Origin of the sequence: Nocardia sp. NPDC004860, from assembly GCF_040609015.1 — a bacterium.
Taxonomy (GTDB): Bacteria; Actinomycetota; Actinomycetes; order Mycobacteriales; family Mycobacteriaceae; genus Nocardia.
Window position 1 is genome coordinate 512045 of the sequence record NZ_JBEXJI010000002.1, and the last position, 54818, is coordinate 566862.

General features: G+C 67.8%; 60 protein-coding genes and 2 pseudogenes (1 of these 62 cut by a window edge). 35 read left to right on the plus strand and 27 right to left on the minus strand.

Annotated elements, in window-relative coordinates; translation table 11 throughout:
• The 4 genes from ABZV44_RS06325 to ABZV44_RS06340 form a co-directional block, all read right to left on the minus strand.
• Window positions 1–408, minus strand: partial view of a terpene synthase family protein gene (locus tag ABZV44_RS06325; protein ID WP_354832645.1) — the beginning only. It extends 573 nt beyond the left edge of the window; the window shows 408 of its 981 coding nt (coding positions 1–408); the start codon lies at window positions 406–408; the stop codon falls past the left edge of the window.
• A 118-nt stretch (window positions 409–526) separates the two neighbouring features.
• Window positions 527–1303, minus strand: a complete 777-nt coding sequence (fetB, locus tag ABZV44_RS06330; RefSeq protein WP_354832647.1) for an iron export ABC transporter permease subunit FetB — start codon at window positions 1301–1303, stop codon at window positions 527–529.
• A complete protein-coding gene (locus tag ABZV44_RS06335; protein ID WP_354832649.1) occupies window positions 1300–1950 on the minus strand; it encodes an ATP-binding cassette domain-containing protein in 651 nt (216 codons plus the stop codon). The genes fetB and ABZV44_RS06335 overlap by 4 nt, the downstream gene beginning before the upstream one ends.
• A gap of 47 nt (window positions 1951–1997) precedes the next feature.
• Window positions 1998–2564: a TetR/AcrR family transcriptional regulator gene (locus tag ABZV44_RS06340; protein ID WP_354832651.1), complete on the minus strand. Its 567-nt coding sequence runs from the start codon at window positions 2562–2564 to the stop codon at window positions 1998–2000.
• Window positions 2565–2816: 252 nt separating this feature from the next.
• Between ABZV44_RS06340 and ABZV44_RS06345 the strand changes: the two genes are divergently transcribed.
• Entirely contained in the window at window positions 2817–3857 is a 1041-nt protein-coding gene (locus ABZV44_RS06345; RefSeq protein ID WP_354832652.1) for an FAD-dependent monooxygenase, read from the plus strand.
• A 501-nt stretch (window positions 3858–4358) separates the two neighbouring features.
• Window positions 4359–4574, plus strand: coding sequence for a hypothetical protein (locus ABZV44_RS06350; RefSeq protein ID WP_354832654.1), 216 nt, complete (start codon window positions 4359–4361; stop codon window positions 4572–4574).
• A gap of 208 nt (window positions 4575–4782) precedes the next feature.
• On the opposite strand, the gene ABZV44_RS06355 is transcribed toward ABZV44_RS06350, so the two are convergent.
• Entirely contained in the window at window positions 4783–5163 is a 381-nt protein-coding gene (locus ABZV44_RS06355; protein WP_354832656.1) for a hypothetical protein, read from the minus strand.
• A gap of 37 nt (window positions 5164–5200) precedes the next feature.
• Here ABZV44_RS06355 and ABZV44_RS06360 point away from each other — a divergent pair, with 37 nt between their 5' ends.
• Window positions 5201–5647 carry a nuclear transport factor 2 family protein gene (locus ABZV44_RS06360; protein ID WP_354832658.1) on the plus strand — a complete coding sequence of 149 codons (447 nt, stop codon included), beginning with the start codon at window positions 5201–5203 and terminating at the stop codon, window positions 5645–5647.
• 12 nt (window positions 5648–5659) lie between these two features.
• Here the strand turns inward: ABZV44_RS06360 and ABZV44_RS06365 are convergent, their stop codons facing one another.
• Window positions 5660–6541, minus strand: coding sequence for an LLM class F420-dependent oxidoreductase (locus ABZV44_RS06365; RefSeq protein WP_354832660.1), 882 nt, complete (start codon window positions 6539–6541; stop codon window positions 5660–5662).
• Window positions 6542–6722: 181 nt separating this feature from the next.
• Between ABZV44_RS06365 and ABZV44_RS06370 the strand changes: the two genes are divergently transcribed.
• From ABZV44_RS06370 to ABZV44_RS06380, 3 genes are all read left to right on the plus strand, one after another.
• Window positions 6723–7943, plus strand: a complete 1221-nt coding sequence (locus ABZV44_RS06370; protein WP_354832662.1) for a transcriptional regulator — start codon at window positions 6723–6725, stop codon at window positions 7941–7943.
• Window positions 7944–8136: 193 nt separating this feature from the next.
• A complete protein-coding gene (locus ABZV44_RS06375; RefSeq protein WP_354832664.1) occupies window positions 8137–9654 on the plus strand; it encodes an aldehyde dehydrogenase family protein in 1518 nt (505 codons plus the stop codon).
• 77 nt (window positions 9655–9731) lie between these two features.
• Window positions 9732–10139: a DUF779 domain-containing protein gene (locus ABZV44_RS06380; RefSeq protein WP_354832666.1), complete on the plus strand. Its 408-nt coding sequence runs from the start codon at window positions 9732–9734 to the stop codon at window positions 10137–10139.
• Window positions 10140–10225: 86 nt separating this feature from the next.
• Here the strand turns inward: ABZV44_RS06380 and ABZV44_RS06385 are convergent, their stop codons facing one another.
• From ABZV44_RS06385 to ABZV44_RS06400, 4 genes are all read right to left on the minus strand, one after another.
• On the minus strand, window positions 10226–11041 hold the full coding sequence (locus ABZV44_RS06385; RefSeq protein ID WP_354832668.1) for a methyltransferase domain-containing protein: 816 nt from the start codon (window positions 11039–11041) through the stop codon (window positions 10226–10228).
• A gap of 60 nt (window positions 11042–11101) precedes the next feature.
• The gene (locus ABZV44_RS06390) at window positions 11102–12655 is read right to left on the minus strand and encodes a succinic semialdehyde dehydrogenase (RefSeq protein ID WP_354832670.1); all 1554 of its coding nucleotides are present in this window, start codon (window positions 12653–12655) and stop codon (window positions 11102–11104) included.
• A gap of 312 nt (window positions 12656–12967) precedes the next feature.
• Window positions 12968–13450, minus strand: a complete 483-nt coding sequence (locus tag ABZV44_RS06395) for a hypothetical protein (protein WP_354832672.1) — start codon at window positions 13448–13450, stop codon at window positions 12968–12970.
• Window positions 13447–14949: an alkaline phosphatase gene (locus ABZV44_RS06400; RefSeq protein ID WP_354832674.1), complete on the minus strand. Its 1503-nt coding sequence runs from the start codon at window positions 14947–14949 to the stop codon at window positions 13447–13449. The genes ABZV44_RS06395 and ABZV44_RS06400 overlap by 4 nt, the downstream gene beginning before the upstream one ends.
• Before the next feature lie 259 nt (window positions 14950–15208).
• On the opposite strand from ABZV44_RS06400, the gene ABZV44_RS06405 reads away from it, so the two are divergent.
• From ABZV44_RS06405 to ABZV44_RS06430, 6 genes are all read left to right on the plus strand, one after another.
• The gene (locus ABZV44_RS06405) at window positions 15209–17545 is read left to right on the plus strand and encodes a nitrate- and nitrite sensing domain-containing protein (RefSeq protein WP_354832676.1); all 2337 of its coding nucleotides are present in this window, start codon (window positions 15209–15211) and stop codon (window positions 17543–17545) included.
• Complete coding sequence (locus tag ABZV44_RS06410) at window positions 17523–17921, plus strand: roadblock/LC7 domain-containing protein (protein WP_354832678.1); 399 nt, start codon at window positions 17523–17525, stop codon at window positions 17919–17921. The genes ABZV44_RS06405 and ABZV44_RS06410 overlap by 23 nt, the downstream gene beginning before the upstream one ends.
• Window positions 17922–18087: 166 nt before the next feature.
• Window positions 18088–20706 (plus strand): nitrate- and nitrite sensing domain-containing protein, encoded by a 2619-nt coding sequence (locus ABZV44_RS06415; RefSeq protein WP_354832680.1) that lies wholly within the window; start codon window positions 18088–18090, stop codon window positions 20704–20706.
• Complete coding sequence (locus ABZV44_RS06420) at window positions 20684–21109, plus strand: roadblock/LC7 domain-containing protein (protein WP_040857697.1); 426 nt, start codon at window positions 20684–20686, stop codon at window positions 21107–21109. Before ABZV44_RS06415 ends, ABZV44_RS06420 begins: the two co-directional genes overlap by 23 nt.
• Window positions 21106–21483, plus strand: a complete 378-nt coding sequence (locus ABZV44_RS06425; protein WP_354832682.1) for a DUF742 domain-containing protein — start codon at window positions 21106–21108, stop codon at window positions 21481–21483. The genes ABZV44_RS06420 and ABZV44_RS06425 overlap by 4 nt, the downstream gene beginning before the upstream one ends.
• Window positions 21464–22054, plus strand: a complete 591-nt coding sequence (locus ABZV44_RS06430) for an ATP/GTP-binding protein (protein WP_354832684.1) — start codon at window positions 21464–21466, stop codon at window positions 22052–22054. The genes ABZV44_RS06425 and ABZV44_RS06430 overlap by 20 nt, the downstream gene beginning before the upstream one ends.
• Before the next feature lie 76 nt (window positions 22055–22130).
• Here ABZV44_RS06430 and mtnC read toward each other — a convergent pair whose 3' ends face one another.
• The 5 genes from mtnC to ABZV44_RS06455 all read right to left on the minus strand — a co-directional run bounded on the left by mtnC (window position 22131) and on the right by ABZV44_RS06455 (window position 25955).
• Window positions 22131–22814, minus strand: a complete 684-nt coding sequence (mtnC, locus tag ABZV44_RS06435) for an acireductone synthase (RefSeq protein ID WP_354832686.1) — start codon at window positions 22812–22814, stop codon at window positions 22131–22133.
• A complete protein-coding gene (locus tag ABZV44_RS06440; protein WP_354832688.1) occupies window positions 22811–23389 on the minus strand; it encodes a cupin in 579 nt (192 codons plus the stop codon). Before ABZV44_RS06440 ends, mtnC begins: the two co-directional genes overlap by 4 nt.
• Window positions 23390–23422: 33 nt before the next feature.
• Complete coding sequence (gene mtnA / locus ABZV44_RS06445) at window positions 23423–25084, minus strand: S-methyl-5-thioribose-1-phosphate isomerase (protein ID WP_354832690.1); 1662 nt, start codon at window positions 25082–25084, stop codon at window positions 23423–23425.
• 273 nt (window positions 25085–25357) lie between these two features.
• Window positions 25358–25492 carry a hypothetical protein gene (locus ABZV44_RS06450; RefSeq protein WP_354832692.1) on the minus strand — a complete coding sequence of 45 codons (135 nt, stop codon included), beginning with the start codon at window positions 25490–25492 and terminating at the stop codon, window positions 25358–25360.
• 262 nt (window positions 25493–25754) lie between these two features.
• A complete protein-coding gene (locus ABZV44_RS06455; protein ID WP_354832694.1) occupies window positions 25755–25955 on the minus strand; it encodes a hypothetical protein in 201 nt (66 codons plus the stop codon).
• 557 nt (window positions 25956–26512) lie between these two features.
• Between ABZV44_RS06455 and ABZV44_RS06460 the strand changes: the two genes are divergently transcribed.
• The 3 genes from ABZV44_RS06460 to ABZV44_RS06470 all read left to right on the plus strand — a co-directional run bounded on the left by ABZV44_RS06460 (window position 26513) and on the right by ABZV44_RS06470 (window position 28362).
• Window positions 26513–26791, plus strand: a complete 279-nt coding sequence (locus ABZV44_RS06460) for a hypothetical protein (RefSeq protein ID WP_354832696.1) — start codon at window positions 26513–26515, stop codon at window positions 26789–26791.
• Window positions 26792–27670: 879 nt separating this feature from the next.
• A complete protein-coding gene (locus ABZV44_RS06465; protein WP_354832698.1) occupies window positions 27671–27952 on the plus strand; it encodes a hypothetical protein in 282 nt (93 codons plus the stop codon).
• Window positions 27949–28362: a hypothetical protein gene (locus ABZV44_RS06470; RefSeq protein ID WP_033091132.1), complete on the plus strand. Its 414-nt coding sequence runs from the start codon at window positions 27949–27951 to the stop codon at window positions 28360–28362. The genes ABZV44_RS06465 and ABZV44_RS06470 overlap by 4 nt, the downstream gene beginning before the upstream one ends.
• A gap of 35 nt (window positions 28363–28397) precedes the next feature.
• Here the strand turns inward: ABZV44_RS06470 and ABZV44_RS06475 are convergent.
• Window positions 28398–29641 (minus strand): annotated as a pseudogene (locus ABZV44_RS06475) (KasA/KasB family beta-ketoacyl-ACP synthase).
• A gap of 39 nt (window positions 29642–29680) precedes the next feature.
• On the opposite strand from ABZV44_RS06475, the gene ABZV44_RS06480 reads away from it, so the two are divergent.
• A complete protein-coding gene (locus tag ABZV44_RS06480) occupies window positions 29681–30250 on the plus strand; it encodes a TetR/AcrR family transcriptional regulator (RefSeq protein ID WP_354832701.1) in 570 nt (189 codons plus the stop codon).
• 60 nt (window positions 30251–30310) lie between these two features.
• Here ABZV44_RS06480 and ABZV44_RS06485 read toward each other — a convergent pair whose 3' ends face one another.
• Entirely contained in the window at window positions 30311–31555 is a 1245-nt protein-coding gene (locus tag ABZV44_RS06485) for an MFS transporter (RefSeq protein ID WP_354832703.1), read from the minus strand.
• A gap of 112 nt (window positions 31556–31667) precedes the next feature.
• Here ABZV44_RS06485 and ABZV44_RS06490 point away from each other — a divergent pair, with 112 nt between their 5' ends.
• The 3 genes from ABZV44_RS06490 (at window position 31668) to ABZV44_RS06500 (ending at window position 33278) form a co-directional block, all read left to right on the plus strand.
• Window positions 31668–32045: an ArsR family transcriptional regulator gene (locus tag ABZV44_RS06490; RefSeq protein WP_354832705.1), complete on the plus strand. Its 378-nt coding sequence runs from the start codon at window positions 31668–31670 to the stop codon at window positions 32043–32045.
• A gap of 370 nt (window positions 32046–32415) precedes the next feature.
• Window positions 32416–33006: a DUF3558 family protein gene (locus tag ABZV44_RS06495; RefSeq protein ID WP_354832707.1), complete on the plus strand. Its 591-nt coding sequence runs from the start codon at window positions 32416–32418 to the stop codon at window positions 33004–33006.
• A gap of 50 nt (window positions 33007–33056) precedes the next feature.
• Window positions 33057–33278, plus strand: coding sequence for a hypothetical protein (locus tag ABZV44_RS06500; RefSeq protein ID WP_354832709.1), 222 nt, complete (start codon window positions 33057–33059; stop codon window positions 33276–33278).
• Between the two features lie 357 nt (window positions 33279–33635).
• Here the strand turns inward: ABZV44_RS06500 and ABZV44_RS06505 are convergent, their stop codons facing one another.
• Complete coding sequence (locus tag ABZV44_RS06505; protein ID WP_354832711.1) at window positions 33636–34517, minus strand: class I SAM-dependent methyltransferase; 882 nt, start codon at window positions 34515–34517, stop codon at window positions 33636–33638.
• Between the two features lie 241 nt (window positions 34518–34758).
• Between ABZV44_RS06505 and ABZV44_RS06510 the strand changes: the two genes are divergently transcribed.
• The 3 genes from ABZV44_RS06510 (at window position 34759) to ABZV44_RS06520 (ending at window position 36210) form a co-directional block, all read left to right on the plus strand.
• Window positions 34759–35187 carry a VOC family protein gene (locus ABZV44_RS06510; protein WP_354832713.1) on the plus strand — a complete coding sequence of 143 codons (429 nt, stop codon included), beginning with the start codon at window positions 34759–34761 and terminating at the stop codon, window positions 35185–35187.
• 200 nt (window positions 35188–35387) lie between these two features.
• Window positions 35388–35810 (plus strand): hypothetical protein, encoded by a 423-nt coding sequence (locus ABZV44_RS06515; RefSeq protein ID WP_354832715.1) that lies wholly within the window; start codon window positions 35388–35390, stop codon window positions 35808–35810.
• A 121-nt stretch (window positions 35811–35931) separates the two neighbouring features.
• Window positions 35932–36210, plus strand: a complete 279-nt coding sequence (locus ABZV44_RS06520) for a hypothetical protein (RefSeq protein ID WP_354832717.1) — start codon at window positions 35932–35934, stop codon at window positions 36208–36210.
• A 177-nt stretch (window positions 36211–36387) separates the two neighbouring features.
• Here the strand turns inward: ABZV44_RS06520 and ABZV44_RS06525 are convergent, their stop codons facing one another.
• A complete protein-coding gene (locus tag ABZV44_RS06525) occupies window positions 36388–36684 on the minus strand; it encodes a hypothetical protein (RefSeq protein ID WP_354832719.1) in 297 nt (98 codons plus the stop codon).
• Between the two features lie 518 nt (window positions 36685–37202).
• Between ABZV44_RS06525 and ABZV44_RS06530 the strand changes: the two genes are divergently transcribed.
• From ABZV44_RS06530 to ABZV44_RS06560, 7 genes and pseudogenes are all read left to right on the plus strand, one after another.
• Window positions 37203–37841, plus strand: a complete 639-nt coding sequence (locus ABZV44_RS06530) for a hypothetical protein (RefSeq protein ID WP_354832721.1) — start codon at window positions 37203–37205, stop codon at window positions 37839–37841.
• Window positions 37842–37966: 125 nt separating this feature from the next.
• Window positions 37967–38107: pseudogene (locus tag ABZV44_RS06535) on the plus strand (ATP-binding protein); the annotation flags it as partial.
• A 227-nt stretch (window positions 38108–38334) separates the two neighbouring features.
• Window positions 38335–38745 (plus strand): NUDIX domain-containing protein, encoded by a 411-nt coding sequence (locus ABZV44_RS06540; protein ID WP_354832723.1) that lies wholly within the window; start codon window positions 38335–38337, stop codon window positions 38743–38745.
• Between the two features lie 138 nt (window positions 38746–38883).
• Window positions 38884–40005 carry a nitronate monooxygenase family protein gene (locus tag ABZV44_RS06545; protein ID WP_354832725.1) on the plus strand — a complete coding sequence of 374 codons (1122 nt, stop codon included), beginning with the start codon at window positions 38884–38886 and terminating at the stop codon, window positions 40003–40005.
• A gap of 146 nt (window positions 40006–40151) precedes the next feature.
• Window positions 40152–40649 carry a hypothetical protein gene (locus ABZV44_RS06550; protein ID WP_354832727.1) on the plus strand — a complete coding sequence of 166 codons (498 nt, stop codon included), beginning with the start codon at window positions 40152–40154 and terminating at the stop codon, window positions 40647–40649.
• 275 nt (window positions 40650–40924) lie between these two features.
• Complete coding sequence (locus ABZV44_RS06555) at window positions 40925–41731, plus strand: HNH endonuclease family protein (RefSeq protein WP_354832729.1); 807 nt, start codon at window positions 40925–40927, stop codon at window positions 41729–41731.
• A 35-nt stretch (window positions 41732–41766) separates the two neighbouring features.
• On the plus strand, window positions 41767–41991 hold the full coding sequence (locus ABZV44_RS06560; protein ID WP_354832731.1) for a hypothetical protein: 225 nt from the start codon (window positions 41767–41769) through the stop codon (window positions 41989–41991).
• 3 nt (window positions 41992–41994) lie between these two features.
• On the opposite strand, the gene ABZV44_RS06565 is transcribed toward ABZV44_RS06560, so the two are convergent.
• Entirely contained in the window at window positions 41995–42447 is a 453-nt protein-coding gene (locus tag ABZV44_RS06565; protein ID WP_354832733.1) for an SRPBCC domain-containing protein, read from the minus strand.
• A 109-nt stretch (window positions 42448–42556) separates the two neighbouring features.
• Here ABZV44_RS06565 and ABZV44_RS06570 point away from each other — a divergent pair, with 109 nt between their 5' ends.
• Window positions 42557–43084 carry an NUDIX domain-containing protein gene (locus ABZV44_RS06570; protein WP_354832735.1) on the plus strand — a complete coding sequence of 176 codons (528 nt, stop codon included), beginning with the start codon at window positions 42557–42559 and terminating at the stop codon, window positions 43082–43084.
• Between the two features lie 22 nt (window positions 43085–43106).
• On the opposite strand, the gene ABZV44_RS06575 is transcribed toward ABZV44_RS06570, so the two are convergent.
• From ABZV44_RS06575 to ABZV44_RS06585, 3 genes are all read right to left on the minus strand, one after another.
• A complete protein-coding gene (locus tag ABZV44_RS06575; RefSeq protein WP_354832737.1) occupies window positions 43107–43703 on the minus strand; it encodes a Uma2 family endonuclease in 597 nt (198 codons plus the stop codon).
• Window positions 43704–43821: 118 nt separating this feature from the next.
• A complete protein-coding gene (locus ABZV44_RS06580; RefSeq protein WP_354832739.1) occupies window positions 43822–44964 on the minus strand; it encodes a serine hydrolase domain-containing protein in 1143 nt (380 codons plus the stop codon).
• Window positions 44965–45030: 66 nt separating this feature from the next.
• Window positions 45031–46434, minus strand: coding sequence for an MFS transporter (locus ABZV44_RS06585; RefSeq protein WP_354832741.1), 1404 nt, complete (start codon window positions 46432–46434; stop codon window positions 45031–45033).
• 100 nt (window positions 46435–46534) lie between these two features.
• Here ABZV44_RS06585 and ABZV44_RS06590 point away from each other — a divergent pair, with 100 nt between their 5' ends.
• The 4 genes from ABZV44_RS06590 (at window position 46535) to ABZV44_RS06605 (ending at window position 48222) form a co-directional block, all read left to right on the plus strand.
• Window positions 46535–47011, plus strand: coding sequence for a helix-turn-helix domain-containing protein (locus ABZV44_RS06590; RefSeq protein ID WP_354832743.1), 477 nt, complete (start codon window positions 46535–46537; stop codon window positions 47009–47011).
• Window positions 47012–47242: 231 nt separating this feature from the next.
• The gene (locus tag ABZV44_RS06595) at window positions 47243–47455 is read left to right on the plus strand and encodes a hypothetical protein (RefSeq protein ID WP_354832745.1); all 213 of its coding nucleotides are present in this window, start codon (window positions 47243–47245) and stop codon (window positions 47453–47455) included.
• Window positions 47422–47724: a hypothetical protein gene (locus ABZV44_RS06600; RefSeq protein WP_354832746.1), complete on the plus strand. Its 303-nt coding sequence runs from the start codon at window positions 47422–47424 to the stop codon at window positions 47722–47724. The genes ABZV44_RS06595 and ABZV44_RS06600 overlap by 34 nt, the downstream gene beginning before the upstream one ends.
• Window positions 47725–48222: a TetR/AcrR family transcriptional regulator gene (locus tag ABZV44_RS06605; RefSeq protein WP_354832748.1), complete on the plus strand. Its 498-nt coding sequence runs from the start codon at window positions 47725–47727 to the stop codon at window positions 48220–48222.
• A gap of 430 nt (window positions 48223–48652) precedes the next feature.
• Here the strand turns inward: ABZV44_RS06605 and ABZV44_RS06610 are convergent, their stop codons facing one another.
• Window positions 48653–49201, minus strand: a complete 549-nt coding sequence (locus ABZV44_RS06610) for a TetR/AcrR family transcriptional regulator (RefSeq protein WP_354832750.1) — start codon at window positions 49199–49201, stop codon at window positions 48653–48655.
• A gap of 133 nt (window positions 49202–49334) precedes the next feature.
• Between ABZV44_RS06610 and ABZV44_RS06615 the strand changes: the two genes are divergently transcribed.
• On the plus strand, window positions 49335–50255 hold the full coding sequence (locus ABZV44_RS06615; RefSeq protein WP_354832752.1) for an alpha/beta fold hydrolase: 921 nt from the start codon (window positions 49335–49337) through the stop codon (window positions 50253–50255).
• Between the two features lie 1283 nt (window positions 50256–51538).
• Here the strand turns inward: ABZV44_RS06615 and ABZV44_RS06620 are convergent.
• The 3 genes from ABZV44_RS06620 to ABZV44_RS06630 all read right to left on the minus strand — a co-directional run bounded on the left by ABZV44_RS06620 (window position 51539) and on the right by ABZV44_RS06630 (window position 54714).
• Complete coding sequence (locus ABZV44_RS06620) at window positions 51539–51985, minus strand: hypothetical protein (protein WP_354832754.1); 447 nt, start codon at window positions 51983–51985, stop codon at window positions 51539–51541.
• Between the two features lie 209 nt (window positions 51986–52194).
• Window positions 52195–53304, minus strand: coding sequence for a winged helix DNA-binding domain-containing protein (locus ABZV44_RS06625; RefSeq protein WP_354832756.1), 1110 nt, complete (start codon window positions 53302–53304; stop codon window positions 52195–52197).
• 243 nt (window positions 53305–53547) lie between these two features.
• The gene (locus ABZV44_RS06630) at window positions 53548–54714 is read right to left on the minus strand and encodes a thiolase family protein (RefSeq protein ID WP_354832758.1); all 1167 of its coding nucleotides are present in this window, start codon (window positions 54712–54714) and stop codon (window positions 53548–53550) included.
• Between the last annotated feature and the right edge of the window lie 104 nt (window positions 54715–54818).

Here is a 54818-nt window from a genome sequence, read left to right on the forward strand (position 1 = left end):
GCTCCGCTGCCAGGCCGGCGACCGGCCACGGCACAGCCGCGGCCACAACTCGGCCAAGGCGACCGCCAGCACGCCGGAAGGCGTTGTCGTACCGTCCAGTACGGCCTCGATGGCGGTGATGGCCTCCAGACACCGGCGCGGATCGGGAATTTCGATGTCGAACTGATCGTCCACGATGAAAGCCCATGCGGTGTACTGACTCAGCAGCGTGAGTTCGTCGGCGTCCGCGCTCGGACACCAGAGGGCGTACATGCGCGCCGGGCGGGTGCGTTCCATGCGCCGCCGGGTGGGCTCGGTGGGAACCAGCCCGTAGGCCTCCAGCCAGGACCACATCCCCGCTTCGGCTTCCGGCTCCGCGGGATTGACCCCCGCGGAAGCGAACGGCATGAAGAACTCGATCGCTTCCATACGAAACTACCTATCCCCCAAGCACTTTACCGACGACACCGTAACGATAACGGCATTTCGTACGTTTGAGCTCGCATTTGAAATCTCACTCAGTAGGATTTTGCGGGCTTGACGGTCGTCAGTCGGGCAGCCGGACCAGGCGTTGCGCACCGTCGAAGAGGGTCCGCTCGGCCACCCGGGTGGCCGCGAGCGCGGCCAGGGTCGTGGCCGCGAGCAGCATGTACATCACGACGATCTGATAGCGGATGGCCGTCAACGGATCCACGCCCGCCAGAATCAAACCCGTCATCGCGCCCGGCAGGCTGATCAGACCGACCACCTTGGTCGAGTCGATGGCCGGGATCAGCGCGGTGCGCAGCGCCGAACGCTGATTCGGCAGGAACGACTGGTACGCCGAAAGACCCAGTGCCAGCCGCGCTTCCACGGCATCGCGGGCCCGGCGCGCGTCCTCGACCAGGCGGCGCAGAGCGATTCCGGTCGACTGCATCGCCGACGACACGATCATGCCGCCCACCGGCACCACCACCCGCGCCTGGGTGGAGATGATGCCGAGCGCGATCAGCGCACCCAGGGTGATGGACGCGCCGAACGCCACGCCGATGGTCGCCGAGCGCGTCGCGTGCGGCAGCCCCGCCCCGCGTCGCCCGGCCACCTGCCCGGCGATGACGATCATCAGGACCACCCAGCCCAGCGCGCCCGGCAATCCGGTGTGGCGGAACAGGATCAGCAGAATCGCGCCCACCGCGACGAGCTGCATCCCGGCCCGGGCCGCCGCGATCAGCAGTTCGCGGGTCAGATGCAGCTGCTGCCGGTAGGCGATGGCCGCCGCCAGCGCGACCAGGACCAGCGACGCGCCGACGCCCGTCCAGTCGGGCACCGAAAGTCCCTGGGTCATGGCTGATTCCCCGTTTCCGCACCGCGCGTGAGCCGCCCGGCGGCCAGCGTCCACACCTCGTCCGCTGCCTCCGCCACGAATCCCGGATCATGGCTGACCAGCACCACGCTGCCGCCGGTCGCCACATGCGCCCGGATCAACGCGCCGATCGCCACCGCCGACGCCCCGTCCAGCGCCGAGGTCGGCTCGTCGAGCAGCAGCACCCGCGGCTCCACCGCCAGCGCCCGCGCCAGGCAAACCCGTTGTGCCTCACCCCCGGACAGCTCGGCGCAGCGGCGCGCCGCGAACCCGTCGGGCAAGCCGACCGCCCCGAGTAATTCGCCCACCCGCTCGGAATCGACGGCCCGCCCCACGCACACCTCCTCGGCGACCGTGTCGGTGAGCAGCACCGGACGCTGCGGCACCAACCCCACCTGCCGCCGCAGCGCCAGTACATCCAGGTCGGCCACCGGGATCCCGTCCAGCAGCACTCGGCCGCTGTCGGGTTCGCCGAACCGATTCAGCAGCCGCAGCAGAGTCGTCTTGCCCGCCCCGCTCGGTCCGACCACGGCCGTGCACCGCCCTGCCGCGAAGGTGGCATCGACCTCGACGAGTACCGTGGTCGATCCGTGGCCGAGACTGACCCGGTCCAAGACAATGCTGGGCACCGCCTCACCCTGCCCCACTCCGGATCGGCGACGGAGCGCGGGGTCGCCTACTCGTCGGAAGCCGCGGGCAGCCCGGCGATCCGACGCAGCCCCTCGGCGAGTTCCGCTCCGGTGGGGGCGGTTTCGGGGTCGATGAGCGTCTGCGCCGCGAGCCCCACCAGCAGCGCCTGATAGAACGCGCCGACAGTCCGGCCGGTGTCGCCCGCGCCGGTGTCGCCGAAGAGCCGGGCCAGCCCCGACCGCGACTCGTCGGTCTGCTCGGCCAGCTGGGCCCGGGTCTCGGGATGGGAGAGCGCGTCGAAGGTCGCTCCCCACAGCCCGCGGTGCGCGGTGATGGACTCGCGGACCGCGTCCCAGCGAGAGGCGAAGTGCCGCAGCGGATCCGGGCCCGGGTCGGCCGCGTCGCCCAGCGTGTTCGCGAGTTCGTCGCCCCACTCCCGGGTGGCTTCGACGAGGGCGGCGGTGAGCAGTGCCTCCTTGGTCCCGAAGTGGTAGCCGATGGCGGCCATGCTCACCCCCGACGCGGCGGCGATATCGCGCACGGTGGTGCGGGCATAGCCCTTGTCGAACAGGCACTGCCGCGCGCCGGCGAGCAGATCCTCACGATTTCCCATGCCGGCCAGACTAGCGCATGCGCATGAGACGAATGTCTTGCACATTTGCCCAAATCGGTTCTATGGTCGAGACATGCAGCAGACGAGCACCAAGAACGTCCTCATCTCCGGCGCCAGCATCGCGGGGCCCGCCCTCGCGTTCTGGCTGCGGCGCTACGGATTCACACCCACGATCGTCGAGAAGTCCCCACCCCGCGGCCGGGCGGGCAGGCCATCGACGTCCTCGGCACCGCCACCGAGGTGGTCCGGCGGATGGGCCTGCTCGAGCAGGTCCACGCCCGCAGCACCGGCAAGCGCGGCACCTCCTATGTCGACGCCGCCGGGAAGGCCCGCGCCGGCATCTCCGCCGAGATCTTCAATGGCGTCGGGGCCAACGGCGACACCGAGATTCAGCGCGGCGATCTGGCCGAGGTGCTGTACGAGGCGACCCGGGACAGCGTGGAATACCTGTTCGGCGACTCCATCGCGGCGCTGCGCGAGGACGAGGACGGCGTCCACGTGACCTTCGAGCATGCCGCCCCGCGCACCTTCGGCCTGGTCATCGGCGCGGACGGCGTCCATTCCCACACGCGCGCGCTGGCTTTCGGCCCGGAGTCCGGCTTCCTGCACCACATGGGGTACTACATCGCGATCTATACGACCCCGAACCTGTTGGGCCTCGACCACTGGGAACTGGACTACAACACTCCCGGCAAGATCGCGGGCAGCTACAGCGCCCGCCACAACACCGAGGCCAAAGCCATCTTCGCGTGGGCCTCCGAGCCTCTGGACTACGACTACCGCGACACCGCGGCCCAGCGCCGCATCCTCGCTGAAACCTTCGCGGGCCAGGGCTGGGAGGTGCCACGCCTGCTCGCCGAACTGCCGGACGCCGCGGACTTCTACTTCGACGCCATGGCGCAGATCCGCATGGATACCTGGTCGACCGGCCGCATCGCCCTGGTCGGCGACGCCGGCTATTGCGCGTCCCCGCTCTCGGGACAGGGCGCCAACCTCTCCCTCGTCGGCGCGTATGTGCTGGCCGGGGAATTGGCCGCCGCCGCAGGCGATCACCGCGTGGCCTTCGCCGCCTACGAGCGCGAGATGCGACCCATGGTCGACGCCTGCCAGCGCTTCGCCGCGGGCGTCGGCGGCTGGTACGCCCCGAACTCCAAGGCCATGATCGCCTTCCGCAACCTGAACGTCCGCCTGCTCCCCTACCTGCCCTGGCGCGGCCTCATCGGCGGCGCGCCGCAAAAGGTGGCCCGGACCATCGCGGCCAAGGACTACCGGATCGGCGAAAAAGCGGTCTGACCTGATGAGGGACCAGTCTGAGCGAGATCTATTGCATCCCAGTATCTTTCGGAAAAGATGGAACCCATTCTGCGATGTAGACGGATCGGGTCGTTGATCATTTGGGTACCCGATTCCAGGATTGCTCCAAATTTCGTCGGCTTCAGCTCCTCCAGGAATCGAAAGTCCTCGGGATCAGTGGAAGTCGATGTCTTACCGATGGCGGGACAAGCTTGCCGAAGTGGCTGGGTTCGAGATCGGACGCTCGGCCAACGACGAACCCGGATAGACCGGTAGTGCCTGATTCCCGCAGAACTGCCAAATCCTGCCCGCTCAACGCCACCGCGCCATGAGCCGTCGTCTCCCGCGAGAAATGCCCCGTTCCGAACCGGATAATCCGACAGGAATGGGGCAATTAGGATTCTGAATTATGTTGCGGTAGTGCATGTCTGGTCTGGGTTTGGATCCGCGACCGGTAAGATCGGTCGCCTGTGCGCCACTAGAATCCGACAGAAGGACATCATGCGGACAATCGCGCCCGTGTTCCTCATCCTCGCGGCCACCACCCTCACCATCTGTGCGGCACCCTACGCAGTAGCGGACACCCAGTGCCACGCAGGGTTCTGCGACGCCCCCACCATCGACCTGCTGCCGCCCAGCATCGCACCGCACCCCCGGGTCGACGCGGACATCGTGCCGGACTACGGCTTCCGGGACAGTGGCTCAGGAATTCGGTAGACGCAAAACAACGCCCCAGTCCCACGAACGTGGGGCTGGGGCGTTCATCGACTTACACGCTGTTGATCCGGTCGGCGAGCCGCTGGCAGTAGCCGTCGCGGACGTAGACCACGGTGTGCTGGAACGGGTACCCGGCCGTGTCGGTGGTGGCCGCGGCGTACGGGTCCCACGTGCGGACCAGATGCAGCGGGTCGCCGAAGGAGGCGGGTTACCAGCGATGCCAGCGGATCCGGTCGGCGAGATCGGATGGCCAGCCGCCGATCTCTGCGAGCCCGAACGCCGACACCACATCAGCCAGACCACGCAGCGGGGAGCCGGGCGGGCCGGAGGTGATCACGTCGGCGGGGTTCGCGCACTCGAAATGCGGCTGCGTCGGCGTCACCGCCATCTGCCCGTTGATCCCGAACCCGGACGGGCCGGGGTCGATCGAATCCCCTTCGCGGCGCAGCGGGTTCGCGACGCACGCGGTGAAGGCGATCTCACACTCGGAGTACTGACCAGCGGCCGCTGGCCTCGACTGATCCCATTCGCCTGCAATATCTTTCGGAAACGGCAAGATCAACGGCCGCCTCGCCGTACGCTGGCCCACCGTCCCTGAACAGTTATCGGCACCACTCGGAGGCACCATGCTGTCCCTGCAGGAGATTTCGGACCGCCTGGAAATAGAGGACCTCATGGTCCGCTATTCCCACGCCGTGGACACCCACCAATGGGAGCTGCTGGACGAAATCTTCACCCCCGACGCGCACATCGACTACACCGCCATGGGCGGCCCGGCCGGTGACGTGGAATCCACCAAGAAGTTCCTCGCCACCGTCATGCCGAATTTCTCCGCCTTCCAGCACATGATCAGTAACTCCTCCATCCGCGTGGAGGGCGATAACGCCACCGCCCGCACCATGTGCCACAACCCCATGCTGGTCACCGCCGCCGACGGCACGCGGCAGCTCATGCTGTGCGGGCTCTGGTATCACGACACCTTCGTGCGCGTGGACGGCGAATGGCGCATCAAGCAGCGGGTGGAGGAGAAGAGCTACATGTTCATCGCCCCCGACGCGGTCCCGGGCACCTGAGTCCCGCGGGGGTCACTCCCCCTTCAGCAGCTCGATGAGCGGCGCGAACCGGTCCATGTTGTGCTCGAGCACGGTGATGTAGTTGAACCCGAAGCGTTCCCGGCGTTCGCGCAGGGTCTCGGCCATCTGCGCGGCGGTGCCGACCAGCAGCACGGGCAGGTCCTCGAGCGCGCCGGTGTTGCCGAAGGGCAGGTGCTCGGTGAGGTAGGCGACCGCGGCCTCGCGGTCGGCCGGTGCGGCGATGCCCTGCACGAGCAGGTTGAATTCGACGGCGCCGGCGCGGTTTCCGAGCAGCCCGCGCACGTAGTCCGCCTTCTTCGCGGTCGAGCCGGCGTCCGCGAGCGTGAGCAGCCCGCTGTCGGCCGAGCTCGCGCCGGTGAAGGCGACGACGTCGGCGTACTCGGCGGCCAGCCGCAGCGCCCGCTCACCCCAGCCGGCCACGAGCAGCGGCGGCCCGGAAGGCTGCGCCGGACGCGGCTGAAACTCCGGGTCGGCGTAGAGGCGGCGCAGCGTCGTGACCGTCTCCTCGAGGTGCGCGACGCGGCGGCCCGCCGACGGGAACGGCATTCCGGCCGCCTCGAATTCGGCACGCACGTACCCGGCCCCCAACCCCAGCTCGAACCGCCCTCCGGTGAGCTGATCCAGCCCGGCCACGTCCCGGGCCAGCAGAACCGGGTTGTAGAAGGGCGTATTGAGCACGAAGGTGTTCAGCCGCGGCCGTTCGGTGACATCCGCGGCCAGCATGAGCGCCGGGAACGGCGCGGGCAGTCCGAGATGGTCGGGCACTCCGATGACGTCGTAGCCGAGTCCCTCGGCGCGACGGCACTTCTCGATCCATTCGGGGCGGGATGCGGGGGTCAGCAGGTTCACGCCGAAGCGGAAAGGGAGGACCATGACTTCTTGTCTACCAGTGGAATCCGGAACCGTTCGAAGGCGCGGAACCGGGGCGGCGAAGGCTGCGAAGCCGCCCGGAACGAATTAGCGCACGGACTGCGGCGAATGCGGCCCGCGCGATGCGACCGCGCGCCATCATGGGATATCGCTCGGTCCGGTCGCACCGCGAGGAGTTTGCGCCATGACACAGCTGCCAGTCCGTTCGCACCAGCGTGCGGAGTTGGAGAAGGCATGGGTGCGGTGGACCACGGCCTCCTCGGGTCGCCCGCCCGGCACCGAGGTGGTGCTGCGCAACGAGGTGGCGGAGTCGTGGGCGCGGTCGCTGCGCACGGTGGATCCGACGCGCGCGGTGGCGCCCGGAACCGATCGGGACGAATTGGGTTCGCGCTGGGCCGAATCGCCGTTGCGCACGCCCATCACCGAGATGGCCGGTGAGCTGCGGGCGCTGTCGGAGGATTCGGGCATGGTGGCGGTGGTCACCGACGACACGGGGACCGTGCTCTTCAGCTGTGGCGACCGCTCGGTCCGGCGGCGGGCGGAATCGGTCAATCTCGCGCCCGGCGGCTGCTGGGACGAGCCGTACATGGGCACCAGCGGTGTCGCGCTGTCGCTGCACAGCGGCCGCCCCACCTCGGTCTGGGCCGCCGAGCATCTGGTGGAGGCGCTGCACGGCTGGGTCTGTTACTGTGCGCCCATCCGCGCCGCCGACGGTCGTCAGCTCGGCGTGCTGGATTTGTCGACGTATTGGGATCGCTCACATCCGCTCATCCTCACAACGGTCCGAGCCCTGGTGACAGCCATCGAAGCCCGAGTACATGCCGAACAGTCCCGCCCCGCCGGTGATACCCGGCTGGAGTCGCTGGGGGTGCCGCGCCTCTACAAGCAGGGCAAGCAGATGGCGATGCGGCCCCGGCAGCTGGAGATCCTGACCCTGCTCGCCCTGGAGCCCGAGGGCTTCACGCCGGAACGCTTGCACGAGGCCGTCTATGGCGACCGGTCGGTGTCCTCCAGCACCCTCAAGGCCGACGTCTCCCGCCTGCGCGCCGCCACCGACGGCCGCATCGCCGACCGCCGCTACATGCTCACCGAACCCCTCGCCTGTGACGCGGTCGAGCTGCTCGCCGCCCTCGAAGCGGGCGACCTGACCACCGCCGTCAGCCTGTATCGCGGTCCGCTGCTGCCTGATTCGGACGTTCCGGGCATCGTGCAGTGGCGCGAACACCTCGACGTCTGCCTGCGCACCGCCGTGCTCGCCGACCGCAACCCCGAGCACGCCCTGCGTTTCGGCCAGCGCTGCCCGGACGACATCGAGATCCACGAGCACGCGCTGCACCTGCTCCCGCACGGCGACAGCCGCCGCGCCCTGGCGACCGCACGCCTGCACACCGCCTTGCGCGCGTAATCGATACCGCAGTGCGTGCGCAGGTGCACGCCGTGCCACGAATATGCCGGTCTTGTCCGGAATGTCCATTACCGCAGTCGAATTCGACGGCAGTGACTCAGCAACGTTTCGCCAACCCGGCGCCAACCTCCCGCCAACCTTCGCGGTTCATAGTGGCCCCCGTCACCGCAGATACGGGATCAGGAGCCGCGCCATGATCTACGCAAAACCCGGCACCGACGGGAGCATCGTCAGCTTCAACCGCCGCTATGACAACTTCATCGGCGGCGAGTGGAAAGCGCCGATCGAGGGCAGATACTTCGACAACCCCTCTCCGATCGACGGTGAAACCTTCTGCCAGGTGGCACGTTCGAGTGCCGCGGACATCGATATGGCCCTGGAGGCGGCGCACCGGGCGGCCGACGCGTGGGGTGCCACGTCGGTGACGGATCGTGCCAACATCCTCAACAGGATCGCCGACCGGATCGAGGCGAACCTGGAGCGGCTCGCTGTCGCCGAAACCTGGGAGAACGGCAAGCCCGTCCGCGAAACCCTCGCCGCCGACCTGCCTTTGACGGTCGACCACTTCCGCTACTTCGCCGGCGCGGTGCGCGCGCAGGAGGGCCATCTCTCCCAGATCGACGCCGATACCGTCGCCTATCACTTCCAGGAACCGCTGGGTGTGGTCGGGCAGATCATTCCGTGGAACTTCCCGATCCTGATGGCCGCCTGGAAGCTGGCCCCCGCCCTCGCGGCCGGCAACTGCGTGGTCATCAAGCCCGCCGAGCAGACCCCGGCCTCGCTGCTGCTGGTCATCGAGCTCATCGCCGACCTGTTGCCGCCCGGAGTCGTCAACGTGGTCAACGGTTTCGGCGTCGAGGCGGGTAAGCCGCTGGCCTCCAGCCCGCGCGTGGCCAAGGTCGCCTTCACCGGCGAGACCACCACGGGCCGGCTCATCATGCAGTACGCCAGCGAGAACATCATCCCGGTCACCCTGGAACTCGGCGGCAAGAGCCCCAATATCTTCTTTCCCGATGTCATGGCCGCCGACGACGCCTTCCTGGACAAGGCCGTCGAGGGCTTCGTGATGTTCGCACTCAACCAGGGCGAGGTCTGTACCTGCCCGTCGCGGGCGCTGATCCACTCGTCGATCTACGACGAGTTCATGGCCCGCTGCCTCGAGCGCACCAAGGCCATCAAGGGCGGCAACCCGCTCGACGACACGACCATGATCGGCGCGCAGGCCAGTAACGACCAGTACGAAAAGATCCTCTCCTACATCGATATCGGCCGCAAAGAGGGCGCGACGGTCCTCACCGGCGGCGAGATGCGCAAGGTGGAGGGTTTCCCCAATGGGTACTACATCGAACCGACGATCTTCGAGGGCCGCAATGACATGCGGATCTTCCAGGAGGAAATCTTCGGTCCGGTGGTAGCGGTGGCCCGCTTCGACAACGAGGTCGAAGCGGTAACCATCGCCAATGACACGCTCTACGGCCTCGGCGCGGGCCTGTGGACCCGCGACGGCAGCACCGCCTACCGGGTGGGCCGCGCCGTCAAGGCCGGTCGGGTGTGGACCAACTGCTACCACGCCTATCCCGCGCACGCGGCGTTCGGCGGCTACAAGAAGTCCGGCATCGGCCGGGAAAACCACCGTATGATGCTCGACCACTATCAGCAGACGAAGAACCTGCTCGTGTCCTACTCCCCGAACAAGCTCGGATTCTTCTGAACCGCAAGCAATTCGGTTCATTGCGAACTTGTCGGTAATTCGGAGTCGGACGGGCCGGACGGTCTGCGAGGAGCGTGATGAAAGCAGGTTCCGTATCCCGGGTGACCATCACCGAGGCCGCCGCACACGTGCTGCAGGACCTCATCGATCACCATGGTCCGGTGATGTTCCACCAGTCGGGCGGCTGCTGCGACGGCAGCTCCCCGATGTGTTACCCCCTGGGCGAGTTCCGGGTGGGCGCGGCCGATGTGCTGCTCGGCCGCGTCTTCCCGGATACGGCGTTCTGGATCAGCGCCGACCAGTACGAGTACTGGCGCCACACCCATCTGACCGTCGACGTGGTCCCCGGCCGCGGCGGTGGCTTCTCCCTCGAGGCCCCCGAGGGAGTCCGATTCGTCATCCGGTCACGCCTGTTCACCGATGCCGAGACAGCGGCGTTGGAAGCGGCTCCCGCTCCGCTGCGCGGCAACGAGCTGGCCGGATGAAGGAAGGTGGCGCGGCCGGTTTCTCCGGGTCGGCCGCGCCATCGTAAACCTCGGGAGCCTCCGGACAGCTCCGAACCCGGAAGTCCTTATCGCGGAACGCGACCGGTGCCCAGCCACGCGGTCGTCGACAGCGGGGTGCCCGGCACGTAGTGCTCGCGCAGATAGTCGATCATGACCTTTTCCTGGGCTGCCCAGGTGGCCTTGTCGGTGCGCCGGCGGGTCGCCTGCAGTGGTGCGCTGCCCCGGGTCAGCCGGTCCCACATCTGCTCGGCGCTGTCGTAGCTGAACGATTCCGCGTGCGGCCGCAGCACCACCTCGGTGAAACCGGCCGCGAGCAGCTCCTTCTCGAACAGGTTCGGATTCTCGAGGCTCTCCGGATTCGGCTGGGGCGCGGGGAATCCCGGAATCCCGGCCTGGAACGCCTCGAACAGCAATGTCATCAGCGGCGAGTCCGTGATCGGGGCCCAGCTCGACACCACCGCGATGCCGCCCGGCCGCAGCACCCGGTGCAGCTCGGCGAATCCGCTGGCCCGGTCGGGGAAGAACATGAGCCCGAACATCGAGAACGCGGCGTCGAAAGTGTTACTGGCGTAGCGCAAATCCTGACCGTCGCCGACGCCGGTGAGCACATTGCCGATCCCGGCCTGCATGATGGCGCGCCGTAGCCGACGGATCATGGCCTCGGAGAAGTCGACCGCGACCACCTCCGCGACCCGCGGCGCGGCAAGCAGCGCCAGCACGCCGGGCCCGGTGGCCACATCGATGACCCGGGACCGGCCGCTCAGTTCGGCCGATTCCAATGCGCGAATCGCGAACGGCCGCATCATGTCCGATACGACGTCGTCGTAACTCTCAGCGACCTGGTCCCACGCGCCCGGCGCGGCAAGCGGATTCTCCGGCATTCGACCACCCTTCCGACGGGTACAGTGTACGCAGGCCGGACGGGTGGTCCAGCCGGAGGATCAGCGACCCGGCAGGAATCGGATGCCGCGGGCGATGGACATGAGGAACGGCTGCCACCTGTTCTGCGGGATGAAGGGCGGTGCGTCCAGGTTCAGGAACCGCGTGACCACGATGGACTGGGGTTCGGTGAACTTCAGCAGGCCGTCGGGGCCGTGGCGGCGGCCGACGCCGGAGATGCCCATGCCGCCCATCGGCGCGCCGGTGGTGCCCCAGGCCGGGGCGTAACCCTCGTCGACGTTCACCGTGCCCGCGTGCAATTGCTCCGCGATCTGCTCGCCCTCGGCCTTGCTGCCCGCCCACACGCTGGCATTCAGGCCGTACTCGGTGTCATTGGCGCGGGTGATGGCCTCCTGCACCGAGTCGACCGGGTAGATCGACACCAGCGGGCCGAAGGTCTCGTTGCGGCCGCACTCCATCGCGTCGGTGACGTCGGACAGGACGGTCGGCTCGAAGAACAGCGGGCCCAGGTCCGGGCGGGCATTGCCGCCCGCGAGCACCTTCGCCCCCTTGGACACCGCGTCGGCCACATGCTTGGTGACCGTCTCCAGCTGGGCCTCGGAGATGAGGCTGCCGATATCCTGCGAGAAGTCGTACGTGGCACCGAGTTTCGCCGCCCGCACAGCCGCGACGAACTTCGCGGTGAACTGGTCGGCGACCTCACGCTCGACATAGAGCCGCTCGATGGAGATGCACAGCTGGCCCGCATTGGAGAAGCAGGCGCGGACCGCGGCCTTGGCGGCCTTGTTCAGATCGGCGCCGCGGGTGACGATCATCGGGTTCTTGCCGCCCAGCTCGGCCGAGAAGCCGATGAGTCGGCGCCCGCACTGCTCGGCCAGGGTGCGGCCGGTGGCGGAGGAACCGGTGAACATCAGGTAGTCGCAGTCCTCGACGATGGCCGTGCCGACCACCGTGCCGGGCCCGGGCACCACCGCGAACAGATCGCGCGGCAGCCCGGCGCGCGCGAACAGCTCGGCGTTGACCAGCGAGGAGTACGGGGTCTGGCTGTCGGGCTTGACCACCACGGCATTGCCGGCCAGCAGCGCCGGAATCGAGTCGCCCACCGAGAGCAGCATCGGGTAGTTCCAGGGCGCGATCACCCCGACCACGCCCTTGGGCACCGCGCGTACCGAGGCCCGGTTCAGCACCGGGAACGCGCCGGCCGCACCGTGCGGGGCGAGCAGCTGCGGAGCCACCCGGGAGAAGTAACGGGCCGCGAACATCAGCCCGATGACCTCCTCCTGAGCCGCCCACCGCGCCTTGCCGGTCTCGGCCTGGATGATGTCCATCAGGTAGTCGCGGTTCTCGACCACGAGCGCCCGGTACCGATCCAGCACCTCGGCGCGCTGCTTGGGCGCGCGCGCGGCCCATTCGGCCTGCGCGATACGCGCTTTGGCGATCGCGGCCGTGACATCGGCGGCGGTCCCGACCGGCACCGAGCCCAGGGTCTCGCCGGTGAACACCTCGGTGATCGCTCGGGTCGCATGGTCCTGGGTGGTATCCACGGCCGCGAACGAGCGCAACCGTTCGAACACCGCGGCAGCCGGCACCGGCATCATTGCCTCCTACTTGCGAGTAACTTGCGGATACACACAATCTACTCCGCCACGCCCGCGCCCGGCCGGGACTGCGAGATTCTCGGATCGGGTTCCGGCCGGATGGTCAACTGGGCCGAAATGTCGTGATTACTCCGTTTTTGGCTGCTACCTGCGAAATCTGTAACCGATCATGAACGCGGAACGAAGAAACAGCCAGCAGTACCCGGGCAGGGATCCATCGCCGGTGAGGCAGCACCGGCTACCGGGCCCGATCCCGCGCACGCACGAGGGGTGCGTGCGCGGGATCATGAAAAGCGCTGCGGGAACAGGCTATTCGTTGACCAGTACCGGAATCGACAGCACCGCTGCGGAAATCGGCGCATCGGCCGGGGACGCGGTGATCGCGAACGGGATGCCATCCGGGTTCGGTGCGTGCGCGCCACCGCCGGGTTCCGCGTCGGCGTGCTGGAAGGTCCCCGCACCCACCACGTGACCGGTCGCGTCGTAGAAGGCCGCGTGCACCTCCAGCGCCAGCACATCACTGATATCGGAGGTGATGGCGAGAGTGCCGCGCACCGAAGCACCTTCGAGCCGAATCCCATTCAGCTGGACCCGATCGGTGAAGGGACCCGGGCTCAGCCGCACCTCACCGGGCGAGACCGTCACCGCCGAGACGGGCGCTGAAGCGGGCTTCGGTGCCGCCATCGGGGTGGGTGCGGGTGCCGGGTCGGCGGCGTGCAGAGCGGTCGAACAAGCCGCGCTCGTGGCCGCCATCAGCAGACCCATCATCAGGAGACCCGGTCGCCGTCTCACGGCAGGAGCGCCTGGTGCATCTTGGTGTACAGCGAGGTGTTGTCCTGATTCGCCGCGAACACCTGCGCGCCGGGGCCGTAGGCGTAGATCTGCACGTCCGCGCCGGTGTGGTTGCCGGACAGGTAGGTCAGCCACAGACTCGCCTCGGGAGAGCCGTCCTTCACCTCGGCCGGGTCGTCCGGCGTGCGGAAGGTGGCGGGGGCGAAATTGCGCGGATCCTGGTGTCCCGCACCGTTGACCAACCCGGTCGAGCGTGCCGGGTCCTTCACGTTGTCCTTGCCGTCGCGCGCCGGGACGCTGTTGTTGGCCGGGTTGCCGGTGTCGACATTCGTCGGCGGCGCAACCGCTTCGGCATTGGTGAAGGTGTTCTTCTCGATGATGTTGAACCCGGCGCACTCGTGGTCGGCGGTCACGATCACCATGGTGTGCCCGTCCCGCTTCGCGAAGTCCAGGGCCGCGGCCACCGCGTCGTCGAACGCCTTGACCTCGTCGAGGGTCTGGGCGGCGTCGTTGGCGTGTGAGCGCTTGTCGATGAGCGCGCCCTCCACCTGCAGCAGGAAGCCCTTGCCGTCCTTGCGCTTCGCGAGCAGGTCGATGGCCTTGGTGGTCATCTCGGCCAGCGTCGGCTCCTGCTTCTGCGGGGCCGAATCCGGCAGTGCGGCCCGCGCATTGGTGGCGGTCATGTTCCCACGGTTGAACAGGCCGATCACCTTCTGCCCGGTCACCGTCTTCAGGTCGGCGGCGGTGGCCACCCGCTGACTCTCGGGCGTCTGCACCTTCAGGGCCGGGTCGCCCATGCTGCCCAGTACCTCATACCCGTTGTCCTGCATGGCCTTCTGGTCGTCGGGCTCGAAGCGTGCCAGGCCGCCGCCGAGGATGACATCCGCGGTGTTGTTGCGAGCGATCTGCTCGGCAATGGGGGTGACCAGCGTCTTGTCCGCGGGCTGAGCCTCGTAACTGCCATCGGATTTCTTCGGCAGACAGGATGATTCGCTGAATGCGGGTCCCTGGCAGCCACGCAGCAGGCTGTGGCCGACCATGGCCGCCGGTGTGGCGTCGGTGATCTCGGCGGTGCTGACATTGCCGGTCGCGAATCCGGCGGCCTTGGCCTGCTCCATGAGGGTCGGCACCGACTTGCCGTAGGCGTCCACGCCGATGGCGGCGTTGTAGGTCTTCACGCCCGAGGACCAGGCGGTCGCCGCGGACGCCGAGTCGGTCACCAGGGACGGCTTGGCGCTGCCGGGTTCCACCGCATAGGTCGCGACCGCGCCGACGTAGGGCAGCTGTTCGAGGTTCAGCCGGCCGTTCGCGCCCGCGAAACGTTCCCGGGCGGCGGTGACGTGGGTGCGTCCCATGCCGTCGCCGAGCAGATAGATGATGTTGTGGACTTCGTTGTCGGCCTTGCTGTCCGATCCGCATCCGGCGATGAGTGTCGCCGCCGACACCGTGGCCGTGGCGACCGCGATGGCGACCGGCCATACGCGTTTCCTGTGCTGCACTTCGTCTCCTCCGTCCGCGCGCCCGGATCACCGGGCGCGGCCCGCTGTCCCGGGTGCGGACGAAGCTAGTGCTGAAAGTTTGCCCACTCTGGTCTCACGGGAAGCTCACAGCTGGCTCGAAGGTAAACGAATTCTAAAGAAATCCCCGGGAGATTGAGGACCTAACTGCTTATGGGACTCGTCTCGCCAGTGTCAAATCCCGTCCCGCACAAAAGGACTCGACCCGCCGAGCGCATCACCGCGCAGTTACGTTGCAGCGATGCGCTTTCCGACGCTCGGGGTCCGCACCCGGATCCTGGCCATCGCGCTGGTACCGAGCGTGGCGTTGGCAGCCATCGGCCTCGGCGTCGCCGGCACCCTGATCGACCGCTCACACCAGGCCCGCACCTGGGCCGACGAGATGCAGGCGGGCATCGCGCCCACCCGCGAGCTGATCGAGGCCGTGCAGGCCGAACGGCAGCTGACCCTGTGGCGGGTGGCCGGAATGGATTCCGATGTGCGCCAGCTGACGAAGGCACGCCAGCGGCTCGACAGTGCCGTGCGACTGATCGCCCCGGCCCAGTCGGCGCTGTCGCGGATCGGGCCCGCGTCCATGGGCCAGGCCACCGACGCGCTCGGCGAAATGAGCAAGCAGCTGGCCGGAATTCGCGCCGGCGTCGATGCGGGCACCCTCGGGCTGGCCGACGCCTATGCCTTCTACAACCACATTCCCGAGGCCGTCATGGCGGGCGTGCAGGTCGCGCAGAAGACCGCGCCCGATGCCGCCACCGCTGTCGAGCTCACCCTGGCCGCGGACGTACTGCACTGTCTGGAGGCCATGAGCCGCGCGAACGCGCTGGGCGCGGCCCTCGTGGACGGCAACAACCTCTCCCCCGAGCTGGGCGCCGAATACCTCAGCCTGGTCGGCTATTACCGCACCCGGGTCGACGGCATCGTCAGCGCACCCGACGAGAAGCAGGCGGCCGCGGCCCGGGCGCTGGTCTCGACCGCCGCCTGGCAGCAGCTGGGCGTGGTGGAGCCGGTCCTGGCCCAGCACACCCTGGTGCCGTCGGACGGCTCGGCCAAACGCTCGGCGCTGCAACCGCTCCCGATCTCGGTCGCGGAATGGCAGCACAGCGCCGGGGAGGTCACGCACGGCCTGGCGAACCTCTGGCAGGCGGAGAACGCCGAGGCCCAGCAGCTGGCCGGGGCCGCCGCGGACGACACCACCAGGAAATCGCTGGCGGCCGGGGCGGGCATGGTCGTGGTCGGGGTGGGCGCGATCCTGGTCGCGCTGGCGCTGGCCAATCGGATCATCCGCCGGCTCCGGCGTCTGCGCGACCGCACCTTCGCCCTGGCCGACGAGCAGCTCCCCGAGACGATGAGTCGGCTGGCCGCCGGTGAGCACCTCGATATCGACACCGAAACCCCCGTCCTCGACTTCGGCCACGATGAAATCGGCCAGGTCGCCGAGGCTTTCGGCCACGCCCACGGGACGGCCGTCGCCGCCGCGGTCACCGAGGCGCGTACCCGTGAGGGCGTGAAGTCGGTCTTCCTCAATATCGCGCACCGCAGCCAGGTGGTGGTGCACCGGCAGCTGGAGATCCTCGACGAGGCCGAATCCCAGCAGGAGGATCCGGAGCTGCTGGACATCTACTTCCGGCTCGACCACCTGGCCACCCGGGAACGCCGCAATGCCGAGAACCTGATCATTCTCGCGGGCGGACGTCCCGGCCGCCAGTGGCGCAATCCGGTCCCGCTGCTGGAACTGGTGCGGTCCGCGGTCGGCGAGACCGCCGACTACACCCGGGTCCAGACCGGCCGCCTGCCTGCGGCTTTCATTGCCGGCCGGTCCGTCGCCGACCTCATCCACCTGCTGGCCGAGCTGATCGACAACGCCGCCTCCTTCTCCCCGCCGCAGTCCCGCGTCGAGATCTCCGGCGCCTCGGTGGGCCGCGGGGTCGCGGTCGAGATCAGCGATCAGGGCATGGGCATTCCCGAGTCCGACCTGGCCCGGCTCAACGAGCTGCTGGCCGGGCCACCGGATTTCGCCGTCACCAGCCTGTCCTCGGATTCCCGCCTGGGCCTGTTCGTGGTGTCGCGGCTGGCCGCGAGGCACGGCATCTCGGTGCGCCTGTCCGATTCCGATTACGGCGGCACGCGCGCCATCGTCCTCATCCCATCCGGGTTGATCGAGGGCGAGCTCGGCGCGGCGGAACCGCGGACGGCGGCCATGCCCCCGCAGCGCCGCGCCGAACTCGAGCAGGCGGCGACCGCGTCGCCGGAGTTCCGAGCGGCGGCAGCATCATTCGATGCGTGGCATCCGGGCCCGCCCGAACCGGACTTCCCCGCACCGGATACGCAGGTCACCGCCGATTTCCGGCCCGAGCTGCCGCGGCGCCGCCGCCAGGAGCATCTCGCGCCGGAGCTGGCCGAGCACCCGGCCCCCGAGCACTCCCCCGCCCCGGCCCCGGCGCCGGGCGAACGCAGCGCCGAGCAGGCGCGAGAGCTGTTCTCGGCCATCGAGAACGGCACCCGACAGGGGCGGCAGACCGATCCCGGCGCGCCGCCCGCCACCCGACAGGAAGGCGATGGTGAACACCTCCCCCGCTGGTGATCTCGACTGGCTCCTCGACGATCTCGTCGACAAACTCGCGGGCGTGCGGCATGCGGTGGTGCATTCCACCGACGGCTTGCTGCTCGGCCGGTCTGCCCGGATGAGCCGGGAGGACGCGGAGCACTTCTGTGCCATGTCCTCGACCCTGTTCGGGCTGTCCCGCAGTGCCGGGCACCGATTCGACGCGGGCGGGGTGCGGCAGGCCGTGATCGAACTCGACCGCGCCGTCCTGTTCGTCACCGCGGCGGGTGCCAATGCCTGCCTGGCACTGCAGGCCGCGGCCGACGCGAACCTCGGCATGGTCGCCTACGAGATGAACCTGACCGTGCAGCGGGTCGGATCCTTCCTCTCCGCCGCACCGCGCCAGCGTGCCTGAGAGTCGCGAATTGTGCTGTCCTGCCCCAGCTTCCGATTGCCAACCGGTAGCTGACCGGTGGCATTATGTGCGATGCACACGCATACATGAACGAGAAAGTCAATCTCAGTCCCGCTCAACGGGATCGATGGGGCATATGTGACTTACGCCCCGTTACCTTTGCCCGATGTTCAGAGCGAGGCTCGGGGTCCGGACCCGCGTGCTCGCCATCGCACTCGTCCCGAGCCTGGCGCTGCTCGTGATCGGCGTGGGTGGCGCGGGGTACCTGGTGGTCGAGGGCAAGCACGCGCGGGATTGGGCGGACGCGTTGTCCGCCGCGGGACCGCCGACCGGAGAAGTGATCGCCGCGGTGGAGCAGGAGCGCCAGCTCTCCCTCGCCCAGATGGGTGGCGGCGACGACGCGAGTCCGAAGTCGTTGGCGCAGGCGCGCACCCGTCTCGACACCGCGTTGCAGGGCATGGCCCCGGTCAGCGCCGAAATGGAGAAGCTCGGCCCGAAATCGGTCACCGGGGACGTCGGCGGGCTGCTCACCCTGACCCGCCAGCTGGCAGGTCTGCGCACCCAGATCGACACCAATGCGGTGTCGGTCTCCGATGTCTACTACTTCTACGGCAAGCTGCTCGAGTTCGTCTGGATCGGCACCCGCGTCGTCGCCGACACCGCGCCCAGTTCCGAAGTGGCCCTGGAGGTCGCCAACGGCCTGCAGGTCGTGCAGGCCGCCGAGATGCTCTCCCGCGAGGCCGCGGTCGGCGAGGTCCTGCTCGCCGGCGGCACCCTGCCGCCCGAGCTGGCCATCGAATTCTCCCGCGTGGCAGGCACCTACCGGGTGAACCTCGGCGTGCTGGCCGGCGGCGACGGCACCAACGGTGACGTCGACATGCAGGCCCTGATGAACGATCCGGACTGGACGAAGATCGTCATGATGGAGAACGTGCTGCTCTCGCGGGCACTCGATCCCATGACCGTGCCGCCCGCGAAACCCGGTGCCGCTCCGCAGGTCGCACCGCTGACCTTCACCGCGCAGGAGTGGCGCGACACCGTTGCCCGGCTCAACACCCAGATCCTGCACCTGTGGGAGAAGATGAGCCGCCACAACGAGAAGATGGCCGCCGAGGTGGCCGACAGCAATGCCCGCAACTCCGCGCTCGCCGGCGGCGGCATGCTGGCGGTGTCCGGGCTCGCCTTCCTGGTGTCGCTGGTGCTCGCGAACCGGATCATCCGCCGCCTCAAGGGCCTGCGCAACGAGACGCTGGTGCTGGCCGACGAGCGGCTGCCCGAGATCATGACCAAGCTGCGCACGGGCCAGCCGGTCGATATCGCCGCCGAGGCCGCGGTGCTGGACTTCGGCCACGACGAGATCGGCCAGGTGGCAAAGGCGTTCACCCACGCCCACTCCGCCGCCGTGACCGCCGCCGTCACCGAGGCCCGCACCCGTGAGGGCGTCAAGGCGATGTTCCTCAATATCGCCCACCGCAGCCAGGTCATCGTGCACCGCCAGCTGGAGATCCTCGACGCCGCGGAGTCGTCGCAGGAGGATCCGGCGCTGCTCGACATCTACTTCCGCCTCGACCATCTGGCCACCCGCGAACGCCGCAACGCCGAGAACCTCATCATTCTCGCGGGCGGTCAGCCCGGCCGGCAGTGGCGTAATCCCGTGCAGCTGCTCGAGATCGTGCGCTCGGCCGTCGGCGAGACGCTCGACTACACCCGCGTCAAGATCGCGCGGCTGCCCGACGTGTCCGTCGCGGGCAGCGCGGTCGCCGACCTCGTGCACCTGCTCGCCGAACTCGTCGACAATGCCGCCCACTTCTCGCCGCCGCAGTCGCAGGTCGAGGTGCGCGGCAACGTGGTCGGCAAGGGCGTCGCCATCGAGGTGATCGACCAGGGCATGGGCATGCCCGAGGAGGAGCTGGCGCGGATCAACGAGATCCTGCGCGACGCACCCGATTTCGGTGTCGCCATGCTGCCCGACGACTTCCGCCTCGGCCGCTTCGTGGTCGCCCAGCTGGCGGCCCGCAACGGGATCTCGGTGCGGCTCACCGAATCCGACTACGGCGGCGTCCGGGCCATCGTGCTGGTGCCCAACAGCGTGGTCGTGCAGCCGTCCGGCCGCACCGGCGAGATCCCTGTCGTGCCGCGGCAGCTGGATGCCGTCGAGCCGTCCGCGGCGTCCCGCGCGGTAGCAGCGCTGCCGCAGCTCCCCGCGGCGCCGGCGGTTCCCCCGTCGACGATCTCGAGCTACGAGCTGCCCATCGTCGGCTACGAGGCCTACGCACCCCCGGCCGCACCGGAACCGCCCGCCGCGCCCAGTGCGCCGGTGGCTCCGGCCGCGCCCCAGCGGGAGCCGTTCGGGCCGTCCACCGGCTCGCTGGTGCCGCCGGTCATGTCCTTCGGGGCCGCAACGCCGTTCGACCCGCCGACCAACCCGCGGCCGAACCCGAATCCGCCGGCCGAACCCGTCCCGCCGGTGGAAAACGGTTTCCGGTCTCGCGAATTCGGGCGCTCCCATTACACTGGCTCCGACGCCCGGCCCGCGCTCCCGCGTAGGCGCCGGCAGGCAAGTCTCGCACCGGAATTGGCGCAGGAGCAGTCGGCCCCCGAGTCGGCGGTCCAGGCCACCCGCACGGCCGAGCAGGCCCGAGACCTTTTCTCCGCCATCGAAAACGGAACCAGGCAGGGCCGGCAGGCCGACCCCGGTTCGTTCGGGCCTGAGTCCCAGGCCTTCTTCGAAGGCACACAGTCGGAACGACAGGAAGGCGACGGTGACCACCTCAAACGCTGGTGATCTCAACTGGCTACTCGATGATCTGGTCGACCGGCTCGCAGGCGTCCGTCACGCGGTGGTGCACTCCACCGACGGGCTGCTGCTGGGCCGCTCCTCCGCCATGAGCCGCGAGGACGCGGAGCACTTCGGTGCCATGTCCTCCACCCTCTACGGCCTGGCGCGCAGCGCCGGAGGCAGATTCGACGGCGGCGGCGTCCGCCAGGCGGTCATCGAACTCGAGCGCGCGGTGCTGTTCGTGACCGCCGCCGGCAGCCATGCCTGCCTCGCGCTGCAGGCCACCGAACAGGCCAACCTCGGCATGGTCGCCTACGAGATGAACCTGACCGTGCAGCGCGTAGGCAACTACCTGTCCACCACCCCGCGCCACAATCTGGCCGGACAAGGCAACCCCCGACTGTCATGAGGCCGGGGCCGGGGGAACAGTGGTTCGATGACGCGGCCGGTCCGCTCGTGCGTCCCTACGCACGGACCGGTGGCCGAACCATGGGTGCGGGGCACGATCTGGACATGCTCACGGTGGTGGTGGTGCCCAATGCCGCCCCTCCGCTGCGTCGTGTCGAACCGGAGTACGCGGAAATCGTCCGGTTGTGCCGGCTGCCGCTGTCGGTGGCCGAGGTGTCGGCCGCCCTGCGGCTGCCGCTGGCGGTGACCAAAATCCTGGTGGGGGACCTGATTTCAGACAACATCCTCAACTTCCGGGCCCCGGCCTCCCCCGAGGCCGCGCCCGGTGACCTCAACATTCTGCGAGCGGTACTCGATGGCATTCGAAAACTCTGATACCGCCCAGCCCATGGCCGCCTCGGTGAAGATCCTCATCGCGGGCGGCTTCGGCGTGGGCAAGACAACAATGGTGGGGGCGATCAGTGAGATCACTCCGCTCCGCACCGAGGAACTCATTACCGAATTGTCCGCCGGCGTCGACGATCTGCGCGGCGTCGAGGGCAAGACCACCACCACGGTGGCGCTGGACTTCGGTCGTATCACCATCGACCAGAACCTGGTGCTCTACCTGTTCGGCACGCCCGGCCAGGACCGCTTCTGGTTCCTGTGGGACGAACTGGCCCGCGGGGCGCTGGGCGCGGTCGTGCTGGCCGACACCCGCCGCCTGGAGGGCTCGTTCGCGGCGATCGACTTCTTCGAACGCCGCGGCGTCGCTTTCACGGTGGCCGTCAACTGTTTCGAGGGCGCGCCCCTGTACACCCCGGCCGAGGTTCGCGACGCGCTCGACCTGGACGAGCGAATCCCGGTGCTGCTGTGCGACGCCCGCGACCGCGGCTCGTGCAAGAACGTGCTGATGACGCTGGTCGAGTACCTCATCGACCGGGCTGCCACTGCCGGCGTGCGCTGACAGCCGTCCCGAACGCGAGGCGAGCCCGCCCGGAGAAATCCGGACGGGCTCGCCTCGTCTTCGCTTGTGCGGCAGGTCAGTTGGGCACGACGTCGGCGAAGTCGCCGATCCAGCGGTGCGAGCCGCGCGGACTGTTCGGCTCGCCCGGGCGGGTGACGCCGATGGCCTGCCAGCCGGCCGCCACGGCGGCGTCGACCTCGTCGGGGTGGTCGGACAGGAACAGGATCTGGTCGGCGGGGACGCCGATGGCGCTCGCGATCTTCTCGTAGGAGGAGGCTTCGCGCTTCGGGCCCGCGGTGGACAGGTCGAAGTGGCCGCTGATCAGCGGGGACAGATCGCCGCCCCGGGCGAACGCGAACCAATCCTTCTGATTGCGCACCGAACCCGAGGAGTAGATGTAGAGCTCCAGACCGGTGTCGCGCCAGGCGCGCAGCACCGGCGGCACGTCGGGGAAGAACTCGCCGTGCAGGGACCCGTTGCGGAAGCCCTCGGCGCAGATGATGCCCTGGGCAGCCTTGAGCGGCTCGGACTTCACGTCGGTATCGAGCCACCCGATGAGGATCCGGGCCACCTCGGCGGCGTCGGCGCCGGGGCGGTTCGCCTGGGCGCGGGTGGCCTCGAGGATGGGATCCGCTGCGCCGCCGGTGTTCTCGGCCAGCCAGGCCGGGAGCCGGTCGCGGGTGTAGCCGTAGAGGTCCTCCCGCACCGAACTGGTCGGGCTGGTGGTTCCCTCGATATCGAGCACGACCGCCTTGATCATGCCGGGGCCAGCAGTTCGTCGAGGGTCGGGAAGCCGGACGAGATCTTGTCGCCGGTGAAATCGCCGATCCAGCCGTCCTCTTCCTCGAAGAAGCGCACCGCCACGAACTCCGGCCGGGTGCCCATGTCGAACCAGTGCAGGGTGCCCGCCGGCACCGAGACCAGGTCGCCGGCGGTGCACACGGTGGCCAGCACCTCGTCGCCCAGGTGCAGATAGAAGCAGCCCGCGCCGGCCGCGAAGAAGCGGACCTCGTCCTCGGCGTGGCGATGCTCGTCCAGGAACTTGGTGCGCGCGGCGACCGCCTTGGCGGGCCACTCCGGATCGCTGTCGTCGGGGTGGATGCGCGCCACGTCGATGAACTTGTAGCGGCCGTCGGCATTCAATTCGTCGATGCGGCCCTGGTATTCGGCCAGCAGCTGCTCGGTGGTGGTGGCGGCGCTGAAACCCTCCAGCAGCGGCCAGCGCTCGAAGGTGATGCCGCGCTTGGCCAGCTCGGCGGCGATCACCGCGTCATCGTCGGTGCGCAGCACCACATCACCGGCGTCCTTGTCGGACATGATCTGCAACAGGGTCATAGGAGGTTCCTTTCTCGGAACGCTGTATCCAGTTCATACATGGTCGCCCACCGGGATCTCGCGGTGTCCGGTCAAGGTGGTCAGCTGGCACATGGCCTCGAGGCACTCCGCGCGATCGCGCGCCTGCGCCAGGCTCGAACCCCAGGCGGTGATGCCGTGCCCGGCGATGAACAGCACCGGCGGGGCCTCCGGATGCTCGGTCAGGTACTTCTCGATATCCGCGCCGATCTGCGGGACATCGGCATGGTTCGGGAACACGGGGATGTCGATGACATCCGGGCGGGCCGAACCGAGGCCCTTGATGAGCTCGTAGCCCGCGAAACGCGCTGTGGTGACGCCTGATCCGGCTGTGGTGATCGAGACGGCCGTGGCGTGCGGCGGGTGCACGTGGACCACCGCGTCGGCGCCGCGGGTGCGGTAGACGGCGGTGTGGATGGTGGTCTCCGCCGAGGGCTTGCGGCCGGAAGCGTCGACGGGCTTGGAGTCGACCACGGCGACGGTCACCATGTCGGAGGCGGTGAGCTCGCCCTTCGACAACCCGCTGGCGGTGACGAGGGCCGTATCGCCCTGGCGCACCGAGATATTGCCGGCCGTGCCCGGCATCCAGCCGCTGGCGTACAGGCCGCGCGCGATCTCCGCGATCTCCGCGCCCGCCGCAGACTTCGGGGTGGTGGCCGCCGAGGCGGCAGTCCGCGCGGCCGCCGGGTCCTCGAGCACCCCGAACTCGGTGACCACCGCGGTCACCAACTCGGCCGGGGTGACGTCGAAGGCCGGGTTGAACGTCTTGGTGCCCTCGGGAGCCGTTGCGACGCCGCCGAATCCGGTCACCTCGGCTGCGGCGCGCTGCTCCACCACGATGTCGGAGCCCTTCGCGGTGGAGATGTCCCGCGTCGATTCGGGCGCGACCACGATGAACGGAATGCCGTGGTGCTGCGCCGCGATGGCCAGCATGTAGGTGCCGATCTTGTTGGCGACCGCCCCGTCGGCGGTGATCCGGTCCGCGCCCACGACCACGGCGTCCACCTGCTCGGTGGCCAAGGCCCACGCGGCGGCGGAATCGATGGTGAGCCGGTGCGGGATCCCGGCTTCGGCCATCTCCCACGCGGTCAGGCGCGCGCCCTGCAGCAGCGGGCGGGTCTCGTCCACGATCACCTCGGCGAGCGCGCCCCGCTGATGCAGCACCCGCAGCGCGCCGATGGCGGTCCCCCACGCGGTGGTGGCCAGGCGGCCGGTGTTGCAGTGGGTGAGCAGCCGCAGCGGGCGGTCCGCGCACAGCCGCTGGATCAGATCGGCGGCCGCGGTGGCGGCGGCCAGATTCACCCGCCCATCCTCGGCCAGCATGTCGAGGGCTTCGTCGAGCATGGCCTGCAGTCCCTCGGGAAGCTTGGCCAGCGTGCGCTGCACGCCCCAGGCCAGATTCACCGCGGTCGGCCGGGCGTCCGCGATCCGCGCGGCCTCGGCCTCGACCCGCCCGGCATCGACCACGCCGTCGGTGCCGGCGGCACGGGCCGCGATCACCACACCGAACGCGCCGCACACGCCGATTGCGGGCGCGCCACGCACGGCCAGAGTCTTGATCGCATCGATGACCTCGTCGACCGTCGTGATCCGAAGCTCCCGCACCTCGTGCGGCAGCGCCCGCTGGTCGATGGTGACGAGCGCACCGTCGGCCCACACGATCGAACTCTGATCCATCTAGTTCTGTCCTCTTGACTGGGGGATTGCGGCGACGCCCACGGCCGTGGGCACACTCCACCGTATCGAACTCGGATCCGCGCCTGACCGGCAGGTTTCGGATCAGCGCAATCCGAATGGCCGGTTTTCGTGCGGGATGCCCCGCGAACGGGTAGTGCGTCTCACGGCGACGTCAGCACGCGACCGCGCGCCATACCGCTCTACCGTCGCGGTATCCCAGAACAACGCCATCATCCCGGTTCATCAGGGGTCGGTTGCCGTAGGCCCGTGCTGTCAGTTGCTGGGCTCGACGAACAGGCTGCCAGTGAAAGTCGCGTCGCCGGTGAACTGAATGCGGTACCCATTCGGTTCGGCGGTAGGCAGCTGCAACGTGAACGGCAGCTGGTAGGTGCCATCGGGAACGATCATGCAGTCGGTCCTACCGAGCGTTTGCGCGGCTACCGAACACGGGCGAACGAAGAATCGGCCGGGGCGGCCGCATGCCGCCGTGGGCCTCTCGATTCGGCACGGGATGTCAGTAGCGGTTGTCGAACTCAGGCGAGTGCTCAATGCTCGACAGTCAGACAGATGCGCCCGTTTTTGTTGATCGCTTCGATGAGTTCGGCTGCGTCGCTGCTGATCTCGACATCGCTCGCAGATGACCCAGGCGGTGCCCATTGCAGGGCCGCGGTCAAATGGTGGTTCCCACGACCACGCAGTTGCCGCTGTCGTCCCTCTCTTCCAGCACGCGCAGCGGCGAGACCGCGTCGTGGTCGTCGCCGGGATGCTTGTCGTGCTTCCACCACCCGCCGGTCGGGCATTCCACCCAGTGGATGCGGTTGGTGCAGGCGAGGCATCGAGAGAAGATGGGATGGCTGTCGGCGTCGCGCATTCGGGTGTCTCCTTTCGAATTACCGCCCGGATGTCGGACGGGAACGGTTCCGACAGTTAGTTCGGTACAGAGTGGGGGTCGGTATTGGCGGGCTCGATGATCGCGTCGCCCGAGCCTTGCGCCTGCGCCTCGATCGAGTCGATCGAGTTCTCCAGGTTGGTCACTCCGTAGGTGTCGCCGCCGCGCAGCTTGATGTATAGGTCTTACACCTTGTCGCCGACCTCGGCCAGCGGCTTCCACGCCGAAAACCGTTGCAACGGCATGCTGATGAGCAGGTCGACCGCCGCAGTCAAGATGGCAACACCACGGATAAGCGTCCGAGGCGCTGCTTCAATGCAAGTGAAGGAACCCCGGACTTCCGCACCGGAAGTGACTCGACTGTAACCGCTCGGACTGCGGGGGGCCAAACCATTTGGGGCCGTGTCGATTCCCGGTCTTACCGTGAAAATGCCATTCGGATGGGATCCTTATCCGATCGAACTCCGACTACCCGGACGTATCAGGCCGTGTTGATCAGAGAGGCCCGCAGTGCCCGCTGCCAGCATTATCTTCCTGGCATGACACCACTCGAGCCGCCCATGATCGCCACGCCGCAGCAGATAGGGATGATCCTCGACGTCGCCGCCGTCGGCATCCACGACCCCGCCGGCGCTGACACCCTCTACCTTCGGGCAACCAACGGCGCGCGGTACCAGCTACCCGAGCAGCTGCGACACTGGGCGACCACCGTCATCGGCGGGAACCTGCGCGCTGTTGCGGCCGGGCACCCGTCGGCGTTCCCCTGCCGGATCGAGTTCGGAATCCTCGACGGCCACATGTACGCCGAAATGCTGTAGCCGGGGGTGTAGCAGCGGAGAAGTGGCTCTCATGGTCGGCCGCCGTACATTCGATGGCGGGGCGTACCGGCGGCGACCATCTAATTGGAGAGACACATCAACGGATGTCCATATCCGCACGGTCGACCTATCGGCTTGGAAGCGCATACGCCAAACGGGCTGGGGCCGAGCCTTTTTCGGCCATCTCGCGTTGCTACCGCCGGAAACGACGAAAGCCGGTCCAGGAATGGGGGAATCCGGACCGGTTTTCGTCGTACCAGCGCGTTGCGGAACGCAGCATCGATGACGGCGCAGGCGCGGAGTGGTTCAGCACGCCGTTCCGGCTCGGGACATTCCTGTACCCGCGTCCTGACGGATCCGATGACGTGCCTTCTTGGCGGCCTTCCTGTGGGTGAGCTTGCAGTACAGGACCGGCAAGTTCGAAGACTCGACCTCGAACCGGTCACCGCACCATTGGCATTCGCGCGTGTGCTGGGCGCTCACGAGTTGGGTCCTCTCGTCGTTGCAGCCCGGTACGGTTGGTTGCTGATGGATTGCTGTACCCGAAAATCTGCCCGCGTGTCGGTAGCGCGACACGCCGGCTGGTGACCAGGTCGGCAGTGGGTGGACTGCGTCCGAGACGGCCCAGGAGCGCTGGGCTGATACATGGCGCCCGCTCACCGCGGCGGTCTGAACCGGGCGCTCCGACTCCGATAAGCCCGGGCAGTCGCGGGCAGTGCGCGCCAGGACCGGCTCCGAGTTTCGGGTCGAAATCGCGGGCAAACCGGTGTGATCCGGGGCAAAACCGGGCAGTACCGATTTCACCGAACTTGCTGGCCAGCGTGTGAATTCTGCCCGGTCGCCAGGAGTTTCCCGGAATGCGTGGGATACCATCGCGGTATGGCGAGACCGCGTCGTACCCGCAAGATCACCGTGACGATGCCGGAGGAGATCGCTGCGACCCTCGACGATTGGCGCAGCACCGGCCGCATCGCCTCGATTTCCGCGTTCGTCGCCGAATCCGTGAAGGCCCGGGTCGATCGGGCCGAATCGCTGGCCCGCCTGGAGAACGCGCTCGGCGGCCGCCCGCCGCTGGATCTGATCAATCGCGCCCGTGCCGTTCAGGGGTTGCCGCCCTTATCGGATAAGGAGGATCCCGGCGATCACGCCGGCGCGGCATGACCCCCGCCGCCCCGACGCTGGGCGGCGTCGTGTTCGACACCGCAGCGCTGACCGCCTGGGCGCATCGCGTGGCATACGTGCAATCGGTGGTATGGGCGACCGCGGACGCGGGCCACACCATCATCGTCCCGGCCACCGCTCTCGCCGCGGCCCGCGCGCTGATTCCGCCCGGCCGCCTGGACATCCTCTCGGTGCTGCTGGATCTGCCGAACACCGTCATCCAGCCCCTCGACCGCCCGGCCAGTGATCATCTGGGCGACACCCTCGCCGACCGCCCCGACGCCGACGCACTCATTCCGGCCGGGCATGCGACTCTCGAAGCGGTGAGCCGGGATTGGCCGTGCCTGACCGACCGCCCCGATACGCTGCGCAAGCTGGACCCGCGTGTCCAGACGGACAAGTTGCCCTGAGCGGTCGAAACCGGCTGCGGCCCAAGGGCTATCGATCAGGCGCGTCCCAGCGCGAGGGTGACGTTGTGGCCGCCGAACCCGAAGGAGTTGCTCAGCGCGTACCGGAGCTCCTGATGGCGCGGCTTGTCGGCCACCACATCCAGCTCGGTATCCGGGTCCGGGGTCTCGAAATTCAGTGTGGGCGGGGCGATCTGCTCGTCGAGTGTGCGCAGGGTGAGCATGGCCTCGAGGGCGCCGACCGCGCCGATGGAGTGGCCGAGGGCCGATTTGGGTGCGTACACCGAGGCATGTGGCGCGACCGTCATGATCGCCTTCGCCTCGGAGGCATCGCCGATCTGAGTGCCGGTGGCGTGGGCATTGACGTGGTCGATGTCCGCGCCGCTCAGACCGGCCGTGGCGAGGGCCTTGCACATGGCGCGGGCGGCGCCGTCACCGTCGGGCGCGGTGCCGGTGATGTGGTAGCCGTCGGAGGTGATGCCCGCGCCGAGGACCCGGCCGAGCATCCGCGCACCCCGCGCCCGCGCATGCGCCTCCGACTCCAGCACCAGCAGCGCGCCGGCCTCGCCGAACACGAACCCGTCCCGGTCCCTGTCGAAAGGCCGTGAGGCACGCTCGGGTTCGTCATTGCGGGTGCTCATGGCCCGCATCATGGCGAAACTGGCAATCGGCACCGCGTCGATGTGCCCCTCGACGCCGCCCGCCACCACCACGTCGGCCTCACCGGTGGCGATCAGCCGCCAGCCGTGCGCGATGGCCTCCGCGCCCGAGGCGCACGCCGAAACCGGCGCGTACACACCGCCTTTCGCGCCGATCTCCAGTCCTACGGTGGCCGCCGAACCGTTGGGCATGACCATGGGCACCGTCATGGGCGGCACCTTCCGGTAGCCCCCGGCCTTCATCAGGTCCACGGCATTGACCAGTGCCTCGCCCCCGCCGAGCCCGGTGCCCACGGCGACCGCCAGCCGTTCCGCCTCGACCGCGGGTGTCCCCGCCTCCTGCCAGACCTGCCGGCTCAGTACCAGTGCCAGCTGCTGCACGAACGACATCCGCCGCGCTCGATCCGGGTCAACTGCTCCCCCGGCTGCGCGACCAGTCGCCCGCCGATGCGCACCGGCAGGTCGTTGTCGGTGACGAAATCGTCTGTGAGCGTGCCGATCCCGCTGTCCCCCGCCAGCAGTCGCGACCAGGTGGCGTCGAGATCGGCCCCCAGGCAGGTGGTTGCCGCCATTGCCGTCACCACGACGTCCCGGCAAGTTTCTGTACCAGTCGTTACACTCATGCTGACATGGATACCTGTACCACCCGCTACAGTCAACCCGTGCCCCGTCCACTCGACCATGCCCGCCGCGCTCAGCTCCTCGAAGGCGTCATCGCCTACATCGCCGAGTTCGGCCTCGCCGAACTCTCCCTGCGCCCGCTGGCGGAATACCTGGGCACCAGCTCCCGCATGCTGATCCACTACTTCGGGACGAAAGAGGCAATGCTGGTCGCCGCCTTGGAAACCCAGCGCCCCGATATCGCCGCGCTGTTCTCGGGCATCGACTCCGCGGAGGTCCTCCGCGAGCGACTCTCGGCGTCCTTCGCGATCAACACCGCGGGTCAGTTCGCGAACAGCCTTCCGGTACTGCTCCAGGTTCTCGGAGCGGCCACTGTTCCCAACAGCCCGTTCAAGGCCTACGCGACCGACGCCATCCTGGTGCTCATTACCGCAATGACCCAGTCCCTCAGCCGAATCGACCCCACCATCCCCGACCCCGAGGCCTCCGCCACCCTGCTCATCTCGGGAATGCGCGGCCTGATCCAGGACTGGTGGGTCACCGGCGACACCACTCGGGTCCACCGCGCCGTGAACCTCCTCATAGCCCAAGCCATCCCCACGTCCGCGTGAACGGCGAACATGCCTTGGCGCAGCCACCGGAAGGGTGCTGCGCCAAGGCATGCCGGCGGATCAGGCGGGAGTGAGGGCGGGGCGATTGCGCAGGATTGCGCCGGCGGCCAGCACCGACAGTGCCAGCAGGGTCAGTGCGAAGGTCGTCGCGCCGGTCGAGAGGCCGACGACGTCGCTCAGGTACCCGGCGCTGACGGGCAGTAGACCGGCGGGGATGTAGCCGCCGATATTGAACGCCGCATTGGCTTCTGCCAATCGAGCGGCCGGGACGGCGTGGTTGAGCAGGGAGAGCCCACCCAACTGGCCCAAGCCCTGGCCTGCCCCGGCGAGCAGCGACGAACAGATCAGGGAGGTCGGCGACTGGGTGTGGACGGCGATCACGAGGGTGAGCATGGCCAGAGCGGTCGCGGCGGCGGAGATCGCCATCGTCGCCGGGCGCGGCAGGGACCGGGCGGCGAACTGGACGGCGGTGGCGGTGAAGAACATCGCGAAGGCCATGGCGCCGGCGACGATTCGGCTCGTCGTGCCGAGCAGGCCGGACAGCAGGGCCGGGCCCAGAGACAGCACGAAGGAGGTGGCCGTGATTCCGGGCGCGAACACCGCGATGCCGAGGAACAGCTGGCGTCGGTTCACGTGGGGCACGCGGGGCACCCGGATCCATGAACCCGCACCCCGGTGCGCCGGACGGCCGACGGGCATCCGCAGCACCGTCACGAAAGCGGTTGCCAGCAGCGCGATCTCGACCAGGAAGACGGTGACGGTCGGGGCCGGGACGGTCTCGGACAGGACGCCGGACAGCAGCGGGCCGACGCCCGCGCCCAGCACCATCGCCGTCGAGGCGAAGAGCGCGCCCAGATGCTTGCGCTCCGGTCCGGCGACATCGGTCACGGCGGCCATGCCCGCCGACACCGCAGCGCCCACCGCGATACCGGTCAGCAGGCGAGCGATCATCAGCGCGATCACACTCGGCGCGGTGGCGAAGATCAGACACGCGGCCGCCGCGAGGATCAGCGCCGGGATCAGCACGGCCTTGCGGCCGAGCCGGTCCGAGGCGACGCCGGACACCAGCAACGATCCGAGCAAGCCGACGATGTAGAACGCGAAGACCACGGTCATCGTGCCCTTGGAGAACCCGAAGTCGCGCTGCCACAGCACATACAACGGCGTCGCCGCGTTCGAGAGCACGAAGACCGCGGTCACCGGCCACGCCGCGAGCCAGATCCACCACGCCGGGGCGACGCGAGACGCGATTCCGAGATCGATCGGCTCCGCGGTCCGTGCCGGACGAGATTGTGTCGCAACCACTTCCATTACCTCCACTCGTAGTTCGAATCGAATCGAACTAGTACGAACGGAGTCGAACATAGCATGCTGTACGATGAAAGTCGTACAAGCGCCGACAGTGAGGAGTTCAACGATGCCGGCCAAGCAGCGCCCCGCGCCGAAGTTCACGCTCCCCGCGGAACCGGCCGTCGTGCCGGATCCGTTGCCGGAACCCGGACTCGACGAACTGCGACTCGAGACCGTCATGGGCGCGCTCAGCGACCCGCTGCGGCTGCACATCGTCCAGAAGCTGCTGCTCGAATCCGAGGCCTACGACCACTCCTGCGGCTGGTTCGGCATCGACCGCCCGAAATCGTCGCTGACACACCACTTCAAGGCGCTGCGCGAAGCCGGTATCACCCGCCAGCGCCAGTACGGCCTCGAACGCCGCAGTCAGGTCCGCATCGACGACCTCGAAGCCCGCTTCCCCGGCCTGCTCGACCTCGTCGCCGCCTGGGAGCCCGCGGACTGACGCCCGCCGGATGTGATGGTCCCGTCGGCTTGGCGTCACGAACGCTGGTGAGCGCGATCGCAATACTGGTGGCGAGCCCCAGATTTTGGGGGCCGCTAGTCTTGCTAACGGAATGAGGGGATCATCCGACCAAATGGCCATGAGTCCGAACAGGCTGGATATTCAACAACTCTCGGCGCGCGCTCGTTCGCGGCCGGATGTTCGACCAACCCCCACAAGACGCCGATCGATCTTGGCGGCGAAGGACTCCGAGATGGCGAGAAGAGCTAGCGGGACCCTTTTCGCAATCGTGGCCTGTGGTGCAGCCGTACTCCTCGCGGGATGCGGCACCACCACCTCCGTGGACAGCTCGCCGACTCCGAGCAGGTCTATGTCGGCGACCAACGGCGCTGCCACCACCGCGCCTCGCACCGAAGCCGGATCGGCTCGACCGCAACCCGGCCCGGTCGACGACGATGCCACGACGCCCGCGGCCACAGCACCACCCGGCACGCCCGCGCCTGTCACCGCCGCGCCTGGAAGTCCTCCCGTTACTACGGCTTCCACGGCCGGTGTCGTCTGGGATGCGTGCTCGATATCGGAAACCGCCCTCACTGCGGCCGGCTTGAATACGGCATCCAAGACTCGTATGCCCACTTCGGCCCCGACCTGGCAGGCATGCAGGTGGCAATCCGCCGACCAGACTTTCGAGTTGGTTCTCACCGCCACCGACGAAACAGTGGAGGATCAGCTCACGCCCGGGCACTACCAGGATGTGCGCAGGACCACGTACTACGGCCGAGATGTGATCGTGTACCGATCGGTGCAGGACACCAACAAGCTGGGGTGCTATGTCGCAACGTCGGCCTCTTTCGGCAGCGTCGTGTTCACGGTTCGCAATGTGCGCGTCCAGACCGGCGAGGGCGAACCCTGCGCCGAAGCCAACCGCCTCGGCGCAGCCCTGACCAGGTCATTGCCCTGATCGTGCCGTGGCATTACTTGATTCACCGATCGAAGAACGAAAGGAACACAATGCTTCGAAAGACGATGCTGGCCCTCACGGCAGGGATCGTGATCGCCGCCCCGACGACGGCGATCGCCGAGGCCGCACCGCCGGCCCCGACCGTTGTCGGCGCACACGATGTCGCTCTCAGCACGGGATCGGGAGCGGCGGACGCGGTGATCAACGGACTGATCGCAGCGATCTTCGGTCCCAATGATCCGTCTCAGTGCAAATTCCCGTACTGCTTCTGAGCCATACGCGGCGGCCGGCGAACCCGCGACATCAACGCCCCGAATCCAACTGCTCGGGTGGAGCGGGAGTCGAGCCGCCGCTCTCGAGGAGAGGCCGATCTGACTGCTCGATTCGGCCCGTGAGACTGGTGGAGTCGCGTATTCGACTGTCTCCGATTGTGGTGCATGGCAAGGGCTTCAGGAGATCCGGTTGAGGCCGGCGGACCGTTCGCCCCTGAAGTGGTTGATTCGCAAGGACACTCATCCGGAGGCTCTCGCTGCCACGGCGCGATCTGCAGAATCCGTCTCGGTGGTGGCCCGCCGCGCCGGTGCGCGCCGGCACGCGACTGGTCGCAGACGGCGGGCCGCTACTCGCCCTCACAACCCGTTCTTGAGGCAGGTGAACTGCATGACGTCGAGGTGGCCGTGACGGAAGTAGTCGGCGAACCCGGTCATATGGCTGATGTAGGCGTTGTAGGTGTCCCGCCCGGCGAGTTCGATCGCCCGGTCGCGGTGCTCGTGCAGCGCGGTGGCCCAGTTCTGCAGTGTGGTGGTGTAGTGCGGTCCCAGTTTCCCGATTCCGGTGATGGTGAATCCGGCATCTTCCGCGTACTCGGTGACCCCCTTGGGGTCGCGGCCGGTCGGTGGCGGAACTCGGTCGAAGGGCAGGATCGTCCCGGGCGTGAACACGGAATCGGTACTCGCGAAACGCGTCTGGTGGGCATCGGAGGGGTCGCGGCCCGGTGCGACGACGGTCTGCACCAACAGCACCCCGTTATCGGGCAGGATCCGGTAGGCGAAATCGAAGAAATCGGCGTAGCGCTGCGGGTGGAGGTGTTCCAGCGTCCCGATACACACGATGCGGTCCACGCGGCGGTCGAATTCCTCCCAATCCTGCCGCCGGACCCCGCCGTAGGGGCGGCCGCGGATCAGCCGGTCGACGAGCCGGTCCCGCACATACCGGTACTGGTGGCGGTTGCCGGTCAACCCGATCGCGTTCACCCCGTGGGCGTCCATGGCGCGCAACATGGTCGAACCCCAGCCGCAACCGACATCCAACAAGGTCATCCCCGCCTGCAGATCGCACTTGGCCAACGCGAGGTCGATCTTCGCCGACTGGGCTCGTTCCAGGGTGTCGTCCGGGCGGGTCCACAGCGCGCAGCTGTAGGTGCGGGTCGGGTCGAGGAACAGGGCGAAGAATTCATCCGGGAGTTCGTCGCGAGATCGGACCTCACCAAGCACGGGTACATCAACAGTCATGACGGCGGATCCTTCGTGCAATCGAGCACTGCCGTGGACGGCAGCCGAGGTAGCCCGCTCCCCTCGTCACCTCCATCTGGGAGGTCGAGCGCCCTGCCGAGCCTAGGCGACCTCACACACCGGACTGAAGACTTGTGAGCAGGAGTTCACCCGCAGGTAACCTACGCCGGGGAGCTACGCGGGTCCGGCCGGCAGTCGCCAAGCGAGATGTCGAACTGGCCCAGCAGATCGCGGCCGCAGCATGGCGACTGAACTCACCGCCGATCCCTCGGCCGTGCTGGCACTCGAGGTCGGTGTCCTGCTCGACTGGGACCTCAGCAGCAACGACCAGGACCTGGTTGTGGACTTCTGGCGCACGATCCTCGGCTACCGACAGGTCAGCCGCTGGAACGCTGCAGACGAGGCCGCGATCGACCTGATCGACCCGAAACGGCGAGGGGTCCCGATCGGCTTCGAATACGTCGGCGACAATCTCCGCAATCTGGACGGAACCAGCCCGGGCGACCAGTCCTTGCACCTCCACGTACAGATGCCCAGGGAAGTAGCCGACACACGCCTCGAAGCAGTAGAAGAACTGGGCGGTTATATGGGCATGGGTTTCCCGGCCATCCCTGTCGCGGACCCCGTCAGCATCCGCCTCTTCATCGCCCCTGGCTCCGGCGACTCCTGATACCTGCGGTAAATCTGCCTGCACGGCAGGTGATCGTTCGGGAACTCACGACGTCGAAGTCCCCAGGGAATAGCGCAAGGATCGAATAGCTACCCGGCCAGCCGCACAGTGTCGTAAGCGATTGCACGAGTTCCCTTCTGCCGCAACGAATTCTGTTACTCTTCGCATCAGCCGGACACTGACGATCGCGGAGGGAACACGTGGGAAACAGCGACGAGTGGGACAGTCTGGTCGAACACATTTCTGAGAACAGTTACGGCGTGGATGTGGAGCCCGACAAGATCAGCGTCAAGGTTATTGACGCCGAAGAGGATTGGGCCGCCCCGGATGTCGTGATCAGGCGGGCAGGCGAGGAATGGATCCAGATCGACAGACCGTTCGCCAAGGCCGACAAGGTAGATCTTCCGGCCGTACTCAGCAAGGTCGGCAGCACGGGAACTATCGGCGGGCTCGTCGTAACGGGTGAGGACATCGTGCTGCGACACGCCCTCCTGCTCACCGAGGCCCTCGAGCGCGACGACGACTTCGAGAACGCCTGGAAGTATGAAGAACCACTGAACCTGATCGTCGATGCGGCCAGGCGACTAGGGCGGCAGCTCGCAGGACACGACGACGACTTCTAACCGGCACCCCTGAAGCCGCTGAAATGCCTTGCGGCAAAACACCACCGGGCAAATCGGGCGTCCTCGTCGCGCCTCGTCGCGCCTCAGCCGCGGAGGGCGTGGGTGGCGCTACGGTTCCGCCATGATGCTGCTGCAGCCACCCACGATCGCGTCAGCGCAGGAGAAGGGGATGATCCTCGATGTGGCCGCTCTCGGCCGCCACGATCCCCTCGGTGCCGATATCCCGTACGTGCGCGCCACCGACGGCTGGATGTTTCAACTGCCCGAAGAGTTGCGAGAGTGGGCGAGGTTTGTCATCGGAGGCAATCTGCACAACCTCCAGGCCGGATACCCGTCGGAGTTCCCGTGTCGGATCGAATTCGGGGTGCGCGACGGCCGCATGTACGCCGAGATGCTGTAGCGCGCAACTCAGCGTGTCCAGCTCGCCACGGCGGGCGCCGGCGAGGATGGCCGCTACCGCCTGGTCGAGGGCGGCCAGTTCCTTGCGCAGTTCATCACGCCGAGCGGCCAGCGGAGTGTCGGTGTTCGAGATCCTCACCCATCGAGTTCGATGGGTGAGGGGCTGGTTTCGGGTCGATCAGGGATGGCCGTTCCCCGTCTGCCCCTGGCACGTGACGCTGCCGTTGGGGTAGCAGGTCGCGCTGTACAGCGCACTCGATCCGGCCTGGCTGCCGGTTGGCGAAGTGCCGTATTCCTTCGACGCACTGCCGGTTGCTGACGAGCCGTTGTCGATCGATGCGCTCCCGGTGGCGGTGTTGTCCGCGACCGGCGTGAGGGGTATCTCGGCCGAGGCTGGGCCCGCGACGCCGACGAGACCTATCGCGAGCATGAGGGCCGCGAATCCTGTTCGGACCGTGAGGTTTTGCGTGTTCACGAACCTGACGTTATGTGAAATTTATTCGTTTAAGACTGGATTCGAATCCCCTGATTTCTGGGGCACAGATTCCTCGGGGGGTCGGTATTCGATGGGCGGTACCGGGACCCCGGCTCGCTGCGCCCTCCCCGCCGGCGACCTTCAGCTTGCCCGAACGCTTCTCCTCGAACACGCGGGCACAGATCGGATCAAGGGCATCATGCTGGCGCGCGGTCTCCTGCGCCTTGGTGCTGACCCGGACCAAGCCGATGTGTGACTCGCGCCGATAGATGGCGGTCTCTCGCGTTGTCAGGTGGCGCCGATGACGAGGGTGCTGCGGGCGGTTTCGACGACGCCATGGGAACGATTTCTGGGTTACGCGCGTGCCCGATGCGCAGACGCGGGACGGCCGAACCCGGACGTTCACCGATGCGGGAGGGTAACGGTATGGGTGGCAGGTGGCGGGTCGTGCCGGGAGGCACACGGAATCCGCACATTTCTCACGCGGATTCTGCACATCGTCCGGATAGGTTTCCAGGATGCGGTCTGAAAAGCGCAGTTCGGTTCTGGGGCTGGGAGTGGCCGCCGCGCTGGTCGTGGTTTCGATTGTCGTGACACTGCACGCCGAGTTCTTCTCGTACTGGATCTGGGTGCTGTACCTGCCGTTGTTCGCCTTCGGTTATCTGATCCTGGCCATCGTGTTCGTGGTGTTGCTGCGGCGTGTTGCTCGCAGTGGTTCCCAGGGGCTGGCGGTGGCCACCGCGGCACTGGCGGTCGTGGGTGTCAGCGGGTCGTTGTTCCTGTTCGTCGATACCAAGGCCAGCGGGTGGGCGCGGTTCTGGCTCGAGTATTCTGCGTTCGCCGCGGCGGCCACGGTGGAGGTGCCCAAGCACGGCGAAGGTGATCTCTACGGTGTCGAGCTACCGAGTCATTTGTGCGTCGTGGCGCCGAACTGCCGGATCGCGAACCTCGGTTACAGCAATGGAGCACCGGTCCGGTACGCCGCCGACTACGTCGACGTCTTCGAGGACACCTACGGTTACGGGCACTTCGTCGGCACGCCGGAGCCGAGGCCGTACAACGGATTCGGAATTCCCTTGTGCCCCACCATGGAGTTGGCGGGCGGATGGTGGTGGCTCGAACGTTGCGACGGCCCGGAGTACGAGCGAGCCCGGTGAACTCGACGATCAGCCTGCTAGTCAGGAACTGAGGTCTGATCGGGAAGCTTCTGCCACATGCTATTCGGCACTACATGACGTTCGCCTGATCTGGAAAAGCGAGCGCGACGGCATGGGCAGGTGGTAAGGAACACCGTCGCTTCGTCGAGTTCGCCGACACCGTCAAACGCGACCGCACCATCGGAATCTGCTACGGCGCAGCAGGAATCGGGAAGACCCCGTCTGCGTCCCGCTACGCGCGATGGGGCAAAGCTGAGCCCTTGCTTACTGCCTGGGTCCCCGTGCTGGTCGGTCTGGGCGCTGCTGCCCTGATCATCGCTGGGGCTGGTGTCCTGGCCCCGGCGGCATTCGCGACGGATCTGGCCGAGGGAGTTTCGTGCAGTGATCGCAGCTGCCGCAATGACACCGACGCAAACTATCTGCGATCGCGGGCTGCCGCTCGACCTCGTCGCCGCCTGGGAGCTTGCGGAGTGATGCCCGCTAGGCTGCGCCCATGCAGGCGGAGCGGGAGCAGCGGCTGATCGACACGGTGGCCTGGGTGCGGATCGAGGACGGTCGCATCCTGTGCGCGCGGCCGCGCGGAAAGGACGTCTTCTATATTCCCGGCGGCAAACGCGAGGGCGCCGAAACCGATCTGCAAACCCTCGTCCGCGAGATCCGCGAGGAGCTCACGGTCGAACTCGCGCCGGACACCGTCGCTCACGTCGGCACCTACGAGGCCCTGATCCCCGACGCCGTCGTGCGCATGGCCTGCTACACCGCCGAGTACTCCGGCGCCCTCACGGCCAGTAGTGAGATCGACGAGATCGCCTGGTTCACCTACGCCGATCGACCGCACGTCCCGCCCGTGGACCAGCTCCTTTTCGACGATCTGCACGCCGAGGGCCTGCTCGCGCACGGCTGACCGTCCCGGCAACTAGAACATGTTGTTGACAGTGACCTACGGGTAGGCATCGAGAGACTGGTCCGAATGTAGAACATGTTCTAGTGTGGTGGGCACAACATTTCCAGTGCCGGAAAGTTCAGAGGAGCCCACCACACCATGCGTACCGAGATCTGTGATCGCCTCGGCATCGACGTACCCATCTTCGCCTTCACCCACTGCCGGGACGTGGCCGCCGCGGTCAGCAATGCGGGTGGTCTGGGTGTGCTCGGCGCGGTCGGGTTCACCGCCGAACAGCTCGAGGTCGAGCTGCAGTGGCTCGACGAGCACGTGCAGGGCGTCTACGGCGTGGACCTGGTCATCCCCTCCAAGTACGAGGGCAAGGGCGTCGAGGGCCTGAGCCCCGAGGAGCTGGAAGCCCAACTGGCCAAGCTGGTTCCGCAGGAGCACCGCGACTTCGCCGAGAAGATCCTCAACGACCACGGCGTGCCGCACCTGCCGCCGGAGGAGCACCACAACCAGCTGCTGGGCTGGACCGCCACCACGGTCGCCCCGCAGATCGAGGTGATCCTGAAGCACCCCAAGGCCAAGCTGGTCGCCAACGCGCTGGGCACCCCGCCCGACGATGTGATCAAGCAGATCCAGGACTCCGGCCGCCTCATCGGCGCGCTGTGCGGTTCGGTCAAGCACGCGCTCAACCACAAGAACGCCGGGCTGGATTTCGTGGTCATGCAGGGCACCGAGGGCGGCGGCCACTGCGGTGAGATCGCCTCCATGGTGCTGTGGCCGCAGGTCATCGACGCCATCGGCGACATGCCGGCGCTCGCGGCCGGTGGTATCGGCAATGGCCGCCAGGTCGCGGCCGCCCTCGCCATGGGCGCGGCGGGCGCGTGGACCGGCTCGCTGTGGCTGACCGTGGAGGAGGCCAATGTGCCACCCGCCCAGATGCAGACCTACATCGACGCCACCAGCTCCGATACCGTGCGCTCGCGCTCGTGGACCGGCAAGCCCTGCCGCATGCTCAAGAACGACTGGACCGAGGCCTGGGAGCAGCCGGAAAACCCGAAGCCGCTGGGCATGCCGCTGCAGATGATGGTCGCCCTCGACGGCGTCAAGCGCGGCCACCGGTACCCGGAGCAGGCCAAGGATGTGAACTTCAACCCGGTCGGCCAGGTCGTCGGCATGATGAACAAGATGGAGCGCTCCGCCGACGTGGTGCAGCGGCTCATCACCGAGTACCTGGAGTCCTGCGAGCGGCTGAACAAGCTCAACAACGCCTGATTCTCAGGACATCGACACCGCCTGATGCTCAGGCGATTCGGCGCGTCGGGTAGGGGCTGCCCGGCGCGCCGACGCATCTCCGGCGGGCGCGGCACCAGGTCGCGGGCTGCCGGGGCGAACCATCGGCCGGCGCTAGGGTTGTCCCCATGGGGAAGGTCGAGCGGGTGCTGCGGGCCGCGTACTACGCGCTGCTCTCGGTGCCGGTTGCCTTCGCGCCCACAGGGGTTCGGGCCCGGGTGATGCGGCGAGTGTTCCGGGCGCCGTTCGAGCTGCGGGAACCGGGACCGTGGCGGACCGCCGGGCACACGGTGCTGGCGGTCGCGGTTGGACTGGTCGCCTGGTTCGCCGTGTTCCTGATGGTACTGGCCGCGGTGCGCGGCATCTTCTATCCCCTGGTGGCGGCGCACGATTTCGAACATTCCTGGGGCGGGCCGACATTGGCCGGCGCGTGGGCGGTGCATTTCGCCGGGGGCGCGCTGCCGCTCCCCCTGTGGATACTGCTCCTCGCCGGGTTCGGAATGCTCGAACAGCGTCTCGCCCAGCGGTTGCTGGGCCGCGCCGGGCCGTGGTGGCCGGTACCGGTGGCCATCGCACTGTGCGCGGGCGGCGCGGTGTTCTTCATAGCCTGGTGGCATCAGATCTAGCGCGACAAGGTCGACGCGCCGGAAGCCGAGCGGAAATCCCTGCACCATCATTGTTTTCGATCTCGGGGCGACTCAGGATGGAATTGCGGCGGGTGTGCCGCGAGTCCGGTTCCGGACGCCGATTCTCGGGGTGTGGTGTGACACCGGTCTCCGAAACCCGCGTACGGCTTGCCGTTTCGGGTCACTGATTGCCAAGGTTTGCGGGATATGTTGCACACGAAGCCGTCACGCCTGTCGAAGCCCCTGTCCCCGGCCGCCGCGGGCGGTGATGCGCGATGACATGGTCGAAGATCCGTTCCTCCCCCACCCTGCGCCGCGTCTTGAAAGCGGCGGTGTCGCTGCTGTTCGTGATCGTGCTGGCCATCGTGGCCGCCGTCCTCGAAAAGCATGTCGGCACCGATAAATCGGACGCGAGCGGCCCGCCGATTCCGGATCGCGGCGCTCAACCGGCGGGATCGGCCAAGGAGATCAGCAGTCTGCTGGGCACACTGAAGGTGGCCGACGAACTGCCGATGACCGGTTACTCGCGCGACCGATTCCCGCACTGGGACACCGACAAGCTCGAACACGGATTCGGTGACGCCTTCGCGCAGTACAGTCGCTGCACCACCCGTGACGTGGTGCTACTACGGGACGCGACCGGGCCGGTGAAGCTGGATCCGAGCAGCTGCAAACTGAGCGTCGGCACCAATGGCGGCTGGCGCGACCAGTACGGGGTCATGGACAAGAAGACCAATGCCCTCAAGCCCTACAAGTGGACCACCGATTCGTCGGCCCTGGACATCGACCACATCGTGGCGCTGGCCGAGGCGTGGCGTTCAGGCGCCGCGAACCTCGACGACGACACCCGTCGCCATATCGCCAATGACGCGCTGAACCTGGTGATTTCCGATCCCACCGCCAACCGCTCCAAGGGCGACCAGGATCCGTCCAGTTATCTGCCGCCCGGGACTTTCCGGTGCGCCTATATCGGGCACTACATCCAGGTGAAAGTAAAGTACGGACTGAACGTCGATGCCAAGGAGCAGACCGCACTGCAGACCGCGGTGAAGGACTGTGTCAGCAAGGGAGAGTTCACATAGTCGCCGTCGTCGAAATCCGCAGCGAGGCAGCCGTCATGACCCGGGAAGAGGGAACGGTCTCCGGGGATCTCGATGTGACGCTGGATCATTCGGGCCACGGGCTGGTGCGCTATCGCGGCACCGCCACCTGGTACACCATCGGCAATCTGGAGGACGAGGAACCACGCAGCTGGACCAGCGTGCAGGATCTGGCCACCGCCATCGAGAACGAGAGCGGTGGCCGCGACGCCGCCGGCAATGTGCTGCCGTTCGAGGCGTGAGCGCTAGTCGCGCACGGCTTTCAGGGCCTCGGCGCGCGTCTTGACCGCGTCGGTCATGCCCTCGAACCCGGTGGTCAGCGCGCCGCCCAGCAGGCCGGCGACGACCGGGGCCAGCGGCCCGTTGAGCTGGAAGTGCGAGAAGTAGCGGGTGCGGCCGTCCTCGAGCGGGGTCAGGGTGTGCGAGCGCTCGCTGCTGAGCAGGCCCAGCGGCGCGGGCTTCATGTTGTAGCTGAATTCCTTACCCGGTGTGTGGGAACGGATGAACTCGCGCTGCTGCTTGGGCTTCGGCCCGACCAGCCGCACCTTCATATCGATCGGCGACCCCGGTTCGAGGGTGGTCTTGCACTCCAGGCAGAAGGGATTCCATTCCCCGTACTTGTCCACGTCGGTGAGCACCTGCCAGACCAGCTCGGCGGGCGCGTCGATCTCCACGCTTTTGTCGATGACGAAGGCCATAGGGGAACAATACTGAAACCAGTTCTAGAAGGTGGGGCGGGCCGCCATCTGCTCCGCACAATCACCTACGGCCCCAGCGACTCCGCCAGTCCCCCAGTACCTTCGAACCATGACCCTCGCCGACCGCTACCCCCTCCTCCACGCCCGCGCCCGGTGGGAATGGGGCGGCCTCGACGTCCAGTTCTCCACCGACCTCCCACAAGACCACCTGGTCACCAACATCCACGTCGTCTGCTTCCTCGGCGACCGCATCGTCCTCTGCCGCGACGACCGGGACCGCTGGATCCTCCCCGGCGGCACCCGCGAAGCCGGAGAATCCATCGAGTCCTGCGTAATCCGCGAACTTGCCGAGGAGGCCGGCGCCGAACTGTCCGGCCCCCTCCACCACTTCGGCGCCCACTACGCCACCACCGACCGCCCCACCCCCTACCGCCCCTGGCAACCCCACCCCCACAAAGCCTGGCTCTGGTGCACCGCCGACGTCACCCTCACCGGCCACCCCACCAACCCTGATGACGCAGAACAAATCCTGGAAGTCCGCGCCTTTCCCCTCGCCGAGGCCATCCGCCTGGCAGCCACCGACGGCCCCCACGTCCCCGAACTACTCGAACTCGCCACCGAACTTCACCCGCGCTGACCCCCGAGAACCGCAGCGCCCGTCAACCATCCAATCGACTGAATGGAACGACTGCCGAATAAGGGCTCTCCAGCAGCAACGCGTCTTCATGGGTCTCGGCAAGCCGATAGGTCCGCGCGGCCCAATCGAGCCGGTACTCCTGGATCATCTTCACGTAGAGACTCGAGTCCAGATAGACGATCAGATAGACCGGAATCCCCTCGTATGCGTATTCGGCAAGCTTGTCGACCGTATCCGTGTATCCGGAACCGGGCGATACGACTTCGACGACCAGCAAGGCATCGGCGGTGGTGAGTTTGGCGCCGCGTTCGACACAGCGGTAGACCGTCACATCGGGGCGACGGAACGAGAAGGCGCCGTCGCGCCGCTTCCTTCGGGTGAAGTGGACGTCTACATCGGTTGACACCCGCATGCATGGGTCATCGGGCTTCGCCGCTTCGAGATGATTGGCGAGCCGCCGAGCGACATCACTCTGTTCCGCGCTGCCGCTCTGGCATCGGATGACGTTCCCGTCGATGACTTCGATCAGCTTGCGCAGGGCATCCGGGAGCTCGTCGTACTGCTCCTCGGTGAGCTCCAGCGCCCCGGGGTCGTCGGCCCACACAGGCAGTTCGGTCACTGGCAACCTCACTCGAAACGGGATGTCAGGGCAAGGTCATCGTACGCGCCGGGTGCCGGAACACTGGTGATGCTCGGATGCCAGGCCCAGCTGATGACTGTCGGGGCAGTTCTGACGGTTACGGACAGAGGGCGTCGCTGAGCAGGCTGGTGATGTCCGGGTCGGTGTCCGGGGAGTCGTTCATCGCTATGGTCACCGCGCGGCCCTCTCGGGTGGCGCCGGAAATGGTGAGGTAGCCGGCGATCTCGCCGACGTGGCCGAAGTATTGTGCGCCGCAGGGAAGTTGGATCGCGCCGATGCCGAGGCCGTAGTCGAGGGCGCTGTCGGGGGAACGGGGTGGGGTTGTCAGCATGTCGTGCAGCTGCCCGTCGGCGACGATCTTTCCGGCGAGCAGGGCCATGAAGAAGCGGTTCAGGTCGTTGCCGGTGGAGATCAGCCCGCCTGCCGACCAACCCACCGACGGCTCGGAGCGGGTGACGTCGGTCGGGACGCCGCCGACGAGGGTGTAGCCCTGCGGGTGTGGGCCGCGGAAGCCCGTCTCGCCCGGACCGGGCAGGTAGGTGTCGGCGAGCTGATTCGGCGTGGTGATGCGGCCGGTGAGTTCCTCGGAATATGTCCTGCCCGTCACCTTTTCGACCAGCATGCCCGCGACGATGAAATTGGTATTGGTGTACTTGAACCGCTCCCCCGGCGCGAACTGCGCGGGCCGGCGCAGCGCGATCGCGATCTCCTCGGCGGGAGTGAAGGTGCGGCCCCCGGCCGCGGCGCGTACCTCGTCGAGTTCGGGGTCGTCGGAGAGTTCCGGCAGTCCGCTGCGGTGCTGGAGGAGCTGGCGCACCGTGATCACCCGCCCGTCCACGCCATTGCCCCTGAGCAGCCCGGGCAGATAGGTATCGACGGGTTCGTCGAGCCGCACCTTCCCCTCCGACACCAATTGCATGATGAGTGCCGCCGCGAAGGTTTTGGAGATGCTGCCGACCCGTACCTGCTGCGGCGGGGCCATTGGAATCGGTGCCCGGGTGGTGCGGTCCCCGACCCCGGCGGTGAGGGTGATGGTCTGCCCGTTCTCGGTCAGGGTCGCGATCACCCCGGTGGTCCCGGCCCGCACCAGCCCGTCGATGTCGTCGCGAATCCGCTCGACTCGCTTGGGCGACACCGCCATCGGGGTGGTGGAGACCGGCTGCGGCACCGAGGTGGTCATACTCCCGCATCCCGCGGCCCCCACCAGCGCCAGCACTGTCACTGTCAGCCCGATTCGCATATCTCGACGGTAGGGACAGCCGCGGACCGGGACATCCGGACAACCCCTGAGTCAGGCCCTGAGAATCTACCCGGATACCGGTGCGGCCTTCGGCATTCGCGCTGCCAGGCCCAGCAGGCCCGCGGCCACCGAAGCGCCGGCGATCACGTACCAACCGTGCTGGAAGGCGTCGAGGGTCGCCTGCGCACCGGCGGGCGTACCCAGCACCGCCACCAGAACGGCCACACCCACGGCCATTCCGAGCTGCCGCGCCATGCTCAACACCGCCGACCCGGTCGCGAACTGCTGCGGTGGCAGCCCCGCCGTTCCCGCCGCCACACTGGTCGGCATGGTCAGGCCGACGCCCAGACCGGTCACCAGCATGCCGCCGAGCAGCCCGGCCGGATAGTCCGGCCGCAGCGTGATCGCCTGCGCCCACCAGACGATTCCGGCCGCGAACGCCACCCCGCCGAGCGCGAGCACCGGCCCGACACCGATCCGGGCGATCAGCCGGCCCGCCGACACCGCCACCAGCGGCACGATCAGCGGTCCGGGTGCGATCCCCAGCCCGGTCTGCAAGGCCGACCACCCCCACACGTTCTGCATCCACAGCACCGCCGACAGCAGCATCCCCGCGAACGCGATATTGAACAGCAGCGAATTGCCGAGCATGAGCGCGAAATTCGGCACGCGCAGCAGTCCCGGATCGACGACGGGACTGTGATGGCGACGCGACGAGACCACGAACACCACCGCGAACACAGCGGTCGCCGCGAACGCGCCGATGACACCGGGCGATCCCCACCCCCAGCCCTCGCCCTTGACGACGGCCAGAATCAGCGACGCCACCGACCCGATCAACATGAGCGCGCCGACCCCGTCCGGCATCGATCCGCCCGTACCACTCGGCCGTGGCAACAGCCGCGCTCCCAGCACCAGCGCGATGATCCCCAGCGGCACGTTCACCAGAAACACCCAGCGCCAATGCAGTTCGACCAGCAGTCCGCCGATCACCGGCCCCAGCGCCGCACCCAGACCGCCGAACGCCACCCACAACCGCACCGCCGTCGCCCGCCGCTCGGCCGGTGTCGCGGCCAGCAGCAGGCCCAGCGAGGACGGTGTCAGCAACGCCGCGCCTGCCGCCTGCAGGACCCGGAAGGCCACCAGCGCACCGGTATTCCACGCCACCGCGCACAGCGCCGACCCCAGCACGAACACGCCCAGCCCGGTCAGGAACGCGGTCTTGTTCCCGTTCCGGTCACCCAGCCGCCCGGCGGGAACCAGCAGCGCCGCGAACACGATCGAATACGCGTTGAGCACCCACGACAGTCCCGCGATCCGGGCTCCCGAGAAATCCTCCGCGATCCGCGGCAGCGCCACATTGACGATGAACAGATCCAGGCTGGACAACAGCACCGCCACCGCGACGATCCCGAGCACCACCCGCGGATCTACGACCCGCCGCTCCTCCTGCACGACAACGGTGCTCATCGTTCTCCCCCATGCGTCCGGCCGTCGGCCCGAGTGAGTTTCTTCATGAGACGGACCATAGGCGAGTGAGTCTCTTCAAGCAACCGACTATGCTGGGGTCATGCGGCGAACCAGCTTCGAGGACATGAACTGCTCCATCGCCCAGTGCCTGGAGGTGGTGGGCGAATGGTGGACCCTGCTCATCGTCCGTGACGCGCTCTTCGGCATCACCCGCTTCGACGACTTCCGGTCCCGCCTCGGCATCGCCCGCAATGTCCTCACCCAGCGGCTGGAACACCTTGTCGCCCAAGGCATCCTGGACAAGACCCCCTACCAGGACAACCCGGTCCGATACGACTACCTGCTCACCGACAAGGGCCGCTCCCTCTGGACGATCCTGGCCGCCATGCGCCAATGGGGCGACGAATGGGCCGCCCCCGGCGGCCCCCCGATCGAATCCGTCCACAAATCCTGCGGGCATGTCATGACCGTCCAGCCCGTCTGCTCGGAATGCGGCGATCACCTGACCGTCAAGGACCTACGCGCCAAACTGGGCCCAGGCGCTCACGACCCGTCCTTCCTGCCCGGCGGCAACTGACGGACAAACCCACTCGACAGCAGAGAAGGCGTGAATCCTTCGGGCCACCTTATGTGTCCACGTACATCGCGTCGCCGACCGTATGCTGCCGGTCACTCTCGCCTGTGAGTAGGGCCGCGACGTTCGGTGCGGCGCGAAACGCAGGCGCTCCGGGCCGCACCGAAGCGTAGAATCCAGCGTCATGTGTGGGCCGAAGGGGCTCGCACACAACGGATTCGGGGGGATCTCGCAATGTCGGACCTGCGTGGAGCGCGATGGACCTGGCGGTTTCTGGTCGCGTTGGCAATCACGGGTGGGTTGTGCCTTGCCAGCTCGGTCAGCTACATCGTCAACTTCGACCATGTGGAGCATTGGAGCCAGCTGTTCGCGGTGCTGACAGTGGCATCTGCGGCCCTGTTCTGGTTCGTGGGGTGGGTCCCGCTGCGGTCACGGGACCAGCCCTGACCAGAGCCGGCGACGAGGTTGACGCGCCCGAGCTGCCGAGCGCGGAGACGATCATCGTGGTCGATGGTTGGCATCCACGCTACGCCGGGGTATTGGCGGTAGCTGGCAGCGGCGTGGTCGCGTTTGCACTGGTCGATACCAACGGCGACGGTGTGGAAGTCGACGTGGATCAGTTGATTCGCGGCGAGAACGGTCACTGGCCGGCCGGAATGACCAGCGGCGAAGGTGGACAAGGGGTTCTTTCGGATCACCGAACGGGCCATCCGTAGGTGGCCGAGGTGACCACCGGTGCCATCTACTCGCTGTTCGGCAGCAAGAACGGCCTGGTGGTCGCCCTGGTCACTGACTACCTGCGACCGCACTACGAAGAGGTCGAACAGGCTGTTCCCACGGGACTGGATCTGCTGGAAGCAGTCGATGCCTTTGCCCGGTACTACCGGCGTAGCTGCGATGGCCCCGATGCGCTGGCCGGCCTTTCGCTCCAGATCACCCTGCTGGACATGGCCGTACACGACCCGGACTTGCGGACCCGGCTCGCCGCGTCCATCCGGACACAAGAGGACCATCTGATCGAACTGTTCGCCGGAAGGTCGCACAACGGGATCGTCGTGACGTTGCATCAGGCGCAACGCCTGGCCATCGCTCTCAGGGCACTGTTCGTCGGCCTGAGCCAGGGCGTCATTCTCGGCCTCGCCGACGGCGCCGACGAGCAGTACTTCGCCGACGCCGCCCGTGCCCTGGCATCCGGCGTGGCATCCATCGCCTGAAGTCCGATGACCGCGCCGATACCGGTAGACGGGTGCCGGTCGGCTCGATCCGGCATTTGCCCGGAATTCGGGTGTGAGGCGCTGTCGGTGAGGGGTGTCGGGGCGTGCTGGAAGAGTGGGCGGCGATGTGGCAGTGGCTGATTCGAGGGAGGTCTGCGCGGCGTGGGAAGACTGCCCATCCGGTGAGAGCGGTCAGCACCTCGTGGGTAGAGCGCGGTGAACCGAGCACCAGGGCGACCGTGGCGCGGTGCGCTGCAGCGGTCGCAGCAGTCGACTCGACTGTCTCGGGCCTCGTCACCGGCGCTTCGGGTGCGGCGTCCTGATGGGCCTGCCGCAGCTCGTAGAGCAGCGGCCTCATTCGCTGATCGGCTTACCTCTCCATGCTCGTCTGGGCCGGACTCGCCGACACGGGCGGTGACCGCGACGGCGGTCAGGTCGGCGTGCGCTCGATCAGTGCGGTGAGCGCGGCGCGCAGGTCGGGCCGGGCCGCGCCGGAATACAGTTCGGCCAGCGCGATCTCGGCCACCATGGCGATGACCAGGAGCGCCACCGCGGGCGGGTCTGCCCAGCCCAGCTGTTCGATATCGGGCACGATCACCGCGGCGACCAGCTGATTGCGGGCGGTCACCTCGTCGAGCAGATCGGCCTCGGTGCGAGACTGGGCGAGAAAGGCTTTGGTGCCCCGGGTGGCCAGGCAGGCGTCGAGGTAGGCGGCGAGACCGGCGCGCAGTCGCTCGCGGCCGGGCGCGAGGTCGCCGACGGCGGCGAGGACGAGACCGGTCAGCTCGTCGTGATACCGGCGGTGTAGCGCGACCACATAGCTGCGCCGATCCGGAAAGTGATGGTAGAAGGTGCCTTTCGCCATGCCGGCGGCCTGGACCACGGCATTGACCGACAGTCCGGCCAGGCCTGTGCGCGCGGCGACCTCCGCCCCGGCGTCGAGCAGGGCGTTGCGGCCCGGTTCCGCGGGTCGGGGCATGGCCGGAGTCCTTTCCTGCGCTGTCTGTTCCCCTCGAGGGTACACAGCGGCTAACCTATGACCGACCGGTCGGTCATACGCGGCGCGTAGGGGGCACCGCGAGGCCGACCGGCACGAATCCCCGGGAGTACCCATGCGATCGGCCACCCGCTGCCTCACCACCGCCATCCTGTTCGCCGCCGTGCTTGCCGTACGCCCGGCCGCGGCCGACGAGCCGGATCCTTCCTACAGCTACTTCGGCGGACTGACGGCCGAGCTCACCGCGCCCGGGCAGGTGCCGCCCGGCGCGAACGACTGGTCCTGCAAACCCACTGCCGCGCACCCGAATCCGGTGGTGCTGCTGCACGGGCTGTCCAATGACACCGTCACCTGGAACACCCTGTCCGCGGTCCTCACGAACGCCGGCTACTGCGTGTTCACCACGACCTACGGTACCGGCGCGCTCGGCCCGGTCATGGGCGCCATCACGCCGGTCGAGACCAGCGCCCGGCAGATCTCCGACTTCATCGACGGGGTGCGCGCCGGAACCGGCTCGGACAAGGTCGATCTCGTCGGCCACTCGATGGGCGGCGCGGTGCCGTTCTACGCCCTGAACCACCTCGGCGCCATCCCGAAGATCGACCACTACGTGGCGCTGGCCGCGCCGCTGCACGGCTCCACGGTCAGCGGCCTGGCGAACCTGCAGCCGCTGCTCGAATCCACCGCGCCCGGAGCGGAACTGGCCGCACAGTGCGGGCCGTGCCAGCTCTCGCCCGGCTCGAAGGTCGCCATCGACCTGAACGCTGACCCGGCCCTCGCACCGGCCATCCGGTTCACCACCGTGGTCTCCCGCTACGACGAGATCGCCACCCCCTGGACCACCGGCCTGCTGGACGGACCCAATGTCGACGACGTGGTGCTGCAGGACCTCTGCCCGACCGACTACACCGAGCACTACGAGCTACCCGCGGATCCGGTCGCCGCGCGCGTGGTCCTCAATGCCCTCGACCCCGCGCACGCCACACCGGTCTCCTGCACGGTCGTCCTGCCTTTCGCAGGACCGCTGGGTCGATAGCAATCCAACATTCGAGTGCGATAGATCGACAATGTCGGTCGCCCGCGGGATCCGGCTGTGTTGGATCGCAAGGAACCGATGTCGCTGCTGCCGGCGACCCGAGACCTGCGCTCGCCTGATCCTCGCCCTGGCAGGACCGCCGGCATCCGTGCTGCACCGCGAGCCGGGTGACCGCGTCGGGTTGGACTCGATTCCGAATGCGGCTGGGCCGCAGGGACGTTCACTGGCGGGTCGTTGTCACGACGCGACGCGCATTGTCGACTCGCCGACCGGTTTGCTGACAGCTTGCGGTGGTCTGTACGGTGGCGTTCGCCGTCGCGGAATCCGGTGGCACTGTCGAGTGTCCGCGATGGTCTGGGCCTGCTCGACGATCTTCCCCGTCAGCCCTGGCCGACTCGGGGGTGCGTGGCGAGGTGACCAGTTCCGACTGAGGAGAGAAGGGTTCCAGTGATGCCGAACAGGACGGTGGCGCACCTGGTATCGGACATTGTGGCCCGGTACGGGTCGTTGGATGCGTTCTGCGCCCGTCTGCGCGGCAGCGTCGAGAATCCAACCGAGGAGTTACGCCGGATCACCAGTGAATGCCGGTCGCAGGCGGTCGTGGACCGCCCACGTGCGGGCGGGCCTGCCGAGGTTGCCCCCGATAGCGAGAGGCACCAGAAAATGGTGTGACTCTTCGCGTTCCCCGGTCCGCGACGAATGCAGCCCGGTCGCCGTAGCCGCGACCTGCGTCGATTCGGCATGCTCCGCTGCGGGGTGAAAACCCGTGCGGAAGCGCCGGTTTCGATCTGCGACGGTGGGCGGCAGTGGCAGGCGCACCTGCCCACTTTCCGAGTCGGCCGGGCCCCGCGTGCGGCGCCTGAGGACAAGGTCCGCCCGTACAGGAGCGAACCGTTGCGCGATGGGGCTCGACATCGATGCGAGGTGATTGCTTTTGCGGCGCAGCCGTTCTGGCTGTTGCAGGCCCTGAAGCTTGTGATATGTCCCCGCAATCGAGGTCAGAGGTCGCCGAGGCCGTCGAGCCACTGGCCGGGGCGCGGCGGACACAGGATACCCAGGATGATCCCCGGAATCGGATTGACGCAGGTGGCCGAACCGACCTGGAAGCAGTGCTGCTACCGGTCGTGGCAACCGGGACGTCCGCGTCGGCGGTGACCGGCGCGGCTGTGGCCTGACCGATCCCGAGGGCGTTCGAGTACTTCCAGTCACCCGACCGGCTACCAGTAGACCAGAAATGCGCCCGCTCCGACCACCTGATTCGCGACCGGGAAATCCGGTCCGGATCAGGAGCCGCTGGGCGCGGGCGCGCCGGGACGCCGGCGGCTGCTGTTGTCGACCACGGCACTCAGGTAGTCGATGCCCGTGAGGGAACTGGGCTCGAACTTGTCGGGGTTCTTCTCCATCGGAGCCGGCTTCCAGCTGCCGTCGGGGTTCCTCGACGGCGTGCCGAGGCTGTATCCCCCGGGCACCCAGCGGCCGGTGCACCCCACCTGTGTCTGTTCGGTGGTGTGGCTGTTCACCCAGACCGACGTCTGGTACCCGTCACCGAATCCCGAGCAGTGCACCCGCACCTGGATGCGATAGATGTCGTCGGTGTCGTTGCGGCAGCTGCGATCACTGCACGAAACCCCCTCGGCCAGATCCGTCGCGAATGCCGCCGGGGCCAGGACGCCAGCCGCGGCGGTGATCAGGGCCGCGGCGCCCAGACCGACCAGCAACCGTTGAGCCATGTGTGAATCAACTCCTATCAACTGTGACCCGACCCGGGATTCAGCTTGCCGCACAGGAGGTTTCACGCCTATCGGGGTAAACCCGGAATTCGCCCGCTCACCCACCCTGATGCGCGGCGAGTGCCGCGGCGAAGATTCCGAACGCCTCGTCGCCGAAGAGCACGAACCCAGCTCCGGACCGACCTCGACGCGGATGGGTGCGGGGCGATTCAGGCAGCGCGGACTGTTGTGACGGGCTGGCCGGTGGCCTTGGCGATGCGGGGTAGTTCGGCGGTGAGCTGGGCGGTGGGGACGGGTGCGCCGTCGAACATGGCGACGGTCAGGTCGCCCTTGTCGAGGTCCCAGGTTCCGGTGATCCGGCCGCCGGTCACGACGAGTGGGGAGATCCAGCCTGCGGCGCGGCTGACCTTGGCGCGGTGGTCGCCGGGGAGGAGGGCGGTGTCGCCGGTGCCGGGGCCCAGGACGTACTGGTCGAACTGGCCGAGGAGGTGGACTGCGGAAGTCGGTTCGGTCCTGGCGAGTTCGTCGAGGTGGGCTGTGAGGAAGTAGCCGGGGCGGCCCTCGACGTCGATCTCCGTCAGCTCGTTGCCGAGGTCCGAAAACCAGCGGCGCACAGTCGGTTTGCTCAGGAAGCCGCGAGTCAGCCAGGTATTGAAGATGTCCGGGGTGGCGGGGCCGTAGGCGCCGAGGTAGGCGCGGATGACGGTGGGCGCGACGGCATCCGGGTCGGGGATGCCGGACCAGCCGGGGATGACGTGCGCGGGATTGGTGAAGGTGACCGACGTGCCGCGGGACGGGCCGTGGCACAGCGCGCCCTGCCAGGCCAGGGGCTTCAGCATCGAACCCCACCCGGAGCGCAGATGGTCTTCCAGCGGCTGGAATCGCCGCTCGGCGATCAGCTCCGCGACCAGTTCGCCGCGAGTCAGCACGCGCCCGTCGAGAATATCGCCGACCGCCTTGACCAGCGCCGCCACGTCATCCGGCGTCGCCCCGGACGCCCTTGTCCACGCGGGCTTCTCCCATGTGCGTGCGGACGCCATGAGCGACAACGCTGCGGCCCCCTGTTCCGGCGTGAGCGCGTGCAGCGTGCCACGCATCGCCCACGTCTTCATCAGCGTGCCCGCCCCCAGCGCCGCCACCACCGCACCGGGCTCACCCGTCGAACGCCGCAGCGCCACAGCGGTTTCCGCCGCCGACGTCACCTGCGCCTGTACCCCGCACAGCCGCTCGACCACGGCCACGGCATCGCTCGTCGTCCGCGGATCCACGAACTGCCGCTGGACCCGCCAGCTGAACACCTGATCCCACGAAACCTGCACAACGCCTCCGCCCATCCCACGCGCTGCCCGCGCAACCGACGCCAGCCTACGGCCGGTCCCCGACAGTGCCGGCGATTTCCCGTGCCCAGGAAGCCATCCGGCGTGGAGCGCACACGCACCCGACGCGCTGTCGGGACGGGGCGAAAGGGTCGCTTCGTCGAGGCCTCCGGGCCGACGAGGGCAGCAGCCCTGTCGGCCTCGGCTCGCTCGCTGTCGATCGTGCCCGCGATGCGAGGCGCGAACTCAGAGGCGTTCGATAATGGTGGCGTTGGCCAGGCCGCCCGCCTCGCACATGGTCATGAGGCCGTAGCGGCCGCCGGTCTGTTCGAGGTGGTTGAGCATGGTGGTGAGGATGCGGGTCCCGGAGGCGCCGAGCGGGTGACCCAGTGCGATGGCGCCGCCGCGCGGGTTGAGTTTGGCCGGGTCGGCGCCGAGTTCGTGTGCCCAGACCAGCGGCACCGGTGCGAACGCCTCGTTCACCTCGTAGACGTCGATGTCGTTGATGGACAGTCCCGCTCGCGCCAGCACCTTGCGGGTGGCGGGGATGACGGCGGTGAGCATGAGCAGCGGATCGTCACCGGTGACCGCGAAGGAGTGGAAGCGGGCGCGCGGCTTCAGGCCGAGCTGGGCGGCCTTCTCCTCGCTCATGATGAGCGCCGCCGACGCGCCGTCGGTGAGGGGCGAGGAGTTGCCGGGGGTGATGGACCATTCGATTTCGGGGAACCGGGCCTTGAATTCGGCGTCCACGAAGGCGGGCTTCAGCCCGGCCAAGCCCTCGACGGTGGTGCTGGGACGGATGGTCTCGTCGGCGGTGAGCGATCCCGCCGGGACCAGTTCGTTGTCGAAGCCTCCGGTTGCCGCGGTGGCGGCGGCCAATTGGTGCGAGCGCGCTGCGAATTCGTCGAGCGCGGTCCGGTCGAACTTCCAGCGCGCGGAGATCACCTCGGCGGAAATGCCCTGCTGCACAAGCCCGTCCGGGTACCGGTGCGCGACGGGCCCGCGATTGGCGTCGCGGCCCTGGGCGTTGGAGAACATCGGCACCCGCGACATGGATTCCACGCCGCAGGCGATGGCGATGTCGTAGGCCCCCGCGATGACACCCTGCGCGGCGAAATGGGCGGCCTGCTGTGAGGATCCGCACTGCCGGTCCACCGTCGTGGCGGGCACCGCTTCCGGGAAGCCGGCCGCCAGCACCGCGGTGCGGGAGATATTGAACGCCTGCTCGCCACTCTGCGTGACGCAACCGCCGATCACATCATCGACCAGCGCGGGATCGATTCCGGTGCGCTCGACCAGGCTTTCCAGCACGCCCGACAGCAGTGTTGCGGGATGCACTTCCGACAGGCCGCCACCGGTTTTCCCCTTCCCGGAGGGGGTGCGGACAGCGTCGACGATGACGGCGGAGGTCATGACTTCTCCTTGTTCCCACTGGACATTCCAGTTGCGAATTTCGGTTAACATACGCAATGTACCGCACCGGCTGCGCGGCGTCACCGGCGCGAACTTTCACCTCC

Coding starts and splice junctions, on each gene's coding strand:
- fetB (WP_354832647.1), bottom strand. CDS start 1,303: ATGACCCAGGGACTTTCGGTGCCCGACTGGACGGGCGTCGGCGCGTCG.
- ABZV44_RS06340 (WP_354832651.1), bottom strand. CDS start 2,564: ATGGGAAATCGTGAGGATCTGCTCGCCGGCGCGCGGCAGTGCCTGTTC.
- ABZV44_RS06345 (WP_354832652.1), top strand. CDS start 2,817: ATGGGCCTGCTCGAGCAGGTCCACGCCCGCAGCACCGGCAAGCGCGGC.
- ABZV44_RS06350 (WP_354832654.1), top strand. CDS start 4,359: ATGCGGACAATCGCGCCCGTGTTCCTCATCCTCGCGGCCACCACCCTC.
- ABZV44_RS06360 (WP_354832658.1), top strand. CDS start 5,201: ATGCTGTCCCTGCAGGAGATTTCGGACCGCCTGGAAATAGAGGACCTC.
- ABZV44_RS06365 (WP_354832660.1), bottom strand. CDS start 6,541: ATGGTCCTCCCTTTCCGCTTCGGCGTGAACCTGCTGACCCCCGCATCC.
- ABZV44_RS06370 (WP_354832662.1), top strand. CDS start 6,723: ATGACACAGCTGCCAGTCCGTTCGCACCAGCGTGCGGAGTTGGAGAAG.
- ABZV44_RS06375 (WP_354832664.1), top strand. CDS start 8,137: ATGATCTACGCAAAACCCGGCACCGACGGGAGCATCGTCAGCTTCAAC.
- ABZV44_RS06380 (WP_354832666.1), top strand. CDS start 9,732: ATGAAAGCAGGTTCCGTATCCCGGGTGACCATCACCGAGGCCGCCGCA.
- ABZV44_RS06385 (WP_354832668.1), bottom strand. CDS start 11,041: ATGCCGGAGAATCCGCTTGCCGCGCCGGGCGCGTGGGACCAGGTCGCT.
- ABZV44_RS06390 (WP_354832670.1), bottom strand. CDS start 12,655: ATGCCGGTGCCGGCTGCCGCGGTGTTCGAACGGTTGCGCTCGTTCGCG.
- ABZV44_RS06405 (WP_354832676.1), top strand. CDS start 15,209: ATGCGCTTTCCGACGCTCGGGGTCCGCACCCGGATCCTGGCCATCGCG.
- ABZV44_RS06415 (WP_354832680.1), top strand. CDS start 18,088: ATGTTCAGAGCGAGGCTCGGGGTCCGGACCCGCGTGCTCGCCATCGCA.
- ABZV44_RS06425 (WP_354832682.1), top strand. CDS start 21,106: ATGAGGCCGGGGCCGGGGGAACAGTGGTTCGATGACGCGGCCGGTCCG.
- ABZV44_RS06430 (WP_354832684.1), top strand. CDS start 21,464: ATGGCATTCGAAAACTCTGATACCGCCCAGCCCATGGCCGCCTCGGTG.
- mtnC (WP_354832686.1), bottom strand. CDS start 22,814: ATGATCAAGGCGGTCGTGCTCGATATCGAGGGAACCACCAGCCCGACC.
- ABZV44_RS06440 (WP_354832688.1), bottom strand. CDS start 23,389: ATGACCCTGTTGCAGATCATGTCCGACAAGGACGCCGGTGATGTGGTG.
- mtnA (WP_354832690.1), bottom strand. CDS start 25,084: ATGGATCAGAGTTCGATCGTGTGGGCCGACGGTGCGCTCGTCACCATC.
- ABZV44_RS06450 (WP_354832692.1), bottom strand. CDS start 25,492: ATGATCGTTCCCGATGGCACCTACCAGCTGCCGTTCACGTTGCAGCTG.
- ABZV44_RS06455 (WP_354832694.1), bottom strand. CDS start 25,955: ATGCGCGACGCCGACAGCCATCCCATCTTCTCTCGATGCCTCGCCTGC.
- ABZV44_RS06460 (WP_354832696.1), top strand. CDS start 26,513: ATGACACCACTCGAGCCGCCCATGATCGCCACGCCGCAGCAGATAGGG.
- ABZV44_RS06465 (WP_354832698.1), top strand. CDS start 27,671: ATGGCGAGACCGCGTCGTACCCGCAAGATCACCGTGACGATGCCGGAG.
- ABZV44_RS06470 (WP_033091132.1), top strand. CDS start 27,949: ATGACCCCCGCCGCCCCGACGCTGGGCGGCGTCGTGTTCGACACCGCA.
- ABZV44_RS06490 (WP_354832705.1), top strand. CDS start 31,668: ATGCCGGCCAAGCAGCGCCCCGCGCCGAAGTTCACGCTCCCCGCGGAA.
- ABZV44_RS06495 (WP_354832707.1), top strand. CDS start 32,416: ATGTCGGCGACCAACGGCGCTGCCACCACCGCGCCTCGCACCGAAGCC.
- ABZV44_RS06500 (WP_354832709.1), top strand. CDS start 33,057: ATGCTTCGAAAGACGATGCTGGCCCTCACGGCAGGGATCGTGATCGCC.
- ABZV44_RS06505 (WP_354832711.1), bottom strand. CDS start 34,517: ATGACTGTTGATGTACCCGTGCTTGGTGAGGTCCGATCTCGCGACGAA.
- ABZV44_RS06510 (WP_354832713.1), top strand. CDS start 34,759: ATGGCGACTGAACTCACCGCCGATCCCTCGGCCGTGCTGGCACTCGAG.
- ABZV44_RS06520 (WP_354832717.1), top strand. CDS start 35,932: ATGATGCTGCTGCAGCCACCCACGATCGCGTCAGCGCAGGAGAAGGGG.
- ABZV44_RS06530 (WP_354832721.1), top strand. CDS start 37,203: ATGCGGTCTGAAAAGCGCAGTTCGGTTCTGGGGCTGGGAGTGGCCGCC.
- ABZV44_RS06540 (WP_354832723.1), top strand. CDS start 38,335: ATGCAGGCGGAGCGGGAGCAGCGGCTGATCGACACGGTGGCCTGGGTG.
- ABZV44_RS06545 (WP_354832725.1), top strand. CDS start 38,884: ATGCGTACCGAGATCTGTGATCGCCTCGGCATCGACGTACCCATCTTC.
- ABZV44_RS06550 (WP_354832727.1), top strand. CDS start 40,152: ATGGGGAAGGTCGAGCGGGTGCTGCGGGCCGCGTACTACGCGCTGCTC.
- ABZV44_RS06555 (WP_354832729.1), top strand. CDS start 40,925: ATGACATGGTCGAAGATCCGTTCCTCCCCCACCCTGCGCCGCGTCTTG.
- ABZV44_RS06560 (WP_354832731.1), top strand. CDS start 41,767: ATGACCCGGGAAGAGGGAACGGTCTCCGGGGATCTCGATGTGACGCTG.
- ABZV44_RS06565 (WP_354832733.1), bottom strand. CDS start 42,447: ATGGCCTTCGTCATCGACAAAAGCGTGGAGATCGACGCGCCCGCCGAG.
- ABZV44_RS06570 (WP_354832735.1), top strand. CDS start 42,557: ATGACCCTCGCCGACCGCTACCCCCTCCTCCACGCCCGCGCCCGGTGG.
- ABZV44_RS06580 (WP_354832739.1), bottom strand. CDS start 44,964: ATGCGAATCGGGCTGACAGTGACAGTGCTGGCGCTGGTGGGGGCCGCG.
- ABZV44_RS06585 (WP_354832741.1), bottom strand. CDS start 46,434: ATGAGCACCGTTGTCGTGCAGGAGGAGCGGCGGGTCGTAGATCCGCGG.
- ABZV44_RS06590 (WP_354832743.1), top strand. CDS start 46,535: ATGCGGCGAACCAGCTTCGAGGACATGAACTGCTCCATCGCCCAGTGC.
- ABZV44_RS06595 (WP_354832745.1), top strand. CDS start 47,243: ATGTCGGACCTGCGTGGAGCGCGATGGACCTGGCGGTTTCTGGTCGCG.
- ABZV44_RS06610 (WP_354832750.1), bottom strand. CDS start 49,201: ATGCCCCGACCCGCGGAACCGGGCCGCAACGCCCTGCTCGACGCCGGG.
- ABZV44_RS06615 (WP_354832752.1), top strand. CDS start 49,335: ATGCGATCGGCCACCCGCTGCCTCACCACCGCCATCCTGTTCGCCGCC.
- ABZV44_RS06620 (WP_354832754.1), bottom strand. CDS start 51,985: ATGGCTCAACGGTTGCTGGTCGGTCTGGGCGCCGCGGCCCTGATCACC.
- ABZV44_RS06630 (WP_354832758.1), bottom strand. CDS start 54,714: ATGACCTCCGCCGTCATCGTCGACGCTGTCCGCACCCCCTCCGGGAAG.